This window comes from Cellvibrio sp. 25HG11W-0 (genome assembly GCF_057815475.1).
Genome location: NZ_CM174230.1, coordinates 2537544 through 2595214, shown reverse-complemented (window position 1 = coordinate 2595214; position 57671 = coordinate 2537544). Strand labels below are relative to the sequence as shown.

The 57671-nt window shown below is 47.2% G+C and carries 53 protein-coding genes and 2 pseudogenes (2 of these 55 cut by a window edge); 38 read left to right on the top strand and 17 right to left on the bottom strand.

Features of this window, described 5'->3' with window-relative positions; translation table 11 throughout:
* The 7 genes from AC0KUT_RS10935 to AC0KUT_RS10905 all read left to right on the top strand — a co-directional run.
* A protein-coding gene (locus tag AC0KUT_RS10935; protein ID WP_488829920.1) for a DUF2339 domain-containing protein crosses the window boundary here: on the top strand, positions 1-2255 show its 3' portion. 700 nt of this gene lie to the left of the window's left edge; the window shows 2255 of its 2955 coding nt (coding positions 701-2955); its start codon lies beyond the left edge, outside the window; the stop codon is at positions 2253-2255.
* A complete protein-coding gene (locus tag AC0KUT_RS10930) occupies positions 2252-3682 on the top strand; it encodes a DUF3999 family protein (protein ID WP_488829919.1) in 1431 nt (476 codons plus the stop codon). Before AC0KUT_RS10935 ends, AC0KUT_RS10930 begins: the two co-directional genes overlap by 4 nt.
* Positions 3679-4101 carry a hypothetical protein gene (locus AC0KUT_RS10925; RefSeq protein ID WP_488829918.1) on the top strand — a complete coding sequence of 141 codons (423 nt, stop codon included), beginning with the start codon at positions 3679-3681 and terminating at the stop codon, positions 4099-4101. The genes AC0KUT_RS10930 and AC0KUT_RS10925 overlap by 4 nt, the downstream gene beginning before the upstream one ends.
* 42 nt (positions 4102-4143) lie before the next feature.
* Entirely contained in the window at positions 4144-4989 is an 846-nt protein-coding gene (locus AC0KUT_RS10920; protein WP_488829917.1) for a M90 family metallopeptidase, read from the top strand.
* A 136-nt stretch (positions 4990-5125) separates the two neighbouring features.
* A complete protein-coding gene (locus AC0KUT_RS10915; RefSeq protein WP_488829916.1) occupies positions 5126-5488 on the top strand; it encodes a DUF6488 family protein in 363 nt (120 codons plus the stop codon).
* Between the two features lie 503 nt (positions 5489-5991).
* A complete protein-coding gene (locus AC0KUT_RS10910) occupies positions 5992-7227 on the top strand; it encodes a lytic polysaccharide monooxygenase (protein ID WP_488829915.1) in 1236 nt (411 codons plus the stop codon).
* A 112-nt stretch (positions 7228-7339) separates the two neighbouring features.
* Complete coding sequence (locus tag AC0KUT_RS10905) at positions 7340-8014, top strand: hypothetical protein (protein ID WP_488829914.1); 675 nt, start codon at positions 7340-7342, stop codon at positions 8012-8014.
* Between the two features lie 62 nt (positions 8015-8076).
* Here AC0KUT_RS10905 and folE read toward each other — a convergent pair whose 3' ends face one another.
* A complete protein-coding gene (folE, locus tag AC0KUT_RS10900; protein ID WP_488829913.1) occupies positions 8077-8616 on the bottom strand; it encodes a GTP cyclohydrolase I FolE in 540 nt (179 codons plus the stop codon).
* Positions 8617-8774: 158 nt separating this feature from the next.
* On the opposite strand from folE, the gene prmB reads away from it, so the two are divergent.
* The 5 genes from prmB to AC0KUT_RS10875 all read left to right on the top strand — a co-directional run bounded on the left by prmB (position 8775) and on the right by AC0KUT_RS10875 (position 13986).
* On the top strand, positions 8775-9695 hold the full coding sequence (gene prmB, locus AC0KUT_RS10895; protein WP_488829912.1) for a 50S ribosomal protein L3 N(5)-glutamine methyltransferase: 921 nt from the start codon (positions 8775-8777) through the stop codon (positions 9693-9695).
* Positions 9696-9851: 156 nt separating this feature from the next.
* The gene (aroC, locus tag AC0KUT_RS10890) at positions 9852-10952 is read left to right on the top strand and encodes a chorismate synthase (RefSeq protein ID WP_488829911.1); all 1101 of its coding nucleotides are present in this window, start codon (positions 9852-9854) and stop codon (positions 10950-10952) included.
* A gap of 114 nt (positions 10953-11066) precedes the next feature.
* The gene (locus tag AC0KUT_RS10885) at positions 11067-12233 is read left to right on the top strand and encodes an MFS transporter (protein WP_488829910.1); all 1167 of its coding nucleotides are present in this window, start codon (positions 11067-11069) and stop codon (positions 12231-12233) included.
* A gap of 2 nt (positions 12234-12235) precedes the next feature.
* Positions 12236-13006: an amidohydrolase gene (locus tag AC0KUT_RS10880; protein WP_488829909.1), complete on the top strand. Its 771-nt coding sequence runs from the start codon at positions 12236-12238 to the stop codon at positions 13004-13006.
* Between the two features lie 86 nt (positions 13007-13092).
* Positions 13093-13986 (top strand): hypothetical protein, encoded by an 894-nt coding sequence (locus AC0KUT_RS10875; RefSeq protein WP_488829908.1) that lies wholly within the window; start codon positions 13093-13095, stop codon positions 13984-13986.
* Between the two features lie 94 nt (positions 13987-14080).
* Here the strand turns inward: AC0KUT_RS10875 and AC0KUT_RS10870 are convergent, their stop codons facing one another.
* On the bottom strand, positions 14081-14266 hold the full coding sequence (locus tag AC0KUT_RS10870; protein ID WP_488829907.1) for a hypothetical protein: 186 nt from the start codon (positions 14264-14266) through the stop codon (positions 14081-14083).
* 404 nt (positions 14267-14670) lie between these two features.
* Between AC0KUT_RS10870 and rimO the strand changes: the two genes are divergently transcribed.
* The 5 genes from rimO (at position 14671) to AC0KUT_RS10845 (ending at position 18178) form a co-directional block, all read left to right on the top strand.
* A complete protein-coding gene (gene rimO, locus AC0KUT_RS10865) occupies positions 14671-15990 on the top strand; it encodes a 30S ribosomal protein S12 methylthiotransferase RimO (protein ID WP_488829906.1) in 1320 nt (439 codons plus the stop codon).
* 109 nt (positions 15991-16099) lie between these two features.
* On the top strand, positions 16100-16381 hold the full coding sequence (locus AC0KUT_RS10860; RefSeq protein ID WP_488829905.1) for a GNAT family N-acetyltransferase: 282 nt from the start codon (positions 16100-16102) through the stop codon (positions 16379-16381).
* A 10-nt stretch (positions 16382-16391) separates the two neighbouring features.
* The gene (locus AC0KUT_RS10855; protein ID WP_488829904.1) at positions 16392-16871 is read left to right on the top strand and encodes a pilin; all 480 of its coding nucleotides are present in this window, start codon (positions 16392-16394) and stop codon (positions 16869-16871) included.
* 22 nt (positions 16872-16893) lie between these two features.
* Positions 16894-17226 carry a glutaredoxin domain-containing protein gene (locus AC0KUT_RS10850; RefSeq protein ID WP_488829903.1) on the top strand — a complete coding sequence of 111 codons (333 nt, stop codon included), beginning with the start codon at positions 16894-16896 and terminating at the stop codon, positions 17224-17226.
* Between the two features lie 97 nt (positions 17227-17323).
* Positions 17324-18178: a pirin family protein gene (locus AC0KUT_RS10845; protein ID WP_488829902.1), complete on the top strand. Its 855-nt coding sequence runs from the start codon at positions 17324-17326 to the stop codon at positions 18176-18178.
* Positions 18179-18276: 98 nt separating this feature from the next.
* Here AC0KUT_RS10845 and pgm read toward each other — a convergent pair whose 3' ends face one another.
* Entirely contained in the window at positions 18277-19917 is a 1641-nt protein-coding gene (gene pgm, locus AC0KUT_RS10840) for a phosphoglucomutase (alpha-D-glucose-1,6-bisphosphate-dependent) (RefSeq protein WP_488829901.1), read from the bottom strand.
* Between the two features lie 193 nt (positions 19918-20110).
* On the opposite strand from pgm, the gene ypfJ reads away from it, so the two are divergent.
* Both ypfJ and AC0KUT_RS10830 read left to right on the top strand, forming a co-directional pair.
* Positions 20111-21007, top strand: coding sequence for a KPN_02809 family neutral zinc metallopeptidase (gene ypfJ / locus AC0KUT_RS10835; RefSeq protein WP_488829900.1), 897 nt, complete (start codon positions 20111-20113; stop codon positions 21005-21007).
* A 213-nt stretch (positions 21008-21220) separates the two neighbouring features.
* Positions 21221-21559 carry a BON domain-containing protein gene (locus AC0KUT_RS10830; RefSeq protein WP_488829899.1) on the top strand — a complete coding sequence of 113 codons (339 nt, stop codon included), beginning with the start codon at positions 21221-21223 and terminating at the stop codon, positions 21557-21559.
* Positions 21560-21791: 232 nt separating this feature from the next.
* On the opposite strand, the gene AC0KUT_RS10825 is transcribed toward AC0KUT_RS10830, so the two are convergent.
* Entirely contained in the window at positions 21792-22508 is a 717-nt protein-coding gene (locus AC0KUT_RS10825) for a sensor histidine kinase (protein WP_488829898.1), read from the bottom strand.
* Positions 22509-22922: 414 nt separating this feature from the next.
* Between AC0KUT_RS10825 and AC0KUT_RS10820 the strand changes: the two genes are divergently transcribed.
* From AC0KUT_RS10820 to AC0KUT_RS10755, 14 genes are all read left to right on the top strand, one after another.
* The gene (locus AC0KUT_RS10820) at positions 22923-23483 is read left to right on the top strand and encodes a CsbD family protein (protein ID WP_488829897.1); all 561 of its coding nucleotides are present in this window, start codon (positions 22923-22925) and stop codon (positions 23481-23483) included.
* Positions 23484-23552: 69 nt separating this feature from the next.
* The gene (locus AC0KUT_RS10815; RefSeq protein WP_488829896.1) at positions 23553-24365 is read left to right on the top strand and encodes a BON domain-containing protein; all 813 of its coding nucleotides are present in this window, start codon (positions 23553-23555) and stop codon (positions 24363-24365) included.
* Between the two features lie 87 nt (positions 24366-24452).
* Entirely contained in the window at positions 24453-25028 is a 576-nt protein-coding gene (locus AC0KUT_RS10810) for an outer membrane beta-barrel protein (RefSeq protein WP_488829895.1), read from the top strand.
* 332 nt (positions 25029-25360) lie between these two features.
* A complete protein-coding gene (locus AC0KUT_RS10805) occupies positions 25361-27007 on the top strand; it encodes a PAS domain-containing hybrid sensor histidine kinase/response regulator (protein ID WP_488829894.1) in 1647 nt (548 codons plus the stop codon).
* Positions 27004-27891 carry a response regulator gene (locus AC0KUT_RS10800; RefSeq protein ID WP_488829893.1) on the top strand — a complete coding sequence of 296 codons (888 nt, stop codon included), beginning with the start codon at positions 27004-27006 and terminating at the stop codon, positions 27889-27891. The genes AC0KUT_RS10805 and AC0KUT_RS10800 overlap by 4 nt, the downstream gene beginning before the upstream one ends.
* The gene (locus tag AC0KUT_RS10795) at positions 27860-28660 is read left to right on the top strand and encodes a Crp/Fnr family transcriptional regulator (protein ID WP_488829892.1); all 801 of its coding nucleotides are present in this window, start codon (positions 27860-27862) and stop codon (positions 28658-28660) included. The genes AC0KUT_RS10800 and AC0KUT_RS10795 overlap by 32 nt, the downstream gene beginning before the upstream one ends.
* Positions 28661-28860: 200 nt before the next feature.
* Positions 28861-37998 carry a glycoside hydrolase family 94 protein gene (locus tag AC0KUT_RS10790; RefSeq protein ID WP_488829891.1) on the top strand — a complete coding sequence of 3046 codons (9138 nt, stop codon included), beginning with the start codon at positions 28861-28863 and terminating at the stop codon, positions 37996-37998.
* 107 nt (positions 37999-38105) lie between these two features.
* Positions 38106-38654, top strand: coding sequence for a ferritin-like domain-containing protein (locus AC0KUT_RS10785; protein ID WP_488829890.1), 549 nt, complete (start codon positions 38106-38108; stop codon positions 38652-38654).
* Between the two features lie 21 nt (positions 38655-38675).
* A complete protein-coding gene (locus AC0KUT_RS10780; RefSeq protein ID WP_488829889.1) occupies positions 38676-38801 on the top strand; it encodes a hypothetical protein in 126 nt (41 codons plus the stop codon).
* Positions 38802-39053: 252 nt separating this feature from the next.
* A complete protein-coding gene (locus AC0KUT_RS10775) occupies positions 39054-39203 on the top strand; it encodes a hypothetical protein (RefSeq protein WP_488829888.1) in 150 nt (49 codons plus the stop codon).
* A 509-nt stretch (positions 39204-39712) separates the two neighbouring features.
* On the top strand, positions 39713-39913 hold the full coding sequence (locus AC0KUT_RS10770; protein ID WP_488829887.1) for a DUF2130 domain-containing protein: 201 nt from the start codon (positions 39713-39715) through the stop codon (positions 39911-39913).
* Positions 39910-42543 (top strand): AAA family ATPase, encoded by a 2634-nt coding sequence (locus AC0KUT_RS10765; protein ID WP_488829886.1) that lies wholly within the window; start codon positions 39910-39912, stop codon positions 42541-42543. The genes AC0KUT_RS10770 and AC0KUT_RS10765 overlap by 4 nt, the downstream gene beginning before the upstream one ends.
* Positions 42544-42662: 119 nt before the next feature.
* Positions 42663-44045 carry an AAA family ATPase gene (locus tag AC0KUT_RS10760; RefSeq protein ID WP_488829885.1) on the top strand — a complete coding sequence of 461 codons (1383 nt, stop codon included), beginning with the start codon at positions 42663-42665 and terminating at the stop codon, positions 44043-44045.
* Positions 44045-44566: a hypothetical protein gene (locus AC0KUT_RS10755; protein ID WP_488829884.1), complete on the top strand. Its 522-nt coding sequence runs from the start codon at positions 44045-44047 to the stop codon at positions 44564-44566. The genes AC0KUT_RS10760 and AC0KUT_RS10755 overlap by 1 nt, the downstream gene beginning before the upstream one ends.
* A gap of 7 nt (positions 44567-44573) precedes the next feature.
* Here AC0KUT_RS10755 and AC0KUT_RS10750 read toward each other — a convergent pair.
* From AC0KUT_RS10750 to AC0KUT_RS10730, 5 genes and pseudogenes are all read right to left on the bottom strand, one after another.
* A pseudogene (locus AC0KUT_RS10750) lies at positions 44574-44708 on the bottom strand (IS256 family transposase); the annotation flags it as partial.
* Complete coding sequence (tnpC, locus tag AC0KUT_RS10745) at positions 44708-46255, bottom strand: IS66 family transposase (RefSeq protein ID WP_488829883.1); 1548 nt, start codon at positions 46253-46255, stop codon at positions 44708-44710. The pseudogene AC0KUT_RS10750 and the gene tnpC, both read right to left, overlap by 1 nt.
* 41 nt (positions 46256-46296) lie before the next feature.
* Positions 46297-46644, bottom strand: coding sequence for an IS66 family insertion sequence element accessory protein TnpB (gene tnpB / locus AC0KUT_RS10740; RefSeq protein ID WP_488829882.1), 348 nt, complete (start codon positions 46642-46644; stop codon positions 46297-46299).
* Positions 46644-46934, bottom strand: a complete 291-nt coding sequence (tnpA, locus tag AC0KUT_RS10735; RefSeq protein ID WP_488829881.1) for an IS66 family insertion sequence element accessory protein TnpA — start codon at positions 46932-46934, stop codon at positions 46644-46646. Before tnpA ends, tnpB begins: the two co-directional genes overlap by 1 nt.
* 71 nt (positions 46935-47005) lie before the next feature.
* A pseudogene (locus AC0KUT_RS10730) lies at positions 47006-48097 on the bottom strand (IS256 family transposase); the annotation flags it as partial.
* Positions 48098-48234: 137 nt separating this feature from the next.
* Here AC0KUT_RS10730 and AC0KUT_RS10725 point away from each other — a divergent pair.
* Entirely contained in the window at positions 48235-48609 is a 375-nt protein-coding gene (locus tag AC0KUT_RS10725) for a hypothetical protein (RefSeq protein WP_488829880.1), read from the top strand.
* Between the two features lie 108 nt (positions 48610-48717).
* Here AC0KUT_RS10725 and AC0KUT_RS10720 read toward each other — a convergent pair whose 3' ends face one another.
* Positions 48718-48936, bottom strand: coding sequence for a helix-turn-helix domain-containing protein (locus AC0KUT_RS10720; protein ID WP_488829879.1), 219 nt, complete (start codon positions 48934-48936; stop codon positions 48718-48720).
* A gap of 368 nt (positions 48937-49304) precedes the next feature.
* Entirely contained in the window at positions 49305-49484 is a 180-nt protein-coding gene (locus AC0KUT_RS10715; RefSeq protein WP_488829878.1) for a DUF6435 family protein, read from the bottom strand.
* A 293-nt stretch (positions 49485-49777) separates the two neighbouring features.
* On the opposite strand from AC0KUT_RS10715, the gene AC0KUT_RS10710 reads away from it, so the two are divergent.
* A complete protein-coding gene (locus tag AC0KUT_RS10710; protein ID WP_488829877.1) occupies positions 49778-50380 on the top strand; it encodes a 3'-5' exonuclease in 603 nt (200 codons plus the stop codon).
* Positions 50381-50509: 129 nt separating this feature from the next.
* Here the strand turns inward: AC0KUT_RS10710 and AC0KUT_RS10705 are convergent, their stop codons facing one another.
* Genes AC0KUT_RS10705 through AC0KUT_RS10695 form a run of 3 tightly spaced genes read right to left on the bottom strand, consistent with a single transcriptional unit; the run spans position 50510 to position 51960 of the window.
* On the bottom strand, positions 50510-50668 hold the full coding sequence (locus tag AC0KUT_RS10705) for a DUF3309 family protein (RefSeq protein ID WP_488829876.1): 159 nt from the start codon (positions 50666-50668) through the stop codon (positions 50510-50512).
* 24 nt (positions 50669-50692) lie between these two features.
* Positions 50693-51538: an OmpA family protein gene (locus AC0KUT_RS10700; RefSeq protein WP_488829875.1), complete on the bottom strand. Its 846-nt coding sequence runs from the start codon at positions 51536-51538 to the stop codon at positions 50693-50695.
* Positions 51535-51960, bottom strand: a complete 426-nt coding sequence (locus tag AC0KUT_RS10695; RefSeq protein ID WP_488829874.1) for a DUF4398 domain-containing protein — start codon at positions 51958-51960, stop codon at positions 51535-51537. The genes AC0KUT_RS10700 and AC0KUT_RS10695 overlap by 4 nt, the downstream gene beginning before the upstream one ends.
* Positions 51961-52461: 501 nt before the next feature.
* Here AC0KUT_RS10695 and AC0KUT_RS10690 point away from each other — a divergent pair.
* From AC0KUT_RS10690 to AC0KUT_RS10680, 3 genes are all read left to right on the top strand, one after another.
* Positions 52462-52812, top strand: a complete 351-nt coding sequence (locus AC0KUT_RS10690) for an ElaB/YgaM/YqjD family protein (RefSeq protein ID WP_488829873.1) — start codon at positions 52462-52464, stop codon at positions 52810-52812.
* A gap of 103 nt (positions 52813-52915) precedes the next feature.
* On the top strand, positions 52916-53284 hold the full coding sequence (locus tag AC0KUT_RS10685) for a phage holin family protein (protein WP_488829872.1): 369 nt from the start codon (positions 52916-52918) through the stop codon (positions 53282-53284).
* Positions 53281-53541: a hypothetical protein gene (locus tag AC0KUT_RS10680; protein ID WP_488829871.1), complete on the top strand. Its 261-nt coding sequence runs from the start codon at positions 53281-53283 to the stop codon at positions 53539-53541. The genes AC0KUT_RS10685 and AC0KUT_RS10680 overlap by 4 nt, the downstream gene beginning before the upstream one ends.
* Before the next feature lie 336 nt (positions 53542-53877).
* Here the strand turns inward: AC0KUT_RS10680 and AC0KUT_RS10675 are convergent, their stop codons facing one another.
* The 3 genes from AC0KUT_RS10675 to glgB all read right to left on the bottom strand — a co-directional run.
* The gene (locus AC0KUT_RS10675; protein WP_488829870.1) at positions 53878-54660 is read right to left on the bottom strand and encodes a Crp/Fnr family transcriptional regulator; all 783 of its coding nucleotides are present in this window, start codon (positions 54658-54660) and stop codon (positions 53878-53880) included.
* 460 nt (positions 54661-55120) lie between these two features.
* Complete coding sequence (glgA, locus tag AC0KUT_RS10670; RefSeq protein ID WP_488829869.1) at positions 55121-56563, bottom strand: glycogen synthase GlgA; 1443 nt, start codon at positions 56561-56563, stop codon at positions 55121-55123.
* Between the two features lie 46 nt (positions 56564-56609).
* A protein-coding gene (glgB, locus tag AC0KUT_RS10665; RefSeq protein WP_488829868.1) for a 1,4-alpha-glucan branching protein GlgB crosses the window boundary here: on the bottom strand, positions 56610-57671 show its 3' portion. Its footprint extends 1146 nt past the window's final position; 1062 of the gene's 2208 nt are visible here — the last part of the coding sequence; its start codon lies beyond the right edge, outside the window — the gene reads right to left on this strand; it ends in the stop codon at positions 56610-56612.

Sequence of the window (57671 nt, the reverse complement as noted above, 5' to 3'; positions counted from 1 at the left end):
CGACTGTGGCGCTGGTTGCCATAGCTTTAATTGGCCTTGGTTGGAAAACCCGCATGCGCGTCGGTGGTTTTGGTTTGGTGTTGCAAGGCGGCGGCGTGGCAGCGCTTTACCTAACGATTTTTGCCGCCGCGAAACTTTACAGCCTTATGCCTACAGCGGCGGCCTTTGGTTTGATGTTGGTGGTTGTGCTTTTAGGTGTTGCCTTGGCGGTTCTGCAAAATGCGCAAGTACTCGCGCTTATGGCCACGGCAGGCGGATTCCTCGCGCCTATACTCACGTCCGACGGCTCCGGCAATCATGTCGCGCTGTTCAGTTTTTACTTGCTACTTAATATAGGTATTCTCGTTATCGCTTGGTTTAAAACTTGGCGCATGCTCAACTGGGTAGGTTTTGTGTTTACCTTTGTTATCACCTCGGTGTGGGGCGTACTCAAATACGAGCCGCATTTGTATGCCAGTACCCAGCCATTTTTGTTGGCCTTTTTCGCGCTCTATTTAATTGTGTCTATCTTGTTTTCACTCAAGCAGCCGCCCAATTTAAAAGGCTTGGTGGATGGCAGTTTGGTATTTGGTTTGCCGATTGTTGGTTTTGGCCTACAAACTTCGCTGCTGAAACACACAGAATATGGCTTGGCGATTAGCGCCATACTGCTCGCGGCACTTTATATTCTGCTCGCACGCGGGCTCTGGGCTAAATATCAACATACTCATCGCGTCCTAATTGAATCCTTTATTGCGCTCGGCCTCAGTTTCGCCACCCTCGCCATTCCTCTCGCCTTAGATGCGCAATGGACATCTGCCACTTGGGCGCTAGAAGGCTTAGGGTTAATTTGGGTGGGCTTGCGGCAGCAACGCTTGCTGCCGCGCGCGGCGGGTTATTTGCTGCATATAGCCGCGGCCTGTTCGCTGCTAATAAAAGGCATAAACACTGGCGCTACGCCCATCATCAGTGGCGACTTTATCGGTATGTTGTTGCTCTCCGTTTCGGCATTAACGATTGCCTATTTATTGGAACGTTTTGCGACCCATGCCACGCGTATCGAAAAAACGCTGTCTTATGCTGTATTAATGATTGGCTGGTGCTGGTGGTTGGTGGCCGGCTTTAATGAGTTGAATACTCATATTGCGGGCGATTATTTATTTGCTGGCGCCATTTTATTCTTCGTGGCCTCAAGCCTTTTGATGCAATGGGCGAGTATCAAACTAAATTGGGCTGCGTTGGGTACCAGTGGTTTTTGGTTGTTACCCTTGGTCGGGCTTTGGGCTGCACGCACTGCTGGCGAGGCCATGTTCATTGGCTATGAATTCCGTCCTTTCGCTTATTGGGGCGGCATAGTACTGCTGGCATTTGCGGTAGTGCAATATCGTTTTTTATGGCGTCAACGCCTTCACACCAAAGCGGCCCTTGTCAGCGCCTACCATGTCATCACTGCGTGGTTTTTATGGAGCTTGGTGGGCATGGAGTTAAATGGATGGCAGGAACAAATGCACTGGAGCGAAACAACTGACTCTATGGTCTGGTTCGCCTTTTTAACACTGCCTTTAGCTGCACTCTTATGGTTTACCCAAAAATCCCACTGGCCCTTTGGGCAATATGCTGACTATAAAAATCTTATTCCGGCGCCACTGCTGCTCTTAAGTGCAGTTTGGTTTTTAAAAGCCAGCTACTCTGCGGGCGCAACGGGGCAGCTGTATGTGCCTGTACTCAATCCGTTGGATCTAGCCCAGGCGGCACTTGTGCTGCTCTATGCCTACTGCATCAAATGCAACTTTGTTGGGCTGGCTAAACTCACGCGCCAAACCAGTCTTGGCGCCTTGGGGCTTATAGGTTTTGCCTGGATCAATATAGTGTTGCTGCGCGCACTGCATCACTACGATGGTGTTGCCTACGCACCCGATGCGCTATGGGATTCACCCACAGTACAAATGGCGCTGTCGATTCTTTGGGCGGTTTGTGCGCTGGTAATTATGAATATCTCCCGTCGCATTCAACTGCGCGAACTTTGGATGGTAGGCGCAGCGCTACTGGCATTAATTCTATTAAAACTGTTCACCAAAGATTTAAGCAGCACTGGCACCCTCGCGCGTATTGTCTCCTTTATGGTGGTGGGTGGTTTGATGCTGTTAATTGGCTATCTATCACCTATACCCGCCAAAACCACAACAAAAGGTGAGGGTGATATTAACGACGCCGACACTGATTTAATTCCAGACGCTACCGATAAAAAAATTCACCAAGAGGAATCACCCCAATGATTTGGCTGCGCACTTTAGCGAAATCTATTTCATGGCCGCTGGGCTTTACGCTATCCGCTTTAGCGACGCTAGCACAGGGCGCCATTATTCCCGTGTATCAAATCAATGAAGGCGAGGGCGCGTATTTAACCAGCCAACTCACTCACGATATGTATAACTACTCCGCGAGCTCCCGCCTTAATGATCTAGTGGTTATTGATAAGCTCGGCAACAAGCTGCCTTATAAAATATCCAGCTCGGTAGCGCCAGCTGAAGATATGCTCGACAGCAATAGTGTGCGCTTCTTTCCTGTGGCGGTAGGTGCACCACCGGAAGCCTTATTAACCTTAAGTAGCGCGTCCATTCGTTTGGATGACAACAACATTTCTGTGAGTGCAGAGAAGAAAGATAACAGCCATATTGCCGATCAAATCACGCCGATTGATTTTTATGTGGTAGATATTAGTGAGCGGCGCAAGCCACTGCAAACCCTGCTGATTGATTGGCAGTTCAGTGATGCAAACCAATACCTAGAGGTAGAAGTCAGCGGCACTAACGACCTGCAAAACTGGCAAGCCATTAAACGCAGTACCCTCGTGCAATTGCAAAAAGGCGAGCAGAATTTAACACGCAACAGCCTTCCCCTACATCTCGCTGAGAAAGAATACGCCTATTTGCGCTTAAGGTTTTTACGCGGTGGCGAACAGTTAAACATTACGAACATCACCGCTCAAAATCGTGCAACCTCGGTACAGCAGCTTGAACCTGATGTGTGGGCGCTGAGTGGCGAACTCGCAGAAGAGCAAGAGTCGGCCCTGCAAGCCAATAAAAAAGGCAGCATGCCTGTGGCTGCATGGGAATTTGAACGCAACGATATAGCGCCCTTAAGTAGCCTCAGTTTAAAACTGGGCAGCAACTATAGCGACAGCCTAAAAGTATTTTCACGCCGCAGTGAAAAGCAACCTTGGCAGCTGGTACACCAAGGCGTTTGGTTTAACGTACAAGTGGGCAATGACTGGCAGCAGAGCGATGCAATCAATGCTTATCAAAATAGCGATAGCTTTTGGCGTATCGAGCTCAATGAACAAGTGCGCACCCAGTTCAACCCCGCGCTCGTATTCAGTCGCCAACCGCAAACTCTACAATTTATCGCCAACAACAACAGCCCCTATCAAATAGCCATAAACGACTCTGCCGCCCCCGACAGCGAAAGCACCAATGCCGCCATTTTTTCGCAACTCGTACGCGGAAAAGACATCACTTGGGTGCCGGTAAGTTATGTGGAACTAAAACCAGAGATAGACAGCTTCGCCCGTCAAGTAGCGCAAGTATCCTGGAAGACTTGGTTGTTTTGGAGTGTGTTGCTGCTAGCCGTTGGGATGTTGGTATGGGTGGCGGTTGGGTTGGTTAGGCAGATGAAGCCAACGTCTTCGACAAAGAACAGATGAAAGTATTAGGAAAATCTATATTAATGGTGGCGCTGGCGTGGTTTGTTGCGAGTCTATGTGCAATATTTTGGCCATCCACTACAGCCACTATTTTTGATAATTCTAAAGTTTCCTTTAGTCAAAATGGCTACGGCGGGGTAGGTAAGTCAGGAGTTTCGAGCTTTAACGGCAGAACTTCGAGCTTTAATAAGGTCACTTATAGCTACTCAGTCAAAGATAAAATATACGTCGGAACAGGAATTATTGGATTTAATAACACACCTACAATTGATGTTTACTACTGCCCTCTCTATCCAGACTTTTCCTTAACTAATAACAACATTCCACTACTATTGCTGATTTTGCTGTGCATTGTTGGTATTGGGTTATTAGAAATAGACAAATGGTTGCATGGTTCACTTCAACAAAAGCTACCTTGAGAGAAATTCATATTTAACTGGCTTAAATCCTAGAGAGAATTGATGTTCGCTAAAATGATAGAAACCCTCGGGTCATTCCTTGGGTTGTATAGAGCTCCCATCCCATCCATGCCTTGGCTTAGCGAATGGTCCAGCTACCTCACCAAAACAGTTACTTTCTATCGTGTGTTATCGGCAGAAGACAAAAAAATCTTCGAGCAGCGCGTTCAATTGTTTTGGCAGACAACTGCCATAGAGGGTGGGGTGGAGGTTGAGATCACCGACGAAGATCGGCTGCTGGTGGCGGCCAGTGCGATTATTCCGGTGTGGGCTTTTCGCGGTTGGCACTATGTGAATTTGCAGGCGGTGTTTTTACTGCCGGGGTTATTCAACAATGATTTTGAGTGTGGTCGCGCCGACTCTTATATCTCGGGCATGGTGGGTACTGGCCCTATGAGCGGGAAAATGGCGCTCAGCAAGCCGCATTTGCATCTTGGTTTTAATAACGACAAAGATCGCCACAATGTGGGTATTCATGAATTTGTTCATCTGGTCGATATGGAGGACGGCGCTTGTGATGGGTTTCCTGAGCGCTTAAAAGAGTTTTCTTATTCAATACATTGGCTTGATTTTATCGGCCATAAAATTTCAGAGATCGAACGCAGTGAGAGCAATATTCGCGACTATGGCGCCACTAACGAGGCAGAATTTTTTGCGGTTGCCAGCGAGTATTTTTTTGAGGACCCAAAACTGCTAAAAACTAAACACCCTGAACTCTTTCGAGCCTTAGAGGATATTTACCAGCAAGATGTCTCTGCTATAGCGGCGGATATTAAACCGCGCAAAAAGGCTCCCTGTTATTGCGGTAGCGGTAAGCGCTACAAACATTGTTGTATGCCGCAGGATTAATAAAAACTGTACTTGAAGGCGCGAGGGTTTGGTATAGTTTACGTCGAACAGGCTGTTAATTTTTACAGCTCGCCAACTGTCGAATCCTGCATTATCGACCTACTGATACAATAAGCATAAAATTTCGGTGATCATAATGAATAAGCTAATTAAGGTTTTTGTTGTATTAATTGTTACAGCACAAGCAAACATGTTATTTGCGCACGACGGTCATGGGCACATACCAGTGAGCTTGAAAAAGGCAACGGAGCTGGCGCTAGAGGCAGCTTCGAGCTACACCAAAGCACCTTCAGGGTTTGCTTTCGATAAGCTACCTGCAGCGTGGAGTGAACTACCAAATTCTGCCGCAAGTATTTACCGCAATGCACAGGGCTATTATTTGGTGGCCGTTAAAGGCCCAGCTGATGATAAAACCTTGTATATAAAAATACTGCTGGACAGTAGCGTGGCTCTTGCGAGTTTTGACTTGCATGATTTTGATGTAGAGAATTTCAACTAATTGGCTTAATCGCCTGACTTTATATTGCGTTAAGTTTGGCATAGCTTTTATAAATGAGTTCAATATAAAAAAATATTCCGGCGCATAAATTCATTATTGAAGGTTTTTTTGGAACGGAAGTCTCACTCCTGTCGCATCAGGTAACAATACTGTCACTTAAATCTTTTTATTTTCAAAATAAATTTTAACTTATCATATATAAAAATTCTTTCAATTTGACTCTCTTGCACCACAAGCGGACAATCTTCTTCGCCAGATGTTTGATCACCTTGCTGTACCAATAATAATTAATACTACGGTGATCACCTCCTTTCTTTGTCAGCGGTATCGATAATTTCTTTTTTATGCGGAGCATCTGTCTCTCTCGCCTATATATTTTTTAAATTTGGTTGTTCAATTATTTTTTAAAAAATATGTTGTCAGGTGTGGGTTTAACAAGACGTTAAACAGGCCCATGTTGTAGCGGGCTACCCCTATATAATCTGCAATGAGGTGTGTGCACAATGAAAAATAATATCTATAAGGCACTGGGTATGGGAGCCATTTTAATGGCGTTCCCATCGTTAGGCTTTGCTCACGGTTATGTCGACAGCCCTGGAGCGCGCAACTATTTTTGTGGCGCTGTAACCAAACCCGATCAAGTAGCGAATGGCACCGCACAATACCCTGTGTGCGGCGATGCTTTCGCGAATGATTTCAATGGTGGCTATTCTTACATGAGTGTATTGAATCACCATGGTGGCCGTATGGAGCGCAGCTCTACCAATGTGTGCGGCTTTGACAGCGAAACATGGCAGGGCGGAAAAACGCCTTGGGATAATTCTATCAATTGGCCGGTAAATAATATTAACGGCGGGCAAATTACCTTTAATTGGGATATTAGTAACGGCCCGCACTTTGATGATACTTCCGACTTTCGCTATTGGATTACCAAGCCGGGATTTCAATATCAGGTAGGCAAAGAGCTAACGTGGAACGATTTTGAAGCGCAACCTTTTTGCAACTTGGCCTATAACGACGATAACCCAAGTGCTTACCCTATGGTGAAACCTAATCGCGCTAACGCGCACTTTGCAACCACCTGTACCTTGCCTGCACGTACCGGTCGCCATGTGATTTATGCTGAGTGGGGTCGTGAGCCGCCAACATTGGAACGCTTCCACGGTTGTATTGATGTGCAAATTGGCGGCGGTGGTGCATCGTCTGTTGCGCCTTCATCGGCAGCGGTTTCCTCTGCCCGCTCTAGTACGCCCGCAAGTGTTGCAGCATCAAGCAAACCAGCGAGTATTGCTGCCTCAAGTAGAGCAAGTACACCTAGCAGCACAGCATCTGGTCAGCAGTGCAATTGGTACGGCCAGCTTTATCCGGTATGTACTACGCAGTCGGCTGAATGGGGTTATGAAAATAATCAAAGTTGTATTGGTAGTGTGAAATGTAATAGCCAAGCTGGCGGCGGTGGTGTAGTAGGTGGTAGCTCTACAGCAACAACACCAAGTTCTACGCCTCGCGCCAGTGTTGCGCCAAGCTCTACTCCGCGTTCAAGTGTTACGCCGAGTTCTGTCGCGGCATCTGTTCGCTCAAGCCTAGCGCCGAGTTCTGTGCCTGCATCATCGGTCGCGTCTGGGGCAACCTGTAACTGGTACGGCTGGATGGTCGCAATTTGCAAAAATACGAGCAGCGGCTGGGGTAATGAAAACAATCAAACGTGTATTTCGCAGAGCGCGTGCAATGCGCGTTAAATAATCTTTGGGAGTTTGTATTGCCAAGGATGGCAGTTTTTTTGAAAAGTACTTTCTAATAATAAAATCTTTTTTTAACAGCAGGGCTAACTGTCCACGCGCTGAGGTTTTTATGCCTAATCTAGAAAAAGTTGCTCACTATTCTTTATGGCAATGGTTAACGATCATATGCATGATTGTTTTAATTGTTGCAATTTTAACGCAGCGGGATTATTCGATCTTTCAAACAACGGCAGTATCAACAACTACCGCACTAACACCCCCTTTGCCGCATATCTCTGATCGTAAAAGCCCGCAGCCTGCTGCAGTGCCAACGGTGGGGATGGTGGATGACGCTCAAATTAGCTCTTTGCACATTCCGCCTTCAGCCAATGCCACCAAAATAACAAAAATAGATTCTGTTGGTGCTCAGAAAGACCCCTTGGTTGCTGTGCATAAAGTGGAAAATCTTGTTTACCAGCGCGCTTATGATTTGTTTGAGGCTGAGGTTATAGATTTCACTTGGGCACCAGGTAATGAAAATCTTTTACGCCAAATGTTTGTGCAAGATTTAGGTTTACAGCGAGTAAGCCTGAGTCAAATTAGTTGTCGCACCAGCATGTGTCAAATTGTGGTTTATACACCGCAGAGCACCGATGCAGATTATTTCACGGCTATGTTCTATCGCGCGTTGAATGACTTCAATAGTGGTAGCTTAAAAACGGAAGCGGCTATAGCGCGCAGTATGGAGAATGGGGTGACATCTGTTTATGTCGCACGCAAAGGCTTTAAATTGAATTTTTATTAGGTTTTCTAAGCGAAAAAACCAAGCCTGCGCTTGGTTTTTTCATGTTAATACTCGCATATTCATTAACGCAGCAGCGATAAGAACTCGTTGCGTGTTGCTTGATTAGAGCGAAAGTTACCCAGCATTGCTGAGGTTTTCATCGAGGAGTTTTGCTTTTCCACGCCGCGCATCATCATGCACATATGCTTCGCTTCGATAATCACACCCACACCGGTCGCACCGGTAATCTCTTGGATCGACTCCGCAATTTGCACCGTGAGCTGCTCTTGAATCTGCAGGCGACGGGCAAACATATCCACTATGCGGGCGATTTTTGATAAGCCCAATACCTTGCCTGTAGGAATATAGGCGACATGCGCCTTGCCAATAAATGGCAGTAGATGGTGTTCACAGAGTGAATAGAGCTCTATGTCTTTCACCATGATCATTTCTTGTGAGTCTGACGGAAAGAGGGCGCCATTAACCACTTCATCGATAGTTTGATTGTAACCACGGGTTAAAAACTGAAAGGCTTTAGCCGCACGGGCAGGGGTGTCTAAGAGGCCAGGGCGGGTTAAATCTTCGCCAACGCCGGCAATGATATTTGCAAAATGTTCTTTCATAACTAGGGGCTCCTCGGGCGACAATGGAAGCTTGCCGCTAAACAGGGCGCTAGTTTAGCGCGATATGCCCAATTTCAGGTAAAGGAATTGCGCAAAGCAGCGCTCTAGGGGCCGGAATTGGGTAGAATGGCGGCCACTTTTTATGTTCGAGAACTCCTATGACGCAAGATCTTGCCAGCCCACTCGATGAGTTATTCAGCATTCGCGACTGGATTCGCTGGAGTGCGAGTGAATTTATAGCGGCCAATTTGTATTTTGGTCATGGCACCGATAATCCTTGGGATGAGGCCGAGCAGTTGGTGCTGCATGGCTTGCACCTTTCGCCGCCGCTGGCTGATGATTGGCTCGACGCGCGTCTCACAAGTACTGAGCGCCGCCGTGTTTTAGGCTTCATCGAGCGCAGAATAAAAGAGCGAATTCCCGCAGCTTATATTACGGGTAAGGCTTGGTTTGCAGGCTTGGAGTTTAAGGTCGATGAGCGGGTTTTGGTGCCGCGTTCGCCTATCGCTGAACTGATTCATCAAGAATTCGCCCCTTGGCTTACCCAAGCGCCCGCTCAAATTTTAGATTTGTGTACCGGTAGCGGCTGTATTGGCATTGCCTGCGCTTACGCCTTTCCCGATGCGGAAATACAATTGAGTGATATTTCTTACGAGGCATTAGAAGTTGCGGAGGAAAATATCATTGCACACCACTTGAGTGAGCGCGTTTTCGCCATGCAGTCAGATATGTTTGATAATTTAAAAGGCCTTAAGTTTGATTTGATTGTATCCAACCCACCCTATGTTGATGCCGAAGACTTGGCCGATATGCCCGATGAATACCATGCTGAGCCCGCTATAGGCTTGGGCTCTGGAGCCGATGGCTTGGCGTTTACCCGTCGTTTATTGCAAGAAGCGGCGGATTACTTAACCGACGACGGCATTCTCGTGGTTGAAGTTGGCAACTCTTGGGTTGCCTTGGCGCAGGCATATCCGCAAATGCCTTTTGCTTGGGTGGATTTGAACCACGGCGGCGATGGGGTGTTTGTCTTAACGGCGCAAGATTTGCGCGCTGCGCTGAGCCAATCCGTCCACTGAGTTGCCTCGCCCCATGCAGCGATGGGTTAAGTCACGTATAATCGCCGCAGTTTTTAGCGCAATCATGGTATTCGCTTCTTTATTTACGCCTACTTTTTACATTCACTGAATTCGGGGCTAGTTGCCCTGAATCACTAGCTAAGGTTTACGGGATCTATGTCTGGCAATAGTTACGGTAAGTTGTTCACGGTTACGACTTTTGGCGAAAGCCACGGTTTGGCATTGGGTGCTATTGTTGATGGCTGTCCACCGGGGTTGGAGCTCTGTGAAGCCGACATTCAAATTGATTTAGATCGTCGCAAGCCAGGTCAGTCGCGCTTTACCACTCAGCGCCGTGAAGAAGATGCGGTAAAAATTCTCTCCGGCGTATTTGAAGGTAAAACCACCGGCACGCCAATCGGTATGACCATTGAGAATACTGATCAGCGCTCCAAAGATTATTCCAACATTAAAGACCAATTTCGCCCCGCGCATGCGGACTATACCTATATGCAAAAATACGGCGTGCGCGATTATCGCGGCGGTGGTCGCTCGTCTGCGCGCGAGACGGCAATGCGGGTGGCAGCAGGCTCAATTGCTAAAAAATATCTGAAGGATTTTCACGGTATAGAAGTGCGCGGCTATTTATCGCAGCTTGGCCCCATCAAAATTGATTCCGTGGATTGGGCGCAAATCGACCAAAACCCGTTCTTTTGTCCCGATGCGAGCAAAGTCGCGGAAATGGAAGAATTCATGAAGGCACTCAATAAAGAGGGTGACTCCATAGGCGCGAAAATTACTGTAGTCGCCACCCATGTGCCGCCAGGTTTAGGCGAACCTATTTTCGACCGTTTAGATGCAGAAATTGCACATGCATTGATGAGTATTAATGCAGTGAAAGGCGTAGAGATAGGCGAGGGCTTTAATTGTGTTGCTCAACGCGGCACTGAGCATCGCGATGAAATGACGCCGGAAGGTTTCCTTTCTAATCATGCGGGCGGTATTCTCGGCGGCATTTCTTCTGGTCAAGAAATTGTTGCGCACATTGCTTTAAAACCCACCTCAAGCTTGCATATTGCTGGGCGCAGTGTGGATGTTCACGGCAATCCCGTTGAAGTTATCACCAAAGGCCGTCACGACCCCTGTGTCGGTATTCGTGCAACACCTATTGCCGAAGCCATGATGGCACTGGTATTGATGGATCACCTCTTGCGCCAGCGCGGCCAAAATGGTGGTGTTAAGCACAGTATCCCCGTAATACCTGCAAGCGTTAAGTAATCTATTCGGCTTAAGCCTCAAATGAGTCTTTGGGGTTTGAGCTGCGCCAACCCCAAGGGCTAGCTGCTTAGGCCCTTGATTCACCTCTTTTTAAGCGGCTGCTTTTTAATTACTATGTCAGACTCTTCCTCGCAGCTCCCGTATTGGCGCCTTTCCAGTTTTTATTTTTTCTATTTTGCCGTTGTCGGCTCATTGATTCCCTATTGGGGAATTTATGTGAAGTCGCTCGGTTACTCCTCGCAAGATGTAGGCATTATTACCGCTGTTATTATGGCGACACGTATAGTTGCTCCTAATTTTTGGGGCTGGTTAGCGGATAAATCCCAAGCGCGCTTACGCATTATTCGTGTGGGCAGTTTTTTTGCTGCCTTTATTTTTGCCGGCGTGCTGCTCGACCAACGCTATTGGTGGTTGATGTTGGTGGTAAGTTGTTATACGTTTTTTTGGCATGCGGTGCTGCCTCAGTTTGAGGTGATTACCTTAGCCTACTTAGGCAATAATCATCATAAATACAGCCGTATTCGCCTTTGGGGTTCGATCGGCTTTATGGCGGCGGTTGTGGGCTTGGGTGCACTTTTTGACATGGTGCCCGTAAAATTTCTGCCCCTGTGCATACTCAGTTTTTTACTCTTAATATGGCTTTCCAGTCTAAGCTTGAAAGATGCCTCTGCTGAAAAGCACACGAGAGAAACACGAGGATTTTTAAGTTTGGTATTTCAGCCTGCCATATTAAGTTTTTTGGCGGCGAGCTTTTTATTGCAATTAAGCCACGGCCCTTATTACACGTTCTATTCGCTTTATTTGGTCGAACATTTCCACTACAGCAATACTCAAACTGGCATGCTTTGGGCACTCGGCGTAATCGCCGAGGTGGCGATTTTTTTAGTGATGCATCATTTGCTGCGCCGTTTTAGTATTCGCCAATTACTGTTGTTTTGTTTTGTGGTCACCAGCTTGCGCTGGCTACTTATTGGTTATTTGGCTGACTATATTCTGGTGCTACTCATTGCTCAGTTAATGCATGCCGCGAGTTTTGGTATAGCTCATGCGGCCTCTATTGAGCTGGTGCGCACCCAATTCAAAGGTGCACACCAAGGGCAGGGGCAGGCACTCTACAGCTCATTGAGCTTTGGGGCAGGCGGTGCTGCAGGTGCCTTAATTGGTGGTATGCTGTGGGACGCCAGTGCAAGTTTGACTTTTTTATTAGCAGCAGCAGCTAGTTTACTGGCCTTTATTCTGTGTTTTTTTGCATTGAAACCAGTGGTGGCTCAAGGGAGTTAATTATGCAGAATCTTTTGATTACGCTTGTTCAAGATGTGATAACCCCAAATAACCCCGCGCAAAATCTTAATCACTTCGCTAAAACAATGGATGCCATTAGCGCGACTGACTTAATCATTTTGCCAGAAGTTTTTACCACGGGCTTTTGTGCCAGCGCGCGCAGCTATGCAGAGCAAGTCGATGGCACTGCCTATCAATGGATGCGTGAACAGGCGCGCAAACATCAAGCGGTAGTTACTGGTAGCCTCGTGGTAAAAGAGGGCGACAAATACTTCAATCGTTTGGTGTGGATGCGCCCTGACGGCACCTATATTCACTACGATAAACGTCATTTATTCCGCATGGCAGGTGAACATACTCGCTATGAAATAGGCAGCGAGCGAATTCTTGTAGAATTAAACGGGTGGCGAATTTTGCCCATGATTTGTTACGACTTGCGCTTTCCGGTGTGGAGCCGCAATCGCAATGATTACGATCTTGCGCTCTATGTCGCTAATTGGCCCAGCGTGCGTGCGCTGCATTGGAATCGTTTACTGCAAGCGCGCGCTATTGAAAACCTTAGCTATGTCGCAGGGGTTAATCGTGTCGGCATGGACGAAGCAGAGCAGCATTATGCCGGTGATTCTGCACTCTACGGCCCTGCGGGCGAACCTATAGCAACCAGTCAAGAAGCGGGCGCCATAACCATAGAGCTCTTCGCTGAAAGGTTGCGTGAATATCGTGAGAGGTTTCCCGCCAACTTAGATGCGGATCAGTTTACGCTTACTCCCTAACAAGTCTGTGATTCACATAATGGTTGTTGCTTGGCTGTTCGCTTTTTAGGCTGTCCCTCAGCCTGCTAACTCGGGTTAAAAAAATAATGTCTTTAAAGGATTTGCTGCATAGAGAAGCTGACAGCATTGCGTTAATTTTAGGTAATGGCATTAATCGTTACGGTAATCAGCTTAACCTTAACTCTTGGGATTCTATGTTGTTGGCGCTGTGGCAGCGTCATATGCAGGATGCACCGCTGGATATTCCTCTCGGTATTTCGCTTACAGAGTTTTACGATGCACTTGACTTAACCAGTCAGTCGCCGGGGAAAAATTTGCAAAATGAATTTTGTGAATTAATGTCTGGCTGGCAACCTCAAGTGCAACACAGATCAATAATGGCTTGGGCTGAAGCGCATAGCGTGCCAGTATTAACGACTAACTTTGATGAAACTCTCAGCCAAACCCAATCCTTCAAGTTACAGCATATGGACGGTGCAAGCTTTACGGATTTTTATCCTTGGGGCAGTTACTTTTCAAATAAGACGATTCAAAAACCGGCCAATGATTTTGCTGTATGGCATATCAATGGCATCAAACGCTACTCACGCAGTATTCGTCTTGGATTGAGCCATTACATGGGTTCCGTTGAGCGCGCGCGCCAACTTATTCACAAGGGGGGTGAGGCTAGCTTATATGCAAACAAAGCCGACTCAGTATGGCGTGGCGAGCAAACCTGGCTACAGATTATTTTTACTCGCGATTTAGTGTTTTTAGGGTTGGGGTTGGATTCTTCGGAGGTGTTTTTACGTTGGCTATTAATAGAGCGGGCTAAATATTTTAAGCGTTTCCCTAAACGTCACAAAAAAGCCTATTACATTTATGCGGGCAAGGAACTTTCACAAGGACAGCTTATTTTTTTAAAAAGTGTGGGTGTAGAGATTTTAAAGGAGCGCAATTACGATCAACTCTATGGCAATGTTTGGGGCGCGCAGAGCTAAGAGCCTTGTCGTGGAAAGTAAGATGCGAATCGGCGTAAACGAAAAGGGCGAACATTAGCAGTCATACTTTCCTTAGCCTAACTGCTGTTGATAATTATGCGGCTTGATATTGCTTAATGCGAGTATGTTTAAAAGACGTACATATTAGCATCAGGGTTTCGCGGCATTTAGGGTCACGCACCTTTCTTGCCAAATCAATCGCATCTTCAAATTTGTGCTCTAGGCACAGACATCTCACCGCACGTATAACTTCAATATCATTAAGTACTATGTTGTCCATTTTGTTGCCTTCCTAATTACCTAGAGATTATGTAAGGATTCATTTACAGCGGTATTGACTGTATTAGTATTGAATCATCTTGATGAAATTCTAAACAGTGGCATTTGGCCTATTTTTTTGTAGGAAATCGCCATATTCGCAGAAGATATAGTATTTTCAGGTTTAATCGATTCTGGTTATGACGTTTGACACCCTCCTTTTTGTTGGCCTCATGCTTCATTAATTCCGATTGTGTTGAGCTGCTACCTTTATTACCCAAGCGTAGAAATATTTTTTAGGCTTAATTCGCTTACTCTGCTGAGCTTAAAAGGTTTTTTTGCGCCGCCGCGCTAGATACATGCAAATTGCCCAGTAAACGCCTACAATAGCCGCCTTTTTCTCTAGCAGCACATTGGCCTTAATCTATGAAATCCAACCCTACAATCGGCTTTGTTAGCCTTGGTTGCCCCAAAAATCTTGTGGATTCAGAGCGAATCCTTACCCAGTTGCGCACTGAGGGCTACAACATAGTCCCCAGCTACAACGATGCCGACATGGTGATTGTGAATACTTGTGGCTTTATCGACAGCGCGGTGCAAGAATCCTTGGGCGCTATCGGTGAGGCGCTCAACGAAAATGGAAAAGTGCTCGTTACCGGTTGTTTAGGCGCTAAAGCCGACGAAATACGCCAAATTCACCCCAATGTTCTCGGCATCACGGGCGCACATGCCTATGAAGAAATCCTGACTCAAGTGCATGAACACTTACCGCCCAACCCTGAACACAACCCCTTTTTAGACTTGGTGCCGCCGCAAGGTATTAAATTGACCCCGCGCCACTATGCCTATTTGAAGATATCTGAAGGCTGTAATCACACCTGTTCTTTCTGCATCATCCCCGATATGCGCGGTAAGCTCGTGAGTCGTCCCATAGGGCAAGTGATGAGCGAAGCCGAGCGTTTGGTGAAGGCAGGCGTTAAGGAGCTGCTGGTTATATCGCAAGATACCTCGGCTTACGGTGTTGATATTAAACATCGCACTGACTTTTGGGATGGTCGCCCACTTAAAACAGATATGTACCAACTCGCGGCCGCCTTAGGTGAATTGGGTGTTTGGGTGCGTTTGCACTATGTGTATCCCTATCCCCATGTGGACAACGTGATGCCCTTAATGGCCGAAGGTAAGATACTGCCTTACCTCGACATTCCTTTTCAGCATGCCAGCCCAACATTGCTGCGTAAAATGCGCCGCCCAGGGCAAGTCGATAAAACTCTTGAGCGCATTAAAAGCTGGCGCGAACAGGTACCTAATCTCACTATTCGCTCTACTTTTATTGTGGGCTTCCCCGGTGAAACAGAAGATGATTTCCAGCAGCTGTTAGATTTCCTTCAAGAAGCACAGTTAGATCGCGTGGGCTGTTTCCAATATTCGCCAGTTGATGGTGCCAAAGCTAATGATCTACCCGATCATGTGCCCGATCACATCAAACAAGAGCGTTACGATCGCTTTATGCAGCTGCAGCAAGGTATTTCTACTGCGCGCTTAAAACAAAAAGTGGGCTTAACCCTGCAAGTCTTAATCGATGAAGTGGATGATGAGGGTGCCATTGGGCGCAGTTTCGCCGATGCCCCCGAAATCGATGGCTGCGTATACTTGAATGGCGAAAGCGATGTAAAACCAGGTGATTTGGTGAGTGTGCTTATTGAGCATTCAGATGAATACGACCTCTGGGGCACCAAGGTGTAATTTTTCACCATTCGATTGTTAAAAATCCCCCATTTGCGTAGGCACTGGGGGATTTTTTTTACGCTTGCTGTAAACTCCAGTCATAGCCATTCAATGGGAGTTAACGATTATGATCATGGTAGATGTGGACCTAGAAGTTAAGCATTACCCCGCGCAGCAGGTATTTACCGCGCAGCAGGATACTTACGAAGCGCGGCTGCAATATCAATTTTTGCCTGACACCAACGCTTTGGGTCAAAAACGTATCGACTTTAATAGCACTTATGTGGCGCCTGAATTGCGCGGAAAAGGTATTGCGGAAAAGCTCGTGCGCCAAGGCCTTAAGTGGGCGAAAGAACAGGGCTACGAAGTACAAGCAAGCTGCTGGTATGCCGCCAAGTATCTCCGCTAAGGACTAAAGCATGAAGAACCAGCAAGGATTTACCCTGATAGAAATGATGATTGTCTTGGGTATTATTGCCATAGTGGCATTGATTGCTATGCCATCCCCAGACCCCACCTTTGCGCGGCGCCAAGTGCAGGAATCTATGGCCATGGTGGAAGACTATAAAGACTTGGTAGCCTTTTATCACAAAAGCACGCAAGTATTTTTAAAAGATAACAAAGAAGCGGGCATTCCTGCCCCTGATAAATTACTGGGCAATTATGTGGATCGCATCGACTTAGTTGATGGTGCTTTTCATATTCACTTCGCCAACAAAGCCCATGGTGCTATCAAAGATAAAACACTGAGCATCAGGCCCATTATGGTGAAGGGATCACCGCAAAGCCCTATATCCTGGATTTGCGGCAATGGCAGTATTCCCGAGGGAATGATTGCCGTAGGCGAAAACCGAACCAACTTAGAATTAAAAGATCTACCCTTAACCTGTCGTATTTAATACAAAAAATCGAGCCCTCTATATGAGAAACACAATATTATTTATTGTTGCTGCCGCTATTTTTTTAAACTGGTCGACTATTCGTGATCAATTTAGCCCGCCGCCCGACTTCTCCGCACAACACCAAGAAGGTGTCGTACTCTATGCCACAGATTGGTGTGGCTACTGCAAGAAAACCCGCGCTTTTTTCAAAGAAAATGATATTGCCTTTGTTGAGTATGATATAGAAAAATCTGCGGAAGGACGCGCGCAATATGATCAGCTTCACGGTAGTGGTATTCCCTTGGTGATGATCAAGGGCGAGGTTATTCGCGGCTATGACCCGTCTGGTATGAAGCAGCTACTTAATCTTTAATAATGACTTTTGTTGAAAAATTACTCATTCATAAATTAATGAGTCACGGCAATATTCAGATAGCGACTCAACTGCAAGATTAATTCAGGGAGGTAGTATGTTATTAAACATAGCGCCACGCATACAAGACATAGGTTTTCCCGTAAAACGCTTGCTGCCTTCAAAACTAAAGCAGCGAGTAGGGCCTTTTATTTTTGTTGATCATATGGGGCCTGCATTGTTTAAGGCGGGCACCACCGAAGGCGATGTGCGCCAACATCCACATATCGGTTTGGCGACAGTCACGTATTTATTCAGTGGCGCCATGATGCACAAAGACAGCTTAGGGTTTCAGCAGCTCATTGAACCAGGAGCCATAAATTTAATGACCGCCGGTAGTGGCATAGTACATTCAGAGCGCATGCCCGAAGATGTGCGCCAGCAAGCTGTGTCAGTCGAAGGTGTACAAATATGGTTGGCGCTACCGACAGAAAATGAAACGGGAGAACCTTCATTTGCGCACTATCCCGCTGCAGCTATTCCCGAGCTGCACTTAAGCTTAATGAAGGTGCGCGTACTTATAGGCTCGGCGTTTGGCGCTCAGTCACCCGTGCAAACACTAAGCCCTACAACCTATTTAGATTTACAGATGGAGGCGGGCGCGGTCTATATACCGGAGTTCCCCGGACATGAACTAGCAATTTATATTGCAGCTGGCAACCTTAGTATAAACGGTGAACCAATCCCTGAGTTTCATCTCTGCGTGCTGGAGCCCGGTGACAAAATAGAAGCGCTATCTGCAGCGAGAGCACTCTTACTCGGTGGTGAGCCTTTAAGTGGCGAGCGTTTTATTTTGTGGAACTTTGTGGCCTCTAGTCGCGAGCAAGTGCGCGCAGCAAGCCAGCGCTGGGAGGAGGGGGATTTTGCATTGGTCGAGGGTGAAACTGAGTTTATTCCTCTGCCTAAAATGTAAAACTCAAGAATATAAAAATGGCGTCTTTTCATTTCAATTGATGTAACTCAATCTCTTGAAATAATAAAGACGCCATTTTAACGTCGCCACCTAGTGGGTTAGGAAATAGCTTTATCCACAATTTTTTGGGCTTCGGCAATCAGCAGTTTCAAATGATCCTTGCCTTTAAAGCTTTCTGCGTAGATTTTATAAATTTCTTCTGTGCCTGATGGTCGCGCTGCGAACCAACCGTTCTTGCTAATTACTTTAATACCGCCAAATGCTGCATCATTGCCTGGCGCTTTGGTTAGAATACTTTCGATTTTGTCACCCGCAAGTTCAGTAGAGCTAATTTGCTCAGGCGATAATTTTGACAAGGCTTTTTTCTGTGCCGCATTCGCGGGTGCTTCTACACGGCTCTCGGCAGCTTGCCCAAATTCATCAGCAAGCTTTTTATAGCATTCACCTGGGTCACGGCCTGTTTTTGCTTTAATTTCTGCAGCGAGTAGCGATGGAATGATGCCATCTTTATCTGTGGTCCAAACACTTCCGTCAATACGCAAAAAGGATGCGCCTGCACTTTCTTCGCCGCCAAAACCTAAAGAGCCATCGTGTAAACCTGACGCAAACCATTTAAAGCCAACTGGCACTTCGTAAAGACGACGACCCAGTTTTTGTGCAACTTTGTCGATCATGGCACTGCTGACAACTGTCTTGCCGATTGCTGTTTGTGCGCCCCATTGCGGTCTGTGTTGAAATAAATATTCAATAGCAACGGCGAGATAGTGATTCGGCGGCATAAGCCCAGCGCTCGGCGTGACTATGCCGTGGCGATCGTGGTCTGCATCGCAGGCGAAGGCCACATCAAAATCATGGCGACGCGCAAGCATTGAGTGCATGGCATAAGCAGAGGACGGGTCCATGCGGATTTTCCCGTCCCAGTCCGCGGGCATAAACGAAAAGGTTTTATCAACGCTGGAATTAAGTACCTTGAGATTCACTTGATAGTGATCGGCGATGGCGCGCCAATAGTTAACGCCGGCTCCGCCAAGTGGATCTACCCCCATATGAACATTGGCACCGCGTATAGCTTCCATATCAACAACGTTGATTAAATCTTTTACGTAATTGTGAAGGTAGTCATGATGGTGAGTGGTGGCAGCTTTAAGTGCTTGGTGATAATCCATGCGTTTAATTTCGCGCAGTTTATTTTCCAGCAATTCATTGGCGCGCGCTTGCATCCAGTTGGTGATATCGCTATCGGCAGGCCCACCATTTGTGGGGTTGTATTTAAAACCACCATTGTCCGGCGGGTTATGAGATGGAGTGATAACCACACCATCGGCTAAACCCGTTGTGCGCCCGCGATTATAAGTAATAATCGCGTGAGATATTGCGGGAGTAGGGGTGTATTCACCGCCGTTGGCCAACATAATCTCTATGCCGTTTGCCGCGAAGACTTCCACCGCGCTAATTTGTGCAGGTTCTGACAATGCGTGAGTATCTATACCCACATACAGCGGGCCACTAATTCCTGCTTGCTTGCGGTAGTCGCAAATGGCTTGGGCGATGGCTAATACATGATGTTCATTAAAGCTGGTGTTAAATGCAGAGCCGCGATGGCCTGAGGTACCAAATGCGACGCGCTGCTCGGGAATACTTACATCGGGAATATTTTTGTAGTAAGCATCGGTGAGCTGGAGCAGGTCGACCAAGAGATGGGTGGGTAAAAGAGATCCGGCGAATGGGCTGATGGTCATAAAGCGCTCCTCGTTTGACGTTATTACCTAAGTTGGCCAATCATACCCAATAAACTTTATGCTGACCTTATTTGGTTGCACTTTAATTCATAGATTTTTCGATGCACCGCGCAAACAGATGTTTTTTCATATCAAGAATGAACGTGGCGCCCTATAATCTTCTTCAACCCAATAATCGCAACAGGATATCTCTATGCGCTGGAAAGATGGACGCCGCAGTAATAACCTTGATGACTTACGCAACACACCAGCATCCTCGGCCATGGCAGCAGGCGGTATTGGCATACTACTGCGCGTAGTGCCATTTTTACTGCGTACCAAAATTGGCCGAATTATCATAGCCGTGGGCGTGGTTGTATTTTTTGGTGCGCGTATGCTGGGGATAGATTTGTTACAGCTATCTGCAGGATCACCAAACAGCGCCTCAAAACCGCAGGCCACCTTGAGTGCTGCAGACAAAGAATTAGGCGATTTCGTATCCGTTATTTTGGCTGACACCGAAGACACCTGGGGTACAATTTTTGAGCGAATGGGCAAAACCTATACCGAGCCGCGTTTGGTGCTGTTTCGCCAACAAGTTAAATCGGCTTGTGGGCTGGCACAATCGGCCATGGGGCCCTTTTATTGTCCAGCGGATCAAAAGCTCTATATCGATTTAGCTTTTTACGAAGATATGCGCACGCAATTAGGCGCTCCAGGCGATTTCGCGCAAGCCTACGTGATCGCCCATGAAGTAGGGCACCATGTGCAAACGCTACTCGGAATTTCTAGCCAGGTGCATCAAGCGCAGCAAAAACTGAGTAAAGTTCAAGCTAATCGTCTCTCGGTGAAACAAGAGCTTCAAGCAGATTGTTTTGCCGGTATTTGGGGACATTTTGCAGATCGCGAGCGCGGCATGATTGAAGCAGGTGATATCGAAGAAGCATTGACTGCCGCTGCAGCCATTGGCGATGATCGCTTACAGCAGCAAGCACAAGGCACTGTTCGACCTGAAAGTTTTACCCATGGCACCTCTCAGCAAAGGGTTGAGTGGTTTAAGCGCGGTTTAGATGAAGGTAAAGTGGAGAGTTGTAATACTTTTGCCAAATAACTGAAATCTATGGTCAATTTTTTCATGAGAAACGGAGTCTTTTGACTCCGTTTTTTTATTGCGCTAAGAAATTTATTCGCCCATTCACTGTTTGCGTTTAAACATTTCAGCTCATTTTTTTCATGGCTAGGTGCTCCAGCGTACAGAGCAAGTGTTGATAGAGCGGCAAACTCCAACATTGAGACAACCTCAATCACACATGGAGTAAACCTTATGAACACAGTTAAATTTTCTAGCAATCTTACTATGAGATTTTTCAGCATTACATTTTTAGCGGCTATGTTATTGGCAACATTGTTAGGTTGTGCTGCAACCTCTAAAACGGAAAGTACCGGTGAGTACATTGATGATAGTGTGATCACTGCATCCGTAAAGGCAGCGATCCTCGATCACAAAGAGCTGAAGGTAACGGAAGTTAATGTAGAAACCTTTAAAGGAATTGTGCAGCTCAGTGGTTTTGTCAGCTCACAGCGCGACATTGACGCAGCCGTTGAGCTTGCACGCAATGTGAAAGGTGTTAAATCGGTTAAGAATGACATGCATGTGAAATAGTGGAATTAGTACAAGTAACAAACTACTGGCAGTCACTTGTAATAAATGGCTGCCGGTTTAACTTGTTGTGATGCTAACGCAACACTCTATAGCGAATGCTAGACTGATCTACAAAATGTATTGCTATAGCTCTCGAAACCAATGAGAATTATTCTTAGCATAAAAAATATTCAGATTGGCAGTAATGAATAGGTTAACTTTTATATAATCAGCATATACCTTTATGCAGCAGTTATGTAGGTAACGACAAGGGTAATTCGACCCAGAATGTACTGCCTTCACCCAGATTGCTTTCCAAGCCAATTTCACCGCCCATCAATTCAATCAAATACTTAGTCAGTACCAGCCCAATTCCTGTGCCTTCTTCTGATTTATTTTCCTGCTCTAAACGGTTAAAGGGTTGAAATAATTGTGAAATATTTTCAGGGGTCAAGCCTTGGCCACTATCTTTTACATTAATACGAACACGCTGTGGTAGTAAGTTGCAACTTATAACCACAGTGCCACCAAGTTTATTATATTTAACCGCATTAGAAATAAAATTTATGAGCACTTGCTTAAGGCGGGTACGATCTGCAGTTACGATGCAAGGGAAAGTAATATCCTGAAAGCTAACATCAATAGCATGTTTTTCCGCATGTGGTTCGGTCATGGCTTCGCAATCGACCAACACGTCTGAAAGTGTCACTGACTCAATCAACGCTAGATCCAGTATTTCGTTGATCATATCCAGAAGATACCAGCCAGCCTGCAAAACTTGATCTGGGTTTCTTTTTTGTTTAGGTGTTGGTGCTGGTGTACCCAATCGAATTAATTGTGCAAAACTTAAAGTAGGCCCTAGAGGCGTGCGTAACTCATGACTCATACTAGATAAAAAATCAGATTTTTCCTGATTAGCTTTTTCAGCACCGGCGAATGCTTTTTCCGCGATGACAGTTGCACGGCCCAACCCAATATTCGAACTTCTAAGTTGTTGATCCAGCCGCTGCTGCTTTCACAAATTACCAATGATGTAGTTAGGCATCGCTTTTAGGGATCCGAATCGGGGCTGGTTGGCTTTGAGTAATGCCTCGCAAATTGTTATCACCTCGGTGATTCCCACAAAGGTTATCCCTGCGCTCTCAATAACATTATATAAAGTGCGATAGGGCAGCATTCGCATGGTGGAATCACACTTAATCAGTCGTCGAGCGTTCTAAGGGCGCAACCAGCACGTCAATTTTTCACCTAAAAGCGCCTATTTAATTATTTAAATTACAAAGCGAGCAAACGCACAGAGACAGCCGTTTCTAATTGCTATTCTCAGTAAATAGATTGACTTCAGGTGTCTAACTTCACGGACCAGAATTAACCAGAGGTACTTATGAATAGATTTGATGGCATCACTCCCAAAGGAAAGCCGATGAGCAGCACTAAATCTGTAGCTGCGGGGCAATTAGCGACAATATATACCAAGCGCCCACCAAGGTTGTCGGCAGCACAATGTGCCGAAGCAGAAGGGCTCCTAATAGACAATATTAAAAAATATTTAGATACGAACTGCTTGATACAAACTACTCAGCCACAACTGCAACAACAATCACAGCCACAGCCACAGCCACAGCCACAACCACAACCACAAGATGACGATAAGGATCAGAAATATAAAACTGATCAACAGCAGAAACGCGACGCGCAGGCACGCCAAGAAGTGGCACAGGAAGTCATGCATCAAAAAACACTCGAAAATAGTGATGTTATTGAAGCTAAATGGGAACAGAAAGTCGGCGCAGCAAAAAAAATATGGGGGGAGCTGACAGCTGATGAAATTCTTCAGTCTGAAGGTGATATCGACAAACTAAGTGGATTAATTAAGGAGCGCTACTTAGTCAGCAAGCTGGAGGCAAATAAACAAGTCAGAAATTTTCTTGCTAATTGGATTTAAAATTACCAAGTAATAGATATAAAAATATTTTATATCAGCAGATAAATAAACTAATTTTTGGAGATAAATATGTCATTAATATTTAAAAAAACCTTTTTTATACCTTGCGTAAGCATGTTACTTATGGGCTCTAGTGTTGCCGCCTTAGCTGCACCAGGACAGGAAATAACAGAGGCGCGTCAGGAGGCACAAATTTGGACAACCTATGCATTGAGCCCTTATTTACGTGCCAGTGATTTGAAGGTAACGGTAAATAATGGCAAAGCAGTTCTGACTGGCATGGTTGAAGAAGACGTCAACAAAGAGTTGGCCACACAAATTGCATTAGGCGTCAGCGGTATTAAGGATGTTGATAATAATATTCAAGTACAGGCCGACTACAAGCCAACATCTAGCGAACGTAGTTATGGAGATGTAATTGACGATATTTCGATTACCGCTGCGATAAAGTCAAAACTGGTCTGGAGCAAATCTACGAATGGTTTGGCTATTGAGGTAAAAACCAATAGCGGAAAAGTGACCCTAGCAGGGAATGTCAAGTCAAATGATTCGAAGAAAATGGCCGAGCGTTTGGCATCGGGAACTCAGGGCGTGGTGTCAGTGAGCAACAACATTGAAGTGAATGGTGTGGCGGACAATAGCGACAAAGATAAGGGAAAAGTAGAAGGCAAAATTTCTGATGCATGGATTACCACCAAAGTAAAATCGACGTTTCTCTACTCAAGTAATGTAACGGGTTCAGATATTAGTGTCGCTACCAAAGAGGGCGTTGTAACGCTTAGCGGCAAGGTCGATAGTGGTGTTGAACGCGAACTAGCGATTGAGCTTGCGCAAAATATACGTGGCGTAAAAACGGTAAATGCAAAACAGTTGACGCATTAATAATACCTGTAGCAGGTAAAAACATTAATTTTAAATCCATTAAAGGCATGCAATAGCGCTGCCTTTAGCACTTAGGAGTTACACACTATGAAAATGAAAACTTTCTGCGCAAATACATTTATTGTTGGCTTAACAAGTTTGGTTATAGCGCCAAGCGTTTTAGCCAACGGCTTCAATTTTGGCCTTGATATTGGGCGAACCGAAGCTAAAAAATATTGCGATAACATTACTAACTGCAGTGCCGCCGACACGGGTACAAAATTCAGTGTAGGCTATGACTTCAGTGAGTATTTTGGTGCAGAACTTGGCTATACCAGCTTTGGTACCATACTGGATTCCAACGATAATTCTTTTGCTGCCAGTCAAGATGCGCGCGCTATTACGCTTACCGCCCTTGGCTACTTACCCATCAATGAAATGTTCAGCCTTTATGGGCGAGCAGGTTATGCACGTTATAACACTAACAGTTCTGGTTCGGTTCAGGGCGTAGCGGTGCGTGATCAAAGTGGCAATACGCCCGTTTTGGGCATAGGTGCAAAAGTCGATTTCAGTTCGCAGTTTTCAATGCGAGTAGAGTTTCAAGATTACGCCAATATTTCACGGGTTGATGGCCGAGAAGATGATGTGCAAGGCCTGTTTATCGGCATGATCTACAGCTTATAAATGACGGCATAGTATTAGGGGTGCAAACGCAAACCCTGAGCATCAAATAGTGCCAACTTCATAGTTCATACCCTAAAACCAGCAACTTGCTGGTTTTAGGGTTTATAAGACTGCCGGCCTGATTAGGCGCTATGTGTGTTACCGAACATACAGCCGGTATCACAAACCCTATGCTCTTGGGTGGTTTCTTAGGTGCGCGCAATGCGAGCATCCTCTGCGGGTGAATAAACTTGCGGCTGAATCATTTCTTCACTCAAACCACCGTGTTACGCCTAGGGCTAAAAAATGAAATTAGTGCTGCATCTTCTGTTGGCTGGTTCAAAGTGGCAAATATGACCGAGAAAAAACGACAGGAGGCACTGTTAAAAACCGGTGCTTTACAGAATGCGATTTTAACCAGCGAAAATTTTTCGATTATTGCCACCGATGAAAAAGGCATTATTCAATTATTTAATGTGGGTGCCGAACGCATGCTCGGCTATTTAGCCGTAGAGGTGGTTAATAAAATTAACCCCAGCGACATTCACGATCCACAAGAGGTGATGGCGCGCGCGCGCGCCTTGAGCCTAGAGTTAGGCACCGACATCAGCCCCGGCTTTGAAGCCTTAGCCTTCAAAGCATCGCGTGGTATTGAAGATATTTACGAGCTTACCTACATCTGCAAAGACGGCAGCCGATTTCCCGCAATCGTGTCGATCACCGCGCTGCGCGATGATTATGGCGATTTGATTGGCTATTTACTGATAGGTACCGACAACTCCCAGCGCAAACAAGCCGAATTTGAGCTGAATCAAGCCATGGCAGTAGCGGAAAAAGCTAACCTCGCCAAGTCTGATTTTCTCTCTAGTATGAGCCATGAATTACGCACGCCCTTGAGTGCAATTTTAGGTTTTGCACAGTTAATCGAGTCGGGAACACCGCCACCAACACCCACGCAAAAACGCAGTGTCGATCAGATTTTGCAAGCGGGTTGGTATCTGCTCGAATTAATCAATGAAATTCTCGATTTAGCCTTAATTGAATCGGGCAAGTTATCGCTTTCATTGGAGCCCATGGGGTTGTCCGATGTGCTGCTCGAATGCTCCGCCATGATTGAGCCACAGGCACACAAACGCAATATTCAAGTAAGCTTCCCTCCGTTTGGTGCACGCTTTTTTGTAAATGCTGACCGAACTCGCGTAAAACAAGTGCTGATTAACTTGCTGTCTAATGCCATCAAATACAATCGTATCGGTGGCAGCGTAGAGGTCACCTGTATAGAGCCTGCGCCAGGCCGAATTCGCATTAGTGTTAAAGATACGGGTGAAGGTTTATCACCAGAGCAAATAGAGCATCTCTTTCAGCCGTTCAACCGCTTAGGTCAAGAGTCAAACACGGAAGAGGGGACGGGTATAGGCTTGGTGATGACCAAGCGCTTGATCGAATTAATGGGCGGCCAAATCGGTTTAGAAAGCTGCGTAGGCAAGGGCAGTGTGTTTTGGTTTGAGATGGACTTGATCAACAAACCCATAACCAAAATTAGCAAAGTGAGTTTCATTGAGCCTCTGAGTTCCTATGCCCACGTTGATGCACCACTGCATCGACTTTTATATGTAGAGGACAACCCAGCCAATTTAATGCTGGTAGAAGATCTCGTTGCGCGCCGCCCTGACATTCAACTGTTGACCGCACGCGATGGCAATGAAGGTGTTGCCATGGCGCGCAGCGCAGCACCTGATGTCATCCTCATGGATATTAACTTGCCTGGCATCAGCGGTATTGCCGCGCTTGCGCTGCTCTCGGCAGACCCACTAACAGCACATATTCCAATCGTGGCGCTCAGCGCTAACGCTATGCCGAGAGATATAGCCAAAGGCATGGACGCAGGCTTTTTTCGCTATCTCACCAAGCCTATTAAGGTTAATGAATTTATGGAAACCCTCGATGTCGCACTGAAATTTGCAAAAGCCAACCCAATGTTGCGGGAGGCAAGCCTGTGATACTCAAAGAAGCTGATATTTTAAATGCAAAGATTTTAATCGTTGATGACCAGCTGTCTAATGTGCAATTGCTTGAGCAGTTGTTAGATGAGGCGGGGTATAGCTCTGTCAGCTCAACCATAGAGTCGGAAGACGTATGTGCCCTGCATCGTCAGCATGCTTATGACTTGATTTTGCTCGATTTACAAATGCCCAGAATGGATGGTTTTCAGGTGATGGAAGGGCTAAAAACCAATCTGTTTGATGACTACTTGCCCGTGATTGTGCTCACCGCGCAACCGGCGCACAAACTGCGCGCATTAGACACTGGAGCCAAAGACTTCATCAGCAAACCATTTGATTTACTGGAGGTAAAAACGCGTATCAGAAATATGCTAGAAGTGCGGCTTTTGTACAAAAAATTGGAAGACCACAGTAGATTGTTAGAAATTAAAGTGGCTGAGCGCACCGCGGAATTACGCGAGAGCGAAGCGCGCTATCGCAGCCTCACCGAGTTGGCGTCAGATTGGTATTGGGAGCAGGATGAGTACGGCCAGTTCACTAATGTTTCCGGGCCTGTTATGGACATACTGGGCATTCACTCTGAGAGCCACGATGCTGATCACGCCAACACAGGTGACAGCAGCGTTGATGGCTGGAACGCCGACGATATAGCACAACTACAGGCGAGTATTGCTGCGCGCGAACCCTTTATCGATTTCACCTTTAGTCGCACGTGCCGCGACGGCTCAGAACAACATTTCCGCGTGAGTGGTGAGCCTATGTTCGATCAGTCCTGTCGCTTTATCGGTTATCGCGGTATTGGCGTGGAATATAAGCATGGAATGGAGTGCAAACAAAGAGTGAGCAGTGATGCCAGTATCAACAAAACCTCCAATTATTAAAGCACCGCTGGCAATTCAACCGGTGAAGCCAAAGGACCAGCGTACTGTCGCCGTGGAAAGGTTGCAGCTTCCCACCTTAAATCATCTGCTCGCCGCCTTGCCCGTCTCAGAGCTAGCATTGTTTGGGGCGCATTTAGAGCTGGTGCCGCTGCGCCTTGGCGATATGCTCTATGAACCCAATATGCAATTAACCCATGCTTACTTTCCCACCACGGCCATAGTCTCGTTGCATTATGTAACGGCTTCAGGTGCCTCAGTGGAGATCGCGGGTGTCGGTAATGAAGGCATGGTCGGTATTTCGCTGTTTATGGGCGGCAACACCACACCCAGTTCTGCAGTAGTGCACACTGGCGGCTACGCCTATCGTTTACCACGCAAGGTATTGTGCAGTGAGTTTGGCCGCAACGAATCACTGCAGCGCTTACTCTTGCGTTACACCCAAGCGCTTATCACTCAAATTTCTCAAACGGCAGCTTGCAATCGCCATCACTCGGTAGAGCAGCAGCTCAGTCGCTGGTTGTTGCTTACCCTTGACCGCATTGGTGCAGGTGAATTTGTCATGACGCAAGAATTGGTCGCCAGCATGCTCGGTGTGCGTCGCGAGAGCGTGACGGCAGCGGCGTCAAGCTTGCAAGACGTAGGCTGTATCAGCTACCGACGCGGCCATATTTCTGTTATCAATCGCGCGGGTTTGGAACTGCGTGCCTGCGAATGTTATGGCGTTGTGAAAAAAGAGATGCATCGGCTGCTGAACTCTACTCAACATTAAAATCAATTGCGCCCAGCGCGCCCTTCGGCCAGAAATGGCTCCCTACTCATCAGCATCCATGAATAATTCGCCAGTTTTTAAGGAAAGCTTGCTGGGTACTTAATAACAGCTTGCTTCAATAACTGTCTTTCAGGCTACCGATCAACCGGCCCCTAATGGTCAGGCTATTCACTCTGCTTTTTATATCCCAAGGCTCACTTATGAATAACGCGCGCTGGGGTAAAACCTTAACTTTCATCAAAACATCAAGTGCGGGCATTTGGCGCCGCCACATCTTTGACCGACGCCTACAGCGACCGAATGATCTCGATCCGCTGCGCGCCGAGCTCTTCAGTGCCGATCAGATGGAGTACTTTGGCAAGCACCTCGCGGGCCAGCACAGTCTGAGTCAATCGCGCACCTGCGACCGTTTATTGACGCGCTTAGATGACAATGAACAGGTTTTGATTAATGCCTGCGCGCTGCTCACCGCCGCAGTCAAAAATCGCTCGCGTATTGCCCCTGCGGGGGAATGGCTGCTCGATAACTTTTACATGATTGAAGAGCAGGTACGCACCGCGCGCCGCCATTTACCCAAAAATTACAGCCGTGAATTGCCGCGCTTAGGCGCTGGCCCATCGGCAGGATTGCCGCGGGTTTACGATCTAGCATTGGCGGCTATTGCCCACGGCGAGGGGCGAATTGATGCCGAGTCGCTCAGCCGTTTTATCGCCGCCTACCAAACCGTTACGCCCTTAAAACTGGGTGAGCTCTGGGCTATCCCGATTATGTTGCGCCTCGCGCTCATCGAGAATTTGCGCCGCGTTAGCCTGCGTATTACCAATGCCCGCACCTTTCTCAATCAAGCCAAAGTCTGGGCGAGCCAGATGATTGAGGTGGCCCAAAGCAACCCTAAAAATTTGATCATTATTATTGCCGATATGGCGCGCTCCAACCCGCCCTTAGAAAGCGCCTTTATTGCCGAGTTAGTGCGCCGTCTGCAGGGGCATGGCCCGGCGCTGGCGCTGCCCTTAACCTGGATTGAACAGCGCCTTGCCGAAGAAAGCATGACCATTGAACAGATGGTACAGTCCGAAAATCAGCAGCAAGCAGTCGATCAGGTTTCCATTAGCAACAGCATTGGCAGCCTGCGTTTTTTAGGCGCCTACGACTGGCGCTTATTTGTAGAGAGCATGAGCATCGTTGAGCAAACCCTGCTGGAGGATCACGCCGATGTGTATCGTCAAATGGATTTTGCCACTCGCGATCAATATCGCCATGTGATCGACCATCTCGCCAAATACAGCAAAATGTCTGAAGCGGATATTGCGCGCGCGGCAATTGAACTTGCACAACGCAATAGCACGAGTACTGAGCCGAAGCCGCACAAAAATCACGTAGGTTACTTTCTTATTGATGATGGTTTGACGCAGCTCGAAACAGCCGTATCGGTGCGCTTACCTTTGGGGGAACGGCTGCGGCGCCAGTGCGCCAAGGTTATTCTACCCCTGTATTTGGGTGCGACCTTTGCGCTGTTGGTGGTGACGGCCCTAGGCCTCTTAGCACTTGCGTATAAAGGTGGAATTGTCGGTTGGCAGTTGGGTGCGCTGGGCCTATTGGCACTGCTCGCCGCGACCCCCTTAGCCACGGCGCTAGTGAATTGGCTGGCAACGCTGTTGGTTTTGCCCAAGCGTTTACCGCGTTTGGATTTTGAGCGCGGCATACCGGTAGAGTTGGCAACCTTGGTGGTAGTGCCAACCCTTATCACCAGCCAACAGGGGATTGAGGATTTATTGGAAGCGCTGGAAGTGCGCTTTCTCGGCAACCGCGATGCGCACCTGTATTTTGCCCTGCTGACGGATTTTGGCGATGCCGACAGCGAAACCCTCCCCGGCGATGACGCACTGCTCGCGCAAGCCAGTGCTGGCATCCTAGAACTCAATAAACGCTACGGCGCGCAGATTGACAGCCATCAAGAGGCTGCCACCCAAGATAGGTTTTTCCTCTTGCATCGCCCGCGCTGCTGGAACGCCATTGCTAAACGCTGGATGGGTTATGAGCGCAAACGCGGCAAGCTCGCCCATTTAAATTTACTGCTGCGCCAAGCCGCGACCGACTTAAGACGCGGGCCGGAAGCGGCAAGCGCCAGACCGCAAACGGAAAATTCTGGGGCATTCTCGGCGATTGTCGGCGATATAGCCGCGTTACCGCGGCTGCATTACATCATCACCCTGGATACCGACACCCAATTGCCGCGCGATGCTGCGCGCCAGTTTGTGGGCACCATGGCCCATCCGCTCAATCGCCCCGTGTTTAACCCCGAGCGCCGCATCATCGAGCGCGGCTACGGTATTTTACAGCCGCGTATGGCGGCCAGCCTGTCCGCCGCCAATCGCTCGCGCTATGTGCAACTCTATGGCAGCGAGCAGGGTATAGACCCCTATACGCGCTCAGTGTCCGACGTGTACCAAGATTGCTTCGGCGAAGGTTCGTTTATCGGCAAAGGTATTTATGACCTCGATGCTTTCGAGCAGGTACTCGCCGAGCGCCTGCCCGATAATCGTATCCTCAGCCATGATTTGCTCGAAGGTTCCTACGCTCGCGCAGGCTTGCTGAGCGATGTTCACCTTTATGAGGATTCACCCTCCCGCTATGAGGCCGATGTAAGCCGGCGCGAGCGCTGGATTCGCGGCGATTGGCAAATTGCCCGCTGGCTCTGGCCGCGCGTGCCGGGCGCCAAAGGGCAAAGCCAAGCCAACCCGCTGTCAACGCTGTCACGCTGGAAAGTTGCCGACAATCTACTGCGCAGTCTAGCGCCAGTTGCCTTGTTACTGTTGCTGCTAATTGGTTGGGTGCGCCTGCCTGAACCCGCACTCTGGACTCTTGTTCTGTTGAGTATTGTGGCGCTGCCACCGCTCTTGGCGACATTGTTGGAGCTGGTGCGCAAGCCTGCTGAAGTCCTGCTCGCGCAACATTTGGCGGTGGTGGTAGCGGCCGCAGGGCGTCATTTGTTACAGGCGCTATTTCGCATTAGCTGTTTACCCTACGAAGCCTGCTTTAGTCTCGTGGCGATTTTGCGCAGCCTGTGGCGCTTATGGTTTGCCCCGCAGCACTTATTGGAATGGCGCGCCTCGGTTGAACAGGAACAAAAAGGGGCAGGGGGCCTGCTCAGCACCTTTGCACTGCTCTGGTCTGCCCCCGTTATAGCCTTGGCGACTGGGGCGGTATTGATACTGTTGAGCCCCGCTAACACCTGGACCGCTTCAGGGGGCATTTCATCCTGGATCAATTCATGGTGGGACAATTCCTGGTGGGGCAATTCATTGTGGGTCGGGGCACCGGTATTGTGCCTATGGTTATTGGCACCCATCGAGGTCCGGTGGCTGGGGCGTCCGCTGGTGCGCAAAGAGGCGAGTTTATCGCTTCAACAAACACTGTTTTTACGCAAAATAGCGCGCAAGACCTGGGCCTTCTTTGAGCGTTTTGTGGTGGCCGAAGACAACTGGCTGCCGCCGGATAACTTTCAGGAAAGCCCTGGCCCCGTCATAGCCCATCGCACCTCACCTACCAATATGGGCTTAGCACTGCTGGGCAATTTATCGGCCTATGATTTTGGCTATATCACCACCCAGCAACTGCTAGAGCGCACCGCCAACACCTTTGGCAGCATGGCCAAGCTAGAGCGCTATCGCGGTCACTTCTTCAACTGGTACGACACCACCAACCTACAGCCGCTGCTACCGCGCTATATTTCCTCGGTGGATAGCGGCAATCTCGCGGGGCATTTACTCACGCTGCGCGCCGGGCTGTTAGCCTTACCTGAGCAGAAAATCGCCCACGAACGAACGTTTGAAGGGCTGCAGGATACTCTTGCCATTTTTACCGAAAGCGTGCACAGCGCAGACGTGTTGGAGCAGCTGCCAGAGGGTATTCAAGCGGCCATTATCAACCTGCGCGGTCGGCTGAAAAGCGCCTGTGAGCACCAACAGAACGCGCCACAAACCATCACCTTAATTGGGCTTTTGCACAGTCTTAACGGCAATTTCAGCAGTGCTAAAAATATCAATACCAGCTTGGCGGCATTGGTTGAGGTCAATCTGACTGCGAGCGCGTCACCCCAAAGCAAACTGTCCTTGAGTAATAGCGTTGATAATTCCATCGCTGTTGCTAGCACCAGCCTTGAGAACAAGAATATAGAAAGTAACAATATAGAAAGTAAAAATATTGATAACAGCAATATAGGAAGCATAGATAACAATACAGACAACAACAGCCTGCACCATGAAGTCATGGTCTGGGGTGAGGCGCTGGTAGCACAAAGCCGTTCAGCACTGGATGAGTTGTTATTTTTTGCACCCTGGCTGGCATTGCCCGCCGCACCTGCTGCGCTAAGTAACCTTGTTGCGCGCCTTGCACAGCAGGCCCCCGAGGCCGACTTACAGGCGCTACCGAGTTTGCGCAGCTTGGCGACTTACCGGCTGAAATTGGTGCCGCTGTTGGATGAGCTCTTACTCAAACCCGCCACACCGCAAGAACTAAAATGGCTGCTGGCGCTGCGCGAATCCGTCGTAACTGCTAGCCAGCGCGCCGAAGAGCGCAGCGCTCGCTGTGCGCAATTGGCCGCCCAAGCCAATAGCTTTGCGGCCATGGATTATGAATTTCTCTATGACCGCACCCGTCACCTTATCGCCGTGGGTTACAACCTAGACGATTATCGCCGCGATAACAGCTTTTATGATCTGCTCGCGTCAGAGGCACGCCTGTGTAATTTTGTCGCCATAGCCCAAGGCCAGTTACCGCAAGAGAGCTGGTTTGCCCTTGGGCGCCAGCGCACCATGGTGGCCGGTGCTCCCGCACTGGTGTCCTGGAGCGGCTCCATGTTCGAGTACCTAATGCCCATGTTGGTGATGCCCAGTTACGAGGACACACTGCTGGACCAAACCTGTCGCGCCGCCGTTGCGTGGCAAGTCGCCTATGGCAAAAAACGTGGCTTGCCCTGGGGGATTTCAGAGTCGGGTTATCACACCTTCGATGCCAGCCTCAACTATCAATATCATGCCTTTGGGGTTCCTGGCTTAGGCTTCAAACGTGGCCTAGCAGAGGACGCGGTGATCTCGCCCTATGCCTCGGCACTGGCCTTAATGGTCGCGCCCGAAGCTGCCTGCGCCAATTTACAGCGCTTGGCCAGCAGCGGGTTTGAGGGTCGCTTTGGCTTTTACGAAGCGGTGGATTACACCCCCGCACGGCTAGTGCGTGGCGAAACCAGCGCGCTGGTGCGCTCGTTTATGGTTCACCATCAGGGCATGAGTTTATTGGCCTTGGCTTATTTGCTGTTGGATCGCCCCATGCAGCGCCGCTTTTGTGCAGACCCGCTGTTGCAGGCAACCCTATTGCTGTTGCAAGAGCGCATTCCCAAAGCCTCGGTACTGCACAACCATGTGGCCGAACACGCCGAGGGCACGTCTCAGTTTGGACTTAATGAAGCCCCAACCTATACCCCGATTGAAGCGGATACTCCCAAACCCGAAGTGCAACTGCTGTCCAATGGTCGCTACCATGTAATGGTCACCAATGCTGGGGGCGGTTACAGCCGTTGGAAAGACCTTGCGGTTACCCGCTGGCGCGAAGATGCCACGCGCGACAACTGGGGCATGTTTGTCTATTTGCGCGATGCAGAAACGGATGACTTTTGGTCCGCGAGCCATCAACCCACGCTTAAGCGCGCCGACAACTATGAGGCGATGTTCTCCGAAGGGCGCGCTGAATATCGCCGCCGCGATCACGACATAGAAACCTATACCGAACTGGTGGTTTCCCCTGAGGACGATATAGAACTGCGCCGCTTGCGCATTACCAACCGCAGCGCGCGCACCCGCATCCTGGAAATCACCAGTTACGCTGAAGTGGTACTGGCCTTGCCCGCCGCCGATGCCACGCAAACCGCCTTTGGCAATTTGTTTGTGCAAACAGAGATTATCCCCGGGCGCCAAGCGTTGCTGTGCACGCGCCGCCCCCGTTCGGTAGGCGAGCACACGCCCTGGATGTTTCACCTGTTATCGGTCAATGGCAGTCCGGTCGATCAAGTGTCTTATGAGACTGATCGCCTAGAGTTTACTGGCCGTGGCCGCACGCTTATGGCCCCCCAAGCCATTACCGAAGGCGGTCCGCTTTCAGGTAGCCAAGGTTCGGTGCTTGATCCCATTGTCGCCATTCGCTGCCGCATAACGCTCGAAGCAGGGCAGGTAGCCACCCTCGATTTTGTGAATGGTACAGCGGATAACCGCGCTGCCTGTCTTGCCTTGGTAAGTCGCTATCAGGATCGTCATTTGGCCGACCGAGTATTTGACTTGGCCGCCACCCACAGCGGGGTCAACTTGCGCCAGCTCAATGCCAGCGAGAGCGATGCGCAGCTCTATCGGCGCCTTGCCAGTTCGGTACTTTACGCCCATTCGGCGTTGCGGGCTGAAGCGAGTGTGCTCATTCAAAATCGACGCGGCCAATCGGGGTTATGGGGTTACGCTATCTCTGGCGACTTGCCGATTGTGTTGCTTAAAATCGCCTCCGGCGATCATATAGAACTGGCGCGGCAACTCATTCAATGCCACGCCTACTGGCGCTTAAAAGGCCTGTCGGTGGATTTGGTAATTTGGAACGAAGACCATGTGGGCTATCGTCAGCGCTTGCAAGATCAAATTATGGGGCTGATTACCACCGGCAGCGAAAGCCATGCGATAGATCGCCCGGGAGGTATTTTTGTGCGCTCGGGGGAGCAGATCTCGCAGGAGGATCGCATACTGCTGAAATCGGTCGCACGAGCCATTATTGACGGTGCTCGTGGCAGCTTGGCAGAGCAGGTGAACCGGCGCGGCTTGCTGGAGAAAAAAGTCGCGCGTCTTGTGCCCAGCCGCACGCGCACCGCAGAAGATCAACAGCTGCAACTCATAGCGCCGCGCGCCGACCTGATTCTCACCAATCCTCTTGGCGGTTTCACACCCGATGGACGCGAGTACATTATCACCAGCACCGCCGCGCAAATGACCCCCTTGCCGTGGGTCAATGTTATTGCCAACCCCAACTTTGGGACGGTCATTTCGGAGGCGGGCCTAGGGTATACCTGGAGCGAAAATGCCCATGAGTTTCGCCTGACGCCTTGGTGCGATGACCCTGTTGGCAGCGCCGGCGGCGAGGCGATTTACCTGCGCGATGAGGAGACCGGTCATTTTTGGTCGCCCACGCCTTTGCCCAAACGCGGCCTTGCCCCCTATGTGACGCGTCACGGTTTTGGTTACAGCGTGTTTGAACATATCGAAGACGGTATTCGCTCGGAGCTGTGGGTTTATGTGGACTTAGAAGCCTCCATCAAATTCTCGGTACTCAAAGTTAGCAATGAATCCGGCCGCCGCAGGCGCTTGTCGGCCACCGGTTATGTGGAGTGGGTACTGGGCGATTTGCGCACTAAATCGGCGTTGCATTTGGTCACGGAAATTGACGCCAGTAGCGGCGCGCTGTTTGCGCGCAATGCCTATAACAGTGAATTTGGCGGGCGCGTCTGCTTTTTTGATGTAGATGATAACGCGCGCAGCCTCACCGGCGACCGCACTGAATTCCTCGGGCGCAACGGCTCGCTGGGTAACCCAGATGCACTCACCCGAGCGCGTTTGTCCGGTCGTTTAGGTGCGGGCTTAGACCCTTGCGGCGCAATCCATGTGCCCTTTGAATTGGAAGAGGGGCAGTCGCGCGAGGTTATCTTTCGCCTTGGCGCCGCGCAAGATTTAGAGCAGGCGCGCACATTGGCTCAGCGTATGCGCAACATTGGCTCGGCCCGCGCCGCACTCACCCGCGTGCACGACTACTGGACCAGCACCCTTGGTGCGGTGCAAGTGCAAACCCCAGACCCAGCCTTTAACGTGCTCGCCAACGGCTGGCTGTTGTACCAAACCCTGGCCTGTCGGCTCTGGGCGCGCAGTGGCTATTACCAATCCGGCGGCGCCTATGGTTATCGCGATCAACTGCAGGACACCATGGCCTTAATGCACAGCCAGCCGAGCATGATTCGCACCCAACTGCTGCGTGCCGCCCAGCGCCAATACCCTGAAGGCGATGTGCAACACTGGTGGCACCCACCCCAAGGGCGCGGGGTGCGCACCCGCTGCTCAGACGATTATTTATGGCTGCCACTGGTCACCTGCCATTATGTTGAAGGCACTGGCGATACCGGTGTACTCGCCGAACCCCTGAGTTATTTGAGTGGACGTTTACTCAATGAAGACGAGGAATCCTATTACGATTTGCCAGGGCAGAGCAGCGATCACACCAGCCTTTATAAGCACTGTGTGCGCGCTATTGAACACGGCCTTAGATTCGGTGAGCGCGGTTTACCGCTGATGGGGTCGGGCGACTGGAATGACGGCATGAACCTCGTTGGCATTCACGGCAAGGGCGAAAGTGTTTGGTTGGGTTTTATGCTTTACAAGGTGCTTATCGCCTTCGCTAAGGTTGCCGAACAACAGCAGGACCCAGGCTTTGCCCAGCGCTGCCGGCGCGAGGCTAAACAGCTGCAAACCAATATCGACCAGCACGCCTGGGACGGCAACTGGTACAAACGCGCCTGGTTTGACGACGGCGTGGCACTGGGCTCGGCGGTTAACGACGAGTGCCGCATAGACTCCATCGCCCAAAGCTGGTCGGTGCTCTCGGGCGCAGGCGACCCCCAGCGCGCGCGCACCGCCATGGCCTCGCTGGATACCCATTTAGTACGCCGCGATAAAGGCATTATCCAACTGCTAGACCCACCCTTTGACAAGTCAGCCATGAACCCCGGCTACATTAAAGGCTATGTACCCGGCGTGCGCGAAAACGGCGGCCAGTACACCCATGCCGCCATCTGGGCGACCATGGCGTTTGCGGAACTGGGCGACAATCGTCGCGCCTGGGAGCTGTTTAATATCATCAACCCCGTCAACCACGGCAACAGCGCCGCCGCCGTCGCTGTTTACAAAGCCGAACCCTATGTCGTCGCCGCCGATGTGTACGCCATAGCGCCGCACACCGGGCGCGGTGGTTGGAGTTGGTACACAGGTTCTGCGGGTTGGCTCTATAGATTAATGGTCGAATCGCTCTTGGGCGTTACGCGCGCAGGCACACATCTGCGCATCAAACCTTGCCTGCCGCACAACTGGCCTGGATACACCTTGGAATATCGGTTTCAACAAACGCTCTATCACATCAAAGTGACGCAATCACTTGAGCAGCCCAGCACTGTTTGGCTCGATGGTGTAGTGCAGGACGGAAATGCCTTTCCCTTAGTAGATGACCAGCAAGAACATGAAGTGGACGTTGTAGTGTTAGTGCCTTTATAGCGTTTAAATGAGGCCTTATGCGAAAGTATCACCTAAGTGTGTGTGCTTTCGCACCGACTACATCAAGCGCAAGCCGCAAGCTGTAAGTTCATCTTAAGGAGATACCTATGAAAAACAATCAGAGCCTCAATGACCCTAAAAACTTACGCGAAAAAGCATTAAAGAATTTAACGCAAGGTGCGGTAACTGCTGGCTACTCCGCGAACCTATCCGAGGTGTTAGTTTCACTCAACCAAGCCCTCGCGACCGAGTTGATATGCGTGCTGCGCTATCGTACGCATCACTTCATGGCGCGCGGATTTAACGCCAAGGGGATAGCGGAGGAATTTCTTGTTCATGCCGGAGAAGAATTAGGGCATGCCGATCTGATCGCCGCGCGAATTGTGCAATTAGGGGGTGAGCCCGATTTTTCGCCTGAAGAACTAAACACGCGCAGCCATATCAAATTTACCCGTGCCACCACCCTGATAGAAATGATTAAAGAAAACCTAGTGGCCGAGCGAGTAGCCATAGACTCTTACCGAAATCTCATTCAATCCTTGGGTGATAAAGACCCAACTACAACACGCATGCTTCAGGATATTCTTGCAACAGAAGAAGAACATGCAGATGAGTTGGCAGATTGGCTGGACGATTTTCCTAGCGCACAGCATTAACTTATAGGGTGAGTAAATAGCATGAAAAATCTTAAAATACTGGTAGCCGTGATCGCCATTCTATTTATAGGCTTTGTAATCTACGGCCTTAAAACTGACTGCCCTGATACCGCAGGCTACTTTTTTTGCAATAAATCAGAACGCTAAAATTTCAATTTGAAAGCGCTATTATGTAGCGCTAACCAATAGGTATATGCTTTTGAACGCAAACATAAAACCGACGCTAGTATCAATCATGTTAACGAGCCTGCTAGTCAATATCAGCGGCTGCGAAAAACACGACACTAGTAGCACGAACGCCAACACTAATAGCGCCATATTCACCATTGACGCAGTGCAGACAACCAATTAGCGCGCACAATTAATATCGCCTTTGCCGAAGATGAATTACTGAAGGGTTTGAATATTAAAATATTGGCCAAAGATAACAACGTCAGTCTTGTAGGAGTTGTTAAAGATAACGTACAACACGACCAATCCATCTTGCTCGCCAGTGGCATCAGCGGAATCGGGCTTATTGATGACCAGATCTCAATCGGCGCAAAGTAGCACTGACCTACAATAAGTTATCCTCAAACAACATTGCATTTTTATCCCTCATCACAACCTCTCCGTCATCGCCAAAGCACGTCCCACAATTCACTCCCCAAATTATATTCATCGCACAAGGTAAAAAGCCTTGTGTTGTCATGGGGTATTGGGCGCCAAAACAGAAAGATATGGGGTGGGCATAGGAGGGGTAGGGTGGTGAAGGGAATTAGAAGCCCAAAGTAATGGAGTGTAATTGACAGGTTGGGGCAGGTTGGGATAGGGATAATTAATAGTTTTGAGTGAGAGGGAAATGTTGTTATATTCGGGGAAGTAAGTAGATGCGAGGGGCGGGTTGGTGCCCAAAGGGGACGTTGGCGTGACGGTTTTAATATTGCGAAGTTAGTGCCCAAAGGGGAAGTGGGTGGGTAATTAAATAGACGGCTTATTCTCCGCAATAGCGGGCATTTTGGTTTGGCATTTTTATCAACGACGCTGACCCTATTGATCTTTTTGAAGCATTTTCCACGATGCAAGAGGATCTCACGGCCGAGAAGAAAGTAATTCAAAGACAATGGGCGAAACGGCAAATACAAATCGATAATGTCATGCAGTCAACGATTGGGATGTATGGGGATCTGCAGGGGATCGTGGGTAAATCGCTGCAGGAAATCGAGGGGCTAGAATTTCCTGCGCTTGGTATGGACGATCAAACGGAAAAACAATCATGAACGGAAACACAGGTGTTTTAGCGCAAACAACAGTTCTACATGAAATTCTTGAGTGGTCCACTTCAAGACCAAATTGGCAACGTGACGCACTTCGACGGATTCTGGAAAAAGGTAGTATCTCAGAGGGTGACTTACTGGAGCTAGAGAGAATTTGTCGTGCTAGCCATCACATTGACACCAACTCGAATCCAATTATTTTTGTACCCTTGACGCAATCGCACTTACCTACAGCACCGGGTGTAACGGAATCAGTATCACTTGTATCGATAGGTGATCTCAAAAATGTAAATCGCTTGTCGTCAAATCAAACTATACCTTTCGGAGATGAAATCGGTCTTACAGTAGTTTATGGTGAAAATGGAGCAGGCAAATCTGGTTATGCACGCGTAATTAAAAAGGTCTGCCGTGCCAGAGGAGCGCAGCCAATAATTCGTCCTAATGCTTTTACACTTGCAAACGCATCTGCTGCTTCAGCAAATATAGTCTTCAAAGTTGGAGGTACTGACGTCCAATCCTCTTGGACAGACGGCGTTAGTGCTGATGCACGTTTGGCAAATGTGTATGTTTTTGATTCCTTGGCTGCCGGGCACTATGTAAGCGAAGAAAGCTCAGCTGCTTTTACGCCATATGGGCTGGATATCTTGCCAACCTTGTCAAAGGTATGTGATGCGATCGAAGATAAATTGAAGGGCGATATCGCTCAGAAAAAAGCATTAATAAATGGTATGGCCTCAAATTGGAAATATGATTCACAAACATTAGTCGGTAAATTAATTACCAATCTTTCCGCTAAAACTAAGACGTCTGATGTCGAGCTGTATTCGGGATTAGACGAAAAGCAAAAGCAACGGCTTGAGGACCTACGGGAGGCATTTAAGGCTGACCCATTGCAAAAAGCAAAATTGACTCGTGCGATGGCAGCAAGACTCGATGCATTTGCAAAGAAGCTTGAAACTATTTCTTCAGAGTTGGCAGATGATAGCCTTGTTGCATTTAAAAAGTTGCTAGATGACGCGATGCTTTCTGGGAACGCTGCTAAAGCTTTTGCATCACGCCAATTTGGTTCCACTTTTTTAAAAGGTACAGGAGAAAAGTTTTGGAATACGCTATGGGATGCTGCACGCGACTACTCTAATAATGCTGCTTACGTTGAACAAGTTTTTCCAGTTACTACCGATGGTGCTAGCTGTGTTCTTTGCCAGCAAGAGCTTAATGATGAGACGGCTCAACGTCTAACTACATTTGAGTCGTTCGTAAAGGATACCAGTCAGGAGTTAGCAACAAATAATGAAAAATTGGTTGTGACTGCCAACAATAAGTTGATCTCTATTGATCCCCTTACGGATGAATTACGGAAAATAGATGCAGATATTGCATTGTTGACAGCAGATCAACGAATACTGCTTTCTCAGTTCATCGTTGCAATAGATGAGCGACTGAAATGGATAAAGCAAAGTTTTACAACTCGCGTATGGACGTCTTTTCCCAGCCTTACTCCGTCCCCACTAACATTTATTACATCGTTGCAAACAGCTCTTGAGGCTCGTGCCAAAATGGAGGAGTCAGCACACGATCCCGACATACTTAAGGCGCTAATTGCTGAAGGTGCTGAGCTGGGCGCTAAGGATTGGTTATCAGGTGTTAAGGTAGATGTATTAGCGCAAATCGAAAAATATAAAGAAATTGCTAAATTAGAGCTTTGTCGAAAAGATGTGACGACTGCACAAATCACGACTAAAAGTTCCGATCTGACTAAGCAATTTGTTACAGATGCATTTCAAGCGCGTTTTAAAGCAGAGCTGAAATTGCTTGGATTAAGAACGTTGGACGTTGTGTTAGAGTCCGTAAAGGGCAAAAAAGGTGAGACTAAGTTTTGTCTTCGATTGGTGTCGGCAGGTAAATTAAAGGTTGTTGATATCGCTAGTGAGGGCGAGCAGCGCTGCATCGCGCTTGCGGCTTTTCTGTCAGAGTTATCGCAGGCAGCGCATCAATCAGCATTAGTATTCGATGATCCCGTGTCTTCTTTAGATCATTGGCATCGCGAACGTATCGCAGAGCGTCTTGTAGTCGAAGCAAAGCAAAGACAACTCATCGTTTTTACCCACGATGTTGTATTTTTGAACGATCTTTTGGCTTTTTCCGAAAAAGCAGGCATTGAACCAAATGTTTTAACACTTGAATGGAATGATGGTGCACCTGGGTACTACGTATCAGGCCTTCCGTGGGATAGCAAAAAACCCCTTGACTGCCTAACTGAGCTTGAGCAAAACCAAAAAGCTATCTCAGCAAAATGGAATCCTCAGCCAAATGGAGCAAATATTGAAGCAATGCGACATGCCTACTCTCGATTAAGATCTACCATGGAACGTGTAGTTGAATTTGAATTACTTGATGGAATCGTTTGTCGATTTGAGTCTCAAGTGAACGCAGGGCGTGTAAAAAGCTTGATTGGCACAACACAGGCAGAATGTGATGAGTTAAAAAGGCTGCTCAAAAAATGCCATCAAATAACGGACGCACATGCTCCATCTACATCCACTACTCCTAATCCACCAGAGTTCCTGCAGGATATTACAGATGCAAAAAGACTTATTACAGATATTCGAACTCGCAAAAAAAGTAATCAGTAGCTGGAAAGTTAAACGATACAGTGGATTGGGATGTTACACAGGAACCGCAGTAAAAAATGATGCATTAAATTTGTTGCGTGCGAAGCGCAATTAATACAGCCTAAAAAGGTAATGGAAACATGTTACAAACATATATAAAAAGTGTGGAACTTAAAGGCATCCATAAAAGATATGATTTAGATATATCGTTTAATGGTTCACTCAACGTACTTCACGGACAAAACGGGACAGGAAAATCAACATTAATTCATATCATAGCTAACATAGCTAATTGTGATTTTATTAGATTTGCATTTTTGGATTTCGACAAGATATGCGTCTTATACTCAAACGACGCATCTATTGTCGTTTCACAGCAAGATAAAGACGATGACAAACTTATTAGAGTTGAAATTCAAAATGGTGCATCGTTTGAGTTTTATAAAAGAGAAGCATATGAAGAGATTCGGAAGTTAGATGACGAAAGATTTGCAAGAGAGTACGTCTCTGAGTTGACAAAGAAAATTTCTGGTTTCGTCAAAACTAACAACATAAGACATATTGAGACGTCTTATTTTCCAGCATTTAGAACTATGTTGGAGGCGTGGTCGTCCCAGAGAGAAACTAGAAATGTACCTACGCACAGCAAACATATGAATTTTATGGCAACCAAACAAGCTACGTCTTTTTCTAGACAGCTGTTTGGGCAGTTTCTTCCAACAATTAACTACCCCTCACCCATCGATATAGAACGAAATCTGATGGAAGAAATTAGAGATTGTCAGATCAGCATTGCTAGATACGAGAGCTCTGTTTTTTCAGATTCGTTTGTTAAAGTTTTTTCCGCTTTGCTCGATGGATCAAATGTAGAAACAAATACAGAAGAGCTATTGTCCGAAATTTCGCAGTTAACAACCGATTCTACGAATAGTAAACTCGGAGATTTTGAGGAAAACTCCAATACATATAGAGATCTTCAAAAATTAGTAACAAAAAATACTAGAACTAATGATTTGCCAAGCTCTGCTGCAGGAGCGCTGTCTGTTTATCGTGACGCATTAAAGGAACGACAAAATTTTCAACAAGAAGCTTTTAAAGAGGTTGATAAATACTTTGAGGTTGTCAATTCATTCCTTGAAAAAAAGGAACTTTCGTATGTTCTAGATAAACATAGAAAAATGCCTAGAGTAGGGTTGAAGTTTCCTGATAATACGTGGAGCAATATAAAGGTAATGTCATCCGGCGAAAGACAGCTTTTAACAATGCTGTATGCTGTTAATAAGATGAGTGGCAATTCAGCAGTTTTAATTGATGAGCCAGAGCTTTCGTTACATATTGATTGGCAAGAAGAGTTGCTTGGAAAAATGATGGAGCAATTGGGTGATCGACAAATAATAGTATGTACTCATTCGCCTGCTATAGCATCAGATTTTGATCAGTACATGAAAGAGGTTATTCCAGTCTTCAATGATCTACCTGGAGCTGCAAAAGAAGAATTTGAAGATGACGAGGAATTATTTTAATGGATTTAAAATATGATATCTCAAAATATATTGCCAGTGTGAAAATGAGCTCCAAAAAAAGAATACTAGTTGAGGGTCGAGATGATAAGGCACACATTAGCAATCTTTTACATGTCACTTTAACTGGTCATAAAATAAAAATTGATACAGCAGAAAACATTAAAGGAGATTGTCAGCAAACAGCAAAAAATAACAGGGCTAAGATAGAAAAAATTCATGAGTATACTAACGCGTCAAAAGATCACAAAAATCTATTCTTTTTGTGCGATAGAGAGTTCTTAAAATTTGATATTAGTAGTCAAATAACTGACTTAATGGTTGAGCACGAAAACGATGGAAATCTTAGCTGGACTATAGGTCATTCATTAGAAAATTATTTCATTAAGGATGAAATAGTATGTGGTGCATTTAGGTTTCTATGCGGGTCTGAATATAAAACTAGTGCAGAAGAGCTTTATAAAAAGGTTTTTGTTTCTTCTCTAAAGTTAATTGCCACAGAGCCTGTAAATACTTCTGTGTAACTGCCGGTTACTGATAATCGCTCAAGCGTTCATCAAAGACAATCATAAAGTGGTTCAATGCTGCGCGCCAATTTCGAATTGGCATTGTCCACTTTTTAGCCGCATCTTGAATCGCCAAATAAATAACTTTTTTGTAAGCGTCTAACCAACCACACCTAGATTTACTTGCCAAGGCATCAAATCTTCAAGTCCATCATCTGTATTGCGCTTAGGGATTTCTGTCAGCAAATGCTCAACATACTTTACCGGATTCAGACCATTTGCCTTAGCCGTTTCGATAATCGAATATAAAATCGCGCTGGCTCTCGCACCGCTGGCGGTGTTGCTAAACAGCCAGTTTTTGCGGCCGATCACAAAGGGTTTTACGGCGCGCTCCGCGCGATTATTGTCGATGCACAGTTGTCCGTGTTGTGTGTAGGTAGTGAGCTTTCTCCATTGTCGCAGCGTGTATGCGACCGCATGACCTAATGTGGATTTAGGGGGCGTCTGTTCCACTGATTTATCGAGCCATGCTTTAAATTCAGTGAGCAGCGGTACAGCATGCAACTGCCGCAGGGTATATTTTTCTTCCGGTGTTTTGTCGTTCAGTAGCGCTTCCACACGGTAGAGTTTCTGAATGTGCGCCACTGCCCAATCAGCACGGCCTACTTTGCCCTTTGGTTGTACTTTTTGCGCATCGGTAAATTTCCGGCGTGCATGAGCCATACAACCAGCCAGTGTTGCTTGAGTGCTTTCGTAAGCCGCATAACCATCAACCTGTAAATAGCCTTTATAGCCGCTTAGAAATTCTTTCGGGCAAGCAGCTGCGCGACTGGGTTGATAGTCGTAAATCACAATGTTGTTCGCGGAGCTGTTCGGATCAGGAGAATCTCTGCCGCTACAGTAGACCCACATGTAATTTTTTTTGTCATCCTGAAGCACTGTCACTGGCGTTTCATCTGCATGGATGGCGGTTTGTGTTAGCAGCGTTATTGTTAATCGCTGCAATAGCCTTTCAAGAACATCCGCACTACGCATTATCCAGTTGGACAGGGTGTTGCGATTGAGGTCGATATTCAGTTGCTTAAAAATAATTTCCTGGCGATACAGCGGCAGTGCCAATTGGTATTTATTGCCGATAATGTGTGCCAGCAAGCTGGGCGTGGCCATACTTTTGGGAATGGGGCTGGCTGGCACAGGGGCGATCACAATCGGCGTATTCGTATGGTTCTTTTCGCACTGACGACAGGCGTATTTCAGGCGCAGGGTTTCAATGACTTTTAAACTGGCGGGAATGTATTCTAGTTGTTCACTTTTTTCTTCGCCGATTTTGTGTAAGTCGCCATTACAGCAAGGGCACATTTTTTCTGTATCAGCGATATCAATTATGCGTGTTTCACGCGGCAAATCGGCGGGCAATGGTTTACGGCCGGTTTTCTTTTTAGTTGAAGTGGCGGCAGATGTGATATCCGCCGCTGTAGCGTCTGTTGTTATCTCTGCGTCACTGTCTGCACGGATTTCGTCTACTATTACTTCCGCTTCGTTAAATAACCAATCAAGTTGATCTGGGGATTTTTCTGAAGACGTGCCAAATTGGCGGCTTTGCGCCAGCTTGAATTGCTCACGCAGAAAACGAATTTCTTGCTCCAATATTTTATTTCGCTCTTTAAGCGAATCAATTTCGACAAGTAATTTATGAGAGTTTGGCATGGCCGTATTTTACTACGACCACCGAGGTTACATCAAAATAATTAACTGGCTTGCTGAAAAAATACCGGTTGATGCCCAATCACATCATAACCGCCTAGCAGCCACTGTAATTGTTGTTCACTCAAGGTAAGTGTTGCAGTTTGAATTTGTGTTGGCCACTTAAAGCGGGATTTTTCCAAACGTTTGTACCAGAGTACAAAGCCTGTAGCATCCCAATAAAGAATTTTCAGTTTATCGCGCGAGCGATTACAAAATACATACAGCGCAGGCTCAAATGCCGAGCGCTCCAACGCTTGCTCTATCACTACGACGAGGCCATTGATGGATTTGCGAAAATCGATAGCATCCTTGTACAGAAAAATAGCAGGCGGATCAACAAAGCAGCGCATTATGCAAGCGCCTTAATAACGTCCGCTAACCATTGCGCCGATACTCCCGTGGGCATACGCAGCTGTGTGGCACCGATGTGAAGCTGAATACTTTGGTTTTCGAGGGGTTTTGTCGTTATCGCAACAAAGCGATTTTCTGCGGGTTGCGTCGCCAATTGCTTTTTGCGTGTACTGAAATATTTATTATCAATCTCGCGCTCTGCGCAAAATGCCTTCGCGGTTTGTCCTGAGGCGGCTTGCTCCTTAATCAGTGCTCGCCATTGCTCTTGTGTTAATCTGGCCATCATCATTCCTCTGTTGAAAAAGGATTAGGCTAATGATTGGTGGCCAAAATGGGAATGTGTGCTTTATTGGACGCTTACACTTTTTTCGCAGAATCATCGGTCGGAAATAACTTCCGTTTTTTGATGGCTTGGCGAATGACGCTGTTCAGGGATTCAATCGCATTCGTCGTGTAAATCGCACGCCGAATGTCTTCAGGATATTGGAATAGCGTGCGCAGGTTCGCCCAATGCGTGTGCCAGCAGCGACTGATCTGCGGGTACTTGTCATCCCAGCGCTCGCCTAGTTGCTCCAGCGCCAAAAGCGCCTCTTCTTCGGTCACGGATTGGTATATCCGCTTCAAGTCAGTGGTTACGGCCTTGTAGTCCTTCCAAGGCACATATCTCACCGAATTGCGCACCATGTGCACCACGCACAGCTGGATTTGGGTTTGCGGATAGACGGCAGTGATGGCGTCAGGAAAGCCTTTGAGACCATCAACACAGGCAATCAAGATGTCACGCACACCGCGATTCTGAAGTTCGGTTAGTACTCCAAGCCAGAATTTGGCGCCTTCATTTTCTGATAACCATAGGCCCAGCAACTCTTTTTGGCCGTCCATAGTAACGCCCAACGCCAGGTAAATCGCTTTGTTGATTACCTGCTTATCCTGCCGGATTTTCACCACAATACAGTCCAAATAGACAATCGGATAGACCGCATCTAGCGGGCGCGATTGCCATTCAATCACTTGCTCAATCACCGCATCGGTGACTTTGGAGATCAATGTGGGTGATACGTCAGCACCATACATTTCTTTAAAGGTTGCGACGATTTCACGGGTTGTCATGCCCTTGGCGTAGAGGCTCAGAATCTTGTCATCCATGGAGGTAAAGCGAGTTTGATGCTTCTTCACCAGTTGCGGCTCAAAACTGCCCTCACGATCCCGCGGGGTATTGAGCTGGAATTCACCTTCTTCCGTTTTCAGTGTTTTAGTGGTGTGCCCATTGCGGCTATTGGAGGCGGTGGATTTCTGGTGCTTCTCATAGCCAAGATGGGCGTCCAGCTCACCGTTGAGGGCAGCCTCTACGGCGACTTTGGTCAGCATCTGGGTGAAATTACTCAGATCTTTTTCGGTTTTCAGGTGCATTGCCGCTTCGCGGGCAAAGGCTTCAAGGTCTTTTGGGTTCATACTGTTTATCCTTCCCTTCGGAGGGTTAATGATAAACAGTTACACAGATTTAATTACAGTCTCTTGCCACAATAACTCTTGCAGCCAAAAAAATTGATAAGTGCTCCTATCCATCTGGCACTATTGGCTGGCAAGACTTGATCATAAGTGATGATGAAGTTTGCATTGATATAGATGAATGGAAATCTTGTAAAGACAATCAAATCGCGCTTGATTTTTATAATGAGTATAAAAAACATATTCCTATAGTGGATAGTACCGATATTTTAATCTGTTCACGAATATGTCGAGGGCATACCGCTATACTTATGCTTCAGCGCACGTTCGCTGCATGTTTGTACAAAATTTCCAAAGACCACAATGATGCTGATGCTGATGCTGAAAAAATTGCTTCTGATTTTTCCCGCATAAAAGAAGGGATGCTAGCAAATGCATTGTCCGAATCTTGGATACAGAAAGTAAAAGTAGGACAGGCAATTTATCCTGAAAATTTAATACATTTAGTAGCATGACTTATGTACTACCGATTTCAGGCACTATTAGTAACTACTTATCTTGCCCTATCTCATGTAACCCAATATAAATCAGATATTTCTTACTAAAAATAGATCCTTGACTGTTCACCTCAAACGGTCAAAGATCTCTGCTGGGGTCACACCCAGAGCATTACTTAACTGATAGATTTTGGTTAATGTTACGTTTTTTTCCCCTCTTTCTATATGGCCCATGTAGCTGCGATCTATGCCAGCAAGATCAGCAAATGCTTCTTGAGACAGTCCTTTTCCTTTGCGAATTTCTCTTATTAATTGCACAAAAGCGACTATGTGTTGATCTTTCATAATTGTTCAGCTTAGTGGTCTTACTAACTGAAGTGTTGCAGTAATCCTTGCCCACCTTTGTGTAACATCATTGAAAGCATACATTCGCCTGTTTAAAGCATTTCACTGACAGCTAGCCTGCTTTAGCTCCGTAGATATGGCGGTGCCCGATAACGAGCAGCGCTGAAAGGCAAGGTCCACCTTTCTTTTTACTTTTGCAGGACTGCTGATTTTGGTGATTGCGGCCATATGGCCATGTTGAGGTTCGTGCCTCACCGCCAACCTACGCTGAATTACGCGCGAACTGTAGGTTGGTGGTGAGCTTGCGAACCCCAACAGGCTATTTAGGGGTGGGCCCTTATGTATAGCTTTCATCGGCGATTTGCGTATTAATTTTTTGTGGTTTTATCTAAGGCTTCAATCTTCTTCAATATATCCTCCGCATCACTTGTGAGCATCGAGTAAGACCGGATATCTCCATTGCGCTGTGCGTGCATGGCTTCTTCCAGTTTTTGCAGATATTGTTTATTGAGTGCTTTAAGCGGGTCTTTTTTGAAGAGCGAGAACATAGCGATTACCCATTTATTTTGTTAGCTAGTTGGTACGGCGATTACCCGATTTTAGTTCATTGCTATTGGCGCTGCGAGTGATGGGATTAAAGGCCGGTAGATTTTTATAATTGGGCCAAAACATAACAGAGTTAACCCCCCGCCAAACCTACTACCGCCCCGAATTGAGTTACGCGCAAACTATGGGTTGGTGGTAAGCTTCCGAACTTCAACATGCACAGCCCCAAGGGGCTGCCAAAAAAACAGACAGCCACTACAAAACGCTAGTGAGTGTATAAACCATACAGAGTGCCATGAGAAAATCGATACCCACTATTTTAGAAACCAAGCAATTACCTGATTTCAGCTATCTTGGGTTGGAGAATATTATCGTTCCCGTAACAGCGGAAGATTTTACCGCCGCGGTAGCGCACCTAATATCGGCCAAATGTGTTGGCTTTGATACCGAATCACGCCCCACGTTTGCGAAAGGTGAGGTGAGTGATGGGCCCCATGTGGTTCAGTTTTCCAGTGAGCGTCAGGCTTATATTTTTCAAATGTGTAATCCCGCAAGCCACAATCCTTTACAGTATTTGTTAGCCGCTGAAGACATTAAGAAAATTGGTTTTGATTTAGGCTCAGATCGTAAGTTATTGCTTAAAAAGTTTGGTGTGTTGCCGCGCGCGCTATTAGATATGCGTCAGGTATTTAAAAAGCAAGGCTATCGCGATACGGTTGGCATTCGAGCGGCAGTTGCCATTGTGTTCGACCAACAATTCCATAAATCTAAACATGTCACCATGTCGAACTGGGGTAGCTCAATACTGTCGAACCATCAGCTAGTCTATGCTGCGAACGACGCTTATGCCGCACTGCGGGTGTATCTACATTTACTTAATAGCAATGCATTTATTTGATAATACAAATGTCACTAGATAGTAGTAACGAAATGGCGAATAACGGTTACACAATAAAAAACGCCAACGCTAATCAATAATGCCACTCTAGGCACTCATCAATCAGGTTGGCGCAGCAAATACTAAATACTATATTCGCCCTAGAAGTACCAGTATCAAAACTACAACTAAAATAAAGCCGAGTCCACCGCTCGGGCCATAGCCCCAGCTGCGGCTGTGCGGCCAAGTAGGAATCACACCAAGCAGCATTAGCACTAACAAAATCAAAATAATTGTTCCTATACTCATGACTTACTCCTTAAGCTAATTTTATTATTGAGCCGGTGTAGGGTTGGCGATAATGACTTCTACACGGCGATTGAGTGCACGCCCTGAAGTGGAATCGTTACCAGCAACCGGATAGTTTTCGCCTTTGCCGACAGCACTCAAACGTGAACTGCTAACACCTTGTTCTAACAAATACAAACGCACTGAATCTGCGCGGCGCTGTGAAAGCGATTGGTTGCTTTCTTCACTGCCTAGATTGTCTGTGTGTCCTTCAATTAACAGCGTGCGATCAGGATAGGTTTTGAGAAATTGCGATAATTTACTAAGGTTTTCAACCGCGTTACCTTTTAATTGCGATTTTCCTGTTTCAAACAGCATATCGCCCAAGGTCACCACCAGGCCGCGCTCAGTGGCCTTTGCATTTAGCTCAGCAATTTGATTGCGCAGTACTTCACTGTCACGGCGCGCTTTGTCTGCATCGTTGCGGGCGAGGTCTGCTTCACGCGTGCGTGAGTTTAAACGCTCGGTATCGCGTTCTTCTTTCAAGCCTGCGCGTTGATCTTCCAATAAGCGTGTTTCTGCTTGCGCCCAGGCTACGTCCACTTCTCGGGCGGCGATAAATACTAAGTGCTCAGATAAGGCTTTATCTTTGCGCGGAACTTCAGCTTGTGTGACCGCTGCATCTGCTGTGCGAATAGCCACAGAGGCGCGGCTTGCAAGCGGGGCATCATTTTGTAGCTGCGCAAGGCGATTGCGCGCCTCTATAGCGCCATCGGGGCTTTTCATTGGACTGCTGCAACCACTTAAGAGCAATATGCCGGTGATGGCAATAACCAAGGGGGTCCGCAAAGAATGTAATGATTTTTTTAAGCCGGAATTAATTGTTTTCATTGTTGACCTCCAGTATTACGGTTCATCTCTTGTTTCAATACATGAATATTTTTCTTCATGTCTTCATTTACCGCTTGCTCTTTCGCTAGCTCAGCCTTTGCTGTTGCAAGCTTAATATCCGCACTTGCCTGTTGGGCAAGACGTTTAGCTAACACCATGTTTTCGCTCTTGACTGCGGCGCGGGCACTGCTCATTTTTGCGCGTGCTTCCTGCATTTCTGGTAAAGCATATTCCCCAACACGTGCCTGTTCCGCATCCATTAACGATTGTTCTGCAGCGCTAATCTCTTGCGTGGGGGGCAGGGGCGTGGACGAGCAAGCCGGAAGCAGCAAGCCCAGACTGACAATAATGAATAAACGTGGCAGCAAAACACCTATGCGGCGAGCACTACTCCTTAAATTACTCTGTTTTATGTGATTCATAATTTTTACCTAATGGTGTAAATAACACGAGAAAATCGTTCGATAGAGCTGTTTAACAAATAGAGACTAACGGTGTTGCAAGGCAAACTCGGTACGCCAGCGCGCATAACTGTCTAAATAGTTAACCTAATAATGTCTAACGCGTAGATTTTTAATGCTAAACCGCTTAGACGCTTAATATTAGGCAGGCTATTAATGTTAAAAAGATTCTTACAGCTTTAATTTTTGCTGCTACGGCTCTCAATGCTATCTCGCCTATCTATATAGAAGAGCCCTATACAATAGAAGAGCCGCCTTGAGAGGAGCCCCTTGGCTATCAATGCAAGACGAATTAGGGCTACGTGCGGTGGCGAACAGAACCTAGAGTGGTTCGGGCCTATTATCCATCTGACGTTCTACAAGCTGCGATGAGAATTAAACACTCCTCGGGTATATAAGGACGAATCAATAGGGAAGTACTTTTCAATTCATTAACTCGCCATAGTGCCATAGGAATTTATTATGCAAATTTCAACAAACAATTCAGGTATTAATAGTAAAACGACTGCTGCGGAATCTGGCCAATCAACACTGACACAAGAGTTTCAAAGCTTTGTTGCCGATATTGAAGACCTTGTGAAAGCAACTACTCAGTTGACCGGCGAAGACTTAAATAAAGCCAAGGTTAAATTGCAACAGCGCATAGCAAGTGCAAAAGGTTCAGCAGATGAGCTTGGTGAAAATCTTGTTAATCGTGCACGTAAAACAGCCGAAAGCACCAATGTTTATGTACACGAACAACCTTGGAATGCTATAGGTGCAAGTGCTGCGATTGGCTTATTGTTAGGTTATATACTTGCGCGTCGCTCTTGATTGATAGCGAATTTGGCTATAAAAATTTAGGCTAAAGGTTTTTTGGGCCTATAAATTGCAACTTCGCGCTAGCCGCGAAGTTCGGCGTGCGAGGAAATACCCCTTGGAAATCATCCAACGCTTACGTTCAATGGCTAAGGCGCTACTCATGCAGATGGAACTGCATGGTCGCTTAGCTAGGGTTGAATGGGAAATAGAAAAAACTCGGCTGCAGCAATCTTTGCTGATGATGCTACTTGGCTTTGCCTGTTTAATTTGCTGCTTGCTAAGCCTAAATGTTTTGATTATTTCGCTGACATGGACAACTGATTATCGGATTGCTGTGATTGTGGCGCTCATCGTTTTTTATGCACTAGGGCTGGCGCTGTGCTGCCTTCGCCTGAATAAACTAAGTGCAAAAAGTGCTACAACATTTTTAGCAACACGCGAAGAAGTGAGTGCTGATATAGCGCTTATGCGGAGTCAATTATGAGTTCAACTAGCATGAAAGCTCTGTTGTTAGAGCGTTCGCTTTTGCAGCAACAATTGCGTGCACAACGACAGATTATTATCGCTGATTTTTGTAGTGAACCAAGTCCAATCCCACACTTTCCGCGCAGCGCAACTATGCGCTTTCTCACGGAGAAAGCGGGGTTTAAGTTGGTGGCGGATATAGCCGTACGCCAGCTTTGCGCTCGCTACCCAGGTGTTACTGCTATAGCACAAAGCATGCGGCGATTAATTATGTAAGCAGCATACTGAGCTAATTTAACGGGTGAGAAATCACTTTCGAAGGTCTTCATGAACAGGTCTGATGGCTTAAACCCAAGATATTCTCACGCAAAAACTGCGCGCCTATGAGCACTAAATAACATAGCGATACCAGTGGTTGTACAAAATTCACCGTTCCTTAATGTACTTAATACTGCGCGTAAATATACTTTTTATCCGGATTCTGATCATGTTTCGAGAAACGTTCTTTCGCCGCCATGAGCGAGTTATTATTGTGTTGTCAGCCATGCTTACATTTGGCCTGCTGATGCTGGGCTCGGCCATGCTTGTGACAATGCTGAGAGTGGTATTTACTTAGAGTGTTATTTTGATTTTTTCAGTCGAGAATTGGGATATTGGGATGTTGTCTTTGGCGTTATCCAAGGTTTTTAAGCGCGGTAACAGCCGATCAGTTTCTTTTTTTACCACGGCGTAACATTCGCAGCTTAACGCTTCCAATTGAGCCCGATTAACAAGGGTTATTTGACCGCGCGAATATTCAATAATACCTAGGCGCTGCAATTTTCCTGCGGCTTCGGTAACTCCTTCGCGCCGCACACCAAGCATTTTTGCAATCAGTTCTTGCGTCATGCTTAGAGAGTTGCTGGGTAATCGGTCGAATAGAAGCAATAACCAGCGACATAGTTGCTGATTAATCGAGTGATGGCGATTACATACCGCGGTCTGTGCCATTTGGGTAATAAGCGATTGGGTATATCGCAGCAGTAGCTGTAGCAGCTCGCTATGATGATCTAATTCCTTTTTTAAATCTCGGCCACGTAATCTATAGGCAAAACCGTCGCTCTGAACTAGCGCGCGGCTTGGCGTACTATCACCCCCCATAAATAATGCAATACCAATAATTCCCTCATTGCCCACCATGGCCATTTCTGCAGAGGCACCGCTCTCCATTATGTATTGCAAGGAAACAATAGTGTTGGTCGGAAAATACACATAGCGCAAGGTGTCCCCTGATTCATAGAGCACATCGCCCGGAGGTAGAGGGACTAATTTTAATTGAGGTAGTAAGCGCTTTAAAACAGCAACAGGCAGTGCAGCAAGCAAATGATTCTGGAGCGGTTGAGGAATTAGCAGCATTGAGAACCTTTTTCGGTAGCAGCGATGGTTCAGGCTGAAAGATATGAAACCCCAAAAGCAGGCAAACTCTAGCAGGTTGTTGAAAAAATCCGCCAGTCAGATTAACGACAGACTACGCCTAAAAACCTCAGAGCGTTGTTATATATTTTTTAACTGGAGCTTCAGTACGCAAATATATTAACATTTAGGTTCTTAGAGCATTAATTTCGACCACAGCGAGCGGCCAAAGTATGGGCGAAACTAGGGCCCCCTGAAAAATCAGCTTGCTTGCACTAGCTTCGTTAAGCTCACTCTCAACATACTTATTTATTTCAATAAACACCGCTTTTTTTGATCGAATCTTTCTCGCTATACCTACACCCTAAATGTTTCACTGAGATTTCCTCGCTAAAAAATGCGTAGCTGAATTAAAAAAGCCGCACTAAGGCGGCTTCTTGTTGAGTTTATTTCCCAGATGAAATTAAACAATTTTTTCATAAATAGCTAAATAATCGCGCGCGCTAATTTCCCATGAAAAATCACTGCTCATTGCATTCAACTGCAGTTTTTTCCACACACTGGGTTCATTATAGGCCGCCACAGCGCGCAAAATTGTGGCATGAAGCTCTTCGGGTGCAGCATTCTGGAACACGAAGCCATTGGCATCGCTGCCTAAATCATCCCAACTCTTTTCAACAATAGTGTCCTTAAGACCACCCACAGCATGAACAACGGGTAAGGTGCCATAGCGCAGGCTGTACATTTGATTGAGGCCGCAGGGCTCAAAGATGGAAGGCATAAGAAAAATATCACTGCTCGCCTCAATTTTGTGCGCAAAGGCTTCGTTATAACCAAGCGTGACCGATACTTGTTGATGGTGTGCGTCAGCAATTGCCTTGAGTGCTTTTTCATAGTGCGGAAAGCCACTGCCCAGCACAACGAGCTGGCAATCAACGCTAAGTAAGCTCTCCATTTGCTCAAGAATTAAATCGACACCTTTTTGATCCACCAAGCGCCCAATAAAACCAAGCAAAGGCGTATCGGCAGAAATTTTTAAGCCCAGCTCTTCTTGCAGCGTTAGTTTATTTTTAACCTTATTACCCAGCGTGCGACGATTGTAGGTGTGCGAAATTAATTTATCTGTCCCTGGATTCCACTCATCCATGTCTATGCCGTTTAAAATTCCGCTTAGGCTATCGCTGCGATAACACATAAGCCCATCAAGGCCATTGCCAAATTCTGGCGTTTGAGTCTCTTCGGCATAGCTGGGGCTTACGGTGGTGACGTAGTCAGCAAAGGCGAGACCACCCTTCATAAAAGACATTTGACCGTAGAACTCCAAGCGCTCATGGTGCCAAAAAGCTTCTGGTAAATGCAGTTCTGCAAATGCTTGACGGGGAAATAATCCGCGATAGGCGAGGTTGTGAATGGTAAACACACTCGCAGGCCGCTCAGGGTGAAGCGAAAGCAGTGCAGGAATTAAACCTGTTTGCCAATCATTACAGTGCACTACCGACGGTTGCCATTTTATGCCCGCTTGGTTTAGGGCGATAAGTTCGGCCACCTTGGCAAAATAATAAAAGCGTCGGTGATTATCGGGCCAGTCTGCACCATCGGGACCACAATAAGGATTACCTTCGCGATTCGAAAAGGCCGGTATATCAACCAACAAGACACAGAGCTTTGTTCCCGGAAGGCGCGTTTGCTTAAGGCTGACACTTTGCCCGTCAACATTGAGCTGAGCGATTTCTTTTACGCCAACTTTTTCGGCAGCAGACAGCACACTGCTATATGCAGGCAGGAGAATTTTGACATCCTGCCCGAGCTTGAGCAGCGCACGCGGCAAGCTTGCTGCTACATCTGCAAGCCCACCGGTTTTGATCAGTGGAAAAATCTCACTGGTTGCAAAAAGTATATTTAACATTGCAGTTCCTTATCGCATGTTGGGAGGGCTTGTTAGGCCCTCTTCATTACTGCAGCTTTAAAAAAAGTGCGCCTAAAGGGGGCAGGGTGATCTCGAGTGATTGAGCGTGATTCATCCAAGGAACATCCTGCGTATACAGAGGGTTGCCATTGCCCAAATTACTGCCACCATAAAAACTAGAGTCAGAATTAAGAACCTCATAGTAAGTGCCAGCTGCAGGCACGCCAATTCTATAGTTACTTCGTGGCACTGGTGTGAAATTTAAAACGACCAAAATAAAGTCTTTGTCACTTTTGCGAATGAAGCTAATAATCGATTGCGTACTGTCGTGACAATCAACCCATTCAAACCCATCACCCTGAAAGCTGCGTTGATGCAATGCAGGTTGTGCCCGATATTGGTGATTAAGGTCTTTCACTAAGCCTTGTAGGCCTCTGTGCAAATCATAATCGAGTAAATTCCAATCCAACGAACGCGCTTGCGCCCATTCGCTCCATTGCCCAAATTCACACCCCATAAAGAGCAATTTGGTGCCAGGGTAGCTGTACATGTAGGTGTAAAGTAAGCGTAGGTTGGCGAACTTTTGCCAATCATCACCGGGCATTTTGTTAATCATGCTGCCCTTGCCGTGTACAACCTCATCATGTGAGAAGGGGAGTTGGAAGTTCTCGGTAAAGGCGTACATCATACCGAAGGTAAGCTGATCATGATGGTATTGGCGATGAACTGGTTCTTTGGTCATATAGGTTAGGGTGTCGTGCATCCATCCCATATTCCATTTCATGGAGAAGCCTAAACCGCCCACCCATGTGGGGCCAGTGACCTGTGGCCAAGATGTTGATTCTTCTGCGATCACCAAAGTACCGGGATGCTGTCCATGGCAAAGTACGTTTAGTTGCTGCAGGAATGCCATTGCCTCTAGGTTTTCATTGCCACCGTGAATGTTAGGAATCCATTCACCCTCTTCGCGTGAGTAATCGAGGTGCAGCATTGACGCCACTGCATCTACGCGCAAACCGTCAATGTGATATTCCTTTAACCAAAAGAGTGCATTGGCCAAGAGGAAGTTGCGCACCTCATTGCGGCCATAGTTATAAATAAGTGTGCC

Bases quoted from the DNA above. Each gene is read 5' to 3' on its own strand.
- AC0KUT_RS10930 (WP_488829919.1), top strand. From the start codon at position 2,252: ATGATTTGGCTGCGCACTTTAGCGAAATCTATTTCATGGCCGCTGGGC.
- AC0KUT_RS10925 (WP_488829918.1), top strand. From the start codon at position 3,679: ATGAAAGTATTAGGAAAATCTATATTAATGGTGGCGCTGGCGTGGTTT.
- AC0KUT_RS10920 (WP_488829917.1), top strand. From the start codon at position 4,144: ATGTTCGCTAAAATGATAGAAACCCTCGGGTCATTCCTTGGGTTGTAT.
- AC0KUT_RS10915 (WP_488829916.1), top strand. From the start codon at position 5,126: ATGAATAAGCTAATTAAGGTTTTTGTTGTATTAATTGTTACAGCACAA.
- AC0KUT_RS10910 (WP_488829915.1), top strand. From the start codon at position 5,992: ATGAAAAATAATATCTATAAGGCACTGGGTATGGGAGCCATTTTAATG.
- AC0KUT_RS10905 (WP_488829914.1), top strand. From the start codon at position 7,340: ATGCCTAATCTAGAAAAAGTTGCTCACTATTCTTTATGGCAATGGTTA.
- folE (WP_488829913.1), bottom strand. From the start codon at position 8,616: ATGAAAGAACATTTTGCAAATATCATTGCCGGCGTTGGCGAAGATTTA.
- prmB (WP_488829912.1), top strand. From the start codon at position 8,775: ATGACGCAAGATCTTGCCAGCCCACTCGATGAGTTATTCAGCATTCGC.
- aroC (WP_488829911.1), top strand. From the start codon at position 9,852: ATGTCTGGCAATAGTTACGGTAAGTTGTTCACGGTTACGACTTTTGGC.
- AC0KUT_RS10885 (WP_488829910.1), top strand. From the start codon at position 11,067: ATGTCAGACTCTTCCTCGCAGCTCCCGTATTGGCGCCTTTCCAGTTTT.
- AC0KUT_RS10880 (WP_488829909.1), top strand. From the start codon at position 12,236: ATGCAGAATCTTTTGATTACGCTTGTTCAAGATGTGATAACCCCAAAT.
- AC0KUT_RS10875 (WP_488829908.1), top strand. From the start codon at position 13,093: ATGTCTTTAAAGGATTTGCTGCATAGAGAAGCTGACAGCATTGCGTTA.
- AC0KUT_RS10870 (WP_488829907.1), bottom strand. From the start codon at position 14,266: ATGGACAACATAGTACTTAATGATATTGAAGTTATACGTGCGGTGAGA.
- rimO (WP_488829906.1), top strand. From the start codon at position 14,671: ATGAAATCCAACCCTACAATCGGCTTTGTTAGCCTTGGTTGCCCCAAA.
- AC0KUT_RS10860 (WP_488829905.1), top strand. From the start codon at position 16,100: ATGATCATGGTAGATGTGGACCTAGAAGTTAAGCATTACCCCGCGCAG.
- AC0KUT_RS10855 (WP_488829904.1), top strand. From the start codon at position 16,392: ATGAAGAACCAGCAAGGATTTACCCTGATAGAAATGATGATTGTCTTG.
- AC0KUT_RS10850 (WP_488829903.1), top strand. From the start codon at position 16,894: ATGAGAAACACAATATTATTTATTGTTGCTGCCGCTATTTTTTTAAAC.
- AC0KUT_RS10845 (WP_488829902.1), top strand. From the start codon at position 17,324: ATGTTATTAAACATAGCGCCACGCATACAAGACATAGGTTTTCCCGTA.
- pgm (WP_488829901.1), bottom strand. From the start codon at position 19,917: ATGACCATCAGCCCATTCGCCGGATCTCTTTTACCCACCCATCTCTTG.
- ypfJ (WP_488829900.1), top strand. From the start codon at position 20,111: ATGCGCTGGAAAGATGGACGCCGCAGTAATAACCTTGATGACTTACGC.
- AC0KUT_RS10830 (WP_488829899.1), top strand. From the start codon at position 21,221: ATGAACACAGTTAAATTTTCTAGCAATCTTACTATGAGATTTTTCAGC.
- AC0KUT_RS10820 (WP_488829897.1), top strand. From the start codon at position 22,923: ATGAATAGATTTGATGGCATCACTCCCAAAGGAAAGCCGATGAGCAGC.
- AC0KUT_RS10815 (WP_488829896.1), top strand. From the start codon at position 23,553: ATGTCATTAATATTTAAAAAAACCTTTTTTATACCTTGCGTAAGCATG.
- AC0KUT_RS10810 (WP_488829895.1), top strand. From the start codon at position 24,453: ATGAAAATGAAAACTTTCTGCGCAAATACATTTATTGTTGGCTTAACA.
- AC0KUT_RS10805 (WP_488829894.1), top strand. From the start codon at position 25,361: ATGACCGAGAAAAAACGACAGGAGGCACTGTTAAAAACCGGTGCTTTA.
- AC0KUT_RS10795 (WP_488829892.1), top strand. From the start codon at position 27,860: ATGCCAGTATCAACAAAACCTCCAATTATTAAAGCACCGCTGGCAATT.
- AC0KUT_RS10790 (WP_488829891.1), top strand. From the start codon at position 28,861: ATGAATAACGCGCGCTGGGGTAAAACCTTAACTTTCATCAAAACATCA.
- AC0KUT_RS10785 (WP_488829890.1), top strand. From the start codon at position 38,106: ATGAAAAACAATCAGAGCCTCAATGACCCTAAAAACTTACGCGAAAAA.
- AC0KUT_RS10780 (WP_488829889.1), top strand. From the start codon at position 38,676: ATGAAAAATCTTAAAATACTGGTAGCCGTGATCGCCATTCTATTTATA.
- AC0KUT_RS10770 (WP_488829887.1), top strand. From the start codon at position 39,713: ATGCAAGAGGATCTCACGGCCGAGAAGAAAGTAATTCAAAGACAATGG.
- AC0KUT_RS10765 (WP_488829886.1), top strand. From the start codon at position 39,910: ATGAACGGAAACACAGGTGTTTTAGCGCAAACAACAGTTCTACATGAA.
- AC0KUT_RS10760 (WP_488829885.1), top strand. From the start codon at position 42,663: ATGTTACAAACATATATAAAAAGTGTGGAACTTAAAGGCATCCATAAA.
- AC0KUT_RS10755 (WP_488829884.1), top strand. From the start codon at position 44,045: ATGGATTTAAAATATGATATCTCAAAATATATTGCCAGTGTGAAAATG.
- tnpC (WP_488829883.1), bottom strand. From the start codon at position 46,255: ATGCCAAACTCTCATAAATTACTTGTCGAAATTGATTCGCTTAAAGAG.
- tnpB (WP_488829882.1), bottom strand. From the start codon at position 46,644: ATGCGCTGCTTTGTTGATCCGCCTGCTATTTTTCTGTACAAGGATGCT.
- tnpA (WP_488829881.1), bottom strand. From the start codon at position 46,934: ATGATGATGGCCAGATTAACACAAGAGCAATGGCGAGCACTGATTAAG.
- AC0KUT_RS10720 (WP_488829879.1), bottom strand. From the start codon at position 48,936: ATGAAAGATCAACACATAGTCGCTTTTGTGCAATTAATAAGAGAAATT.
- AC0KUT_RS10715 (WP_488829878.1), bottom strand. From the start codon at position 49,484: ATGTTCTCGCTCTTCAAAAAAGACCCGCTTAAAGCACTCAATAAACAA.
- AC0KUT_RS10710 (WP_488829877.1), top strand. From the start codon at position 49,778: ATGAGAAAATCGATACCCACTATTTTAGAAACCAAGCAATTACCTGAT.
- AC0KUT_RS10705 (WP_488829876.1), bottom strand. From the start codon at position 50,668: ATGAGTATAGGAACAATTATTTTGATTTTGTTAGTGCTAATGCTGCTT.
- AC0KUT_RS10700 (WP_488829875.1), bottom strand. From the start codon at position 51,538: ATGAAAACAATTAATTCCGGCTTAAAAAAATCATTACATTCTTTGCGG.
- AC0KUT_RS10695 (WP_488829874.1), bottom strand. From the start codon at position 51,960: ATGAATCACATAAAACAGAGTAATTTAAGGAGTAGTGCTCGCCGCATA.
- AC0KUT_RS10690 (WP_488829873.1), top strand. From the start codon at position 52,462: ATGCAAATTTCAACAAACAATTCAGGTATTAATAGTAAAACGACTGCT.
- AC0KUT_RS10680 (WP_488829871.1), top strand. From the start codon at position 53,281: ATGAGTTCAACTAGCATGAAAGCTCTGTTGTTAGAGCGTTCGCTTTTG.
- AC0KUT_RS10675 (WP_488829870.1), bottom strand. From the start codon at position 54,660: ATGCTGCTAATTCCTCAACCGCTCCAGAATCATTTGCTTGCTGCACTG.
- glgA (WP_488829869.1), bottom strand. From the start codon at position 56,563: ATGTTAAATATACTTTTTGCAACCAGTGAGATTTTTCCACTGATCAAA.